Here is a 56,678-nt window from a genome sequence, read left to right on the forward strand (position 1 = left end):
AAAGCGTCCATGCCTTCCTTCTGGTCCTGCGTGGCGAACAGCGCGTGGAACAGGCGGCGTTCGAACATCACGCCGTCGCTCAGGCCGCTCTCGAAGGCGCGGTTGACCGATTCCTTGGCGGCCATCACTGCGATCTGCGAGTAGCCCGCGATGATCAGCGCGGCGCCCAGCGCTTCGTCGGCCAGTTTCTCGAAGGGCACCACGCGGCTCACGAGGCCCGCGCGCTCGGCTTCGGCGGCGTCCATCATGCGGGCGGTGAGCGCCATGTCCATGGCCTTGCTCTTGCCCACTGCGCGCGGCAGGCGCTGCGTGCCGCCGGCGCCGGGGATCACGCCGATCTTGATTTCGGGCTGGCCGAACTTGGCGTTGTCGGCCGCGATGATGAAGTCGCACATCATCGCCAGCTCGCAGCCGCCGCCCAGTGCGAAGCCGCTCACGGCCGCAATCACGGGCTTGCGGATCGAGCGGATGGTTTCCCAGTTGCGCGTGATGTAGTCGCCCTTGTACGTGTCGATGAAGCTGTACTTGGCCATCGCCGCGATGTCGGCGCCGGCCGCAAAGGCGCGCTCGCTGCCCGTGAGGATGATGCAGCCGATGGCGTCGTCGGCGTCGAAGGCCTTGAGCGCCTGGCCCAGCTCGGTCATCAGCGCGTCGTTCAGCGCATTGAGGGCCTTGGGGCGGTTGAGGGTGACGATGCCGACCTTGCCTGCTTCGGTCCGCACTTCGATGTTTTCGTAGCTCATGGTGTCTCTGTCTCCGGGGGAGGTGGGGGAAAAAACGCGTTCCACTATACCGAGCATGGCCTCGGGCCCGCTGACGCGCGGGTGTTTCATTTGAGAATTGTTCTCATCTAGAATGGCCGCCATGGACTTCCCGATGCAAGAACATGCCGTGCTGCTGCGGGCCTATGCCCGGGCACAGGAGCGTTGCTCGCGCCTGCTGATCGAGCAGGCCGCCCGGGTCGAGCGGCTCGAGGCGCAGATCGTGCGGCTGCGCGGTGCGCTGATGGCGCGCGACTCGGCGATTGCCATCGTGCGCGAAGAGCTGGCGGCGCGCGCGGCCGTGGGCAGCGCCTTGCCCCAGCGCCTGCACGCGCTGCTGGCGCCGGGCGGCCGGCGCCACCATGCGCTGCCGCCGGGGCCGGAGGTGCCGGCCGATCTGCGTGCCAAGTCGGTGCTGTGCGTCGGCCGTTCGGAAGCGGCGCAAGAGGCGCCTTCGCTGGCGCGTCAATTGGTCGAGATTGCCGGCGGCCGTTACCTGCACCACGACGGCGGCGACGAGGCCGACGACCCCGCGGCGCTCGAAGCCGGCCTGCGCGCCGCCGACCTCGTGATCTGCCAGACCGGCTGCGTGAGCCACGGCGCCTACTGGCGCGTGCAGGACCACTGTCGTCGCACCGGCAAGCCCTGCGTGCTGGTGGGCGAGCCGCAGCCGATGCTGTTCGTGCGGCCGCCGCTCGCGGCGGCCGTCGATCACTCCGCCTGAACGGAAGAAATTACGGCTTGGCTGCGAGCCAGGCCGAGACCTTGGCCGCGTCGTGCGAGAACAGCCGCCACGTGGTCGACCCCGTCGGCAGCGCGAGCGGCAGGCGCAGCAGCCGGCGGTCGCGCGAGACGAGGGCGGTGCACTTCGCGGCACTGCCGAGGTACAGCGCCAGGTCGTCGAGCTTCGTCAGGCGCCAAGCTTGCGCGGGCTGCGACGCGCCCTTGCCGCGACCACCGACGGCCGGCAGCTCGATGCCCAGCCATTCGTCGTTGGCCGAGAAGCCGGCCTTTTCGGCGGCGCCGCCGCGCAGCACCACCTTGATCTGCACGCTGCCGCCGGTTTCGGCCACGCGCAGGCCGAGCGCCTGCGCGGGCTGCGAGGGGTCGTCGAGCGTGGCCACGCCGTGGGCGCGCAGCAGGTCGGCCAGCGGGAGTTCGTCGGTCGAATGCACCCAGCGTGCGAGTTCCGGCGCGTACGAGCGTCCGCCCACGGCTTCGAGCGCGGCCGCGATGTCGGCCTCGCTGATCGGGCCGCCGCTGCTGTGCGTCCAGAGGTGGCGCATCACGTCGTCGAGCGTGCCCTTGCCTTCATGGCGCAGCGTGAGGTCGAAGCACAGCGCCACCAGCGCGCCCTTGGTGTAGTAGCTGACGGTGCTGTTGGGCGTCTGCTCGTCCTGGCGGTAGTACTTGACCCAGGCGTCGAAGCTCGCGTCGGCCACCGGCTGCACGAGCCGGCCGGGCGTCTGCAGCACCTGGTTGATGGTCTTGTTGAGCAGCCGCAGGTAGGCGGCGTCGTCGATGCGGCCGGCGCGGCGCAGCAGCAGGTCGTCGTAGTAGCTCGTGAAGCCCTCGAAGAACCACAGCAGCTGCGTGTAGTTTTCCTGGCTGTAGTCGTAGTGCGCGAACTCCGCCGGGCGCATGCGTTTGACGTTCCAGGTGTGGAAGTACTCGTGGCTGATGAGGCCCAGCAGCGTGGTGTAGCCCTCGGGCTGCTTCTTCTTTTCGCCGCGCTGCGGCAGGTCGCGGCGGTTGCAGATGAGCGCGGTGGAGTGGCGGTGCTCGAGCCCGCCGTAGCCGTCGTCCACCGCGTTGAGCATGAACACGTAGCGGTCGATCGGCAGCTTGGGGCCGCCGCGCTTGCCGGCCTTGTCGCCGTGCCAGAAGCGGATCTCGGCCTCGCAGATGGCCTGCGTGTCGGCGATGAGGCGCTCGCCGTCGAACGAGGCCGCGGCGCCTGCGATCACGAAGCGGTGCGGCACGCCGCAGGCTTCGAATTCGGCGCTCCAGAAGGCCCCCATCTCGACCGGGCTGTCGGCCAGTTCGTCGTAGCCGGCGGCGCGGTAGCTGCCGAAGCCGTGCTTGTCGGCCTTGGTCGGCACGAGCGCGGTGGCGCACGACCAGCGTGCGGCGTCTGTCGGCAGCGTGGGTGGCACGATTTCGAGCGCGTGCGGCGCCTCGGTCTGGCCTTCGACGCGCAGGCAGACGCTGGTGCCGTTGAAGAAGCCGCGCGTGGCATCGAGCCATGCGGTGCGCACCGAGTTGTCGTAGGCGCAGACCTGGTAGTGCAGCACCAGCGGCTGGCCCGGCACGCAGTCGATCTGCCAGCTGCACTTGTCGAGCTGCGTCAGCACCGGCTTGCGACGGCCCTGCGTGGCGCGCAGGCCTTGCAGGTTCTTGGCGAACTCGCGCACGAGGTAGCTGCCCGGAATCCACACCGGCAGCGCCACGCGCTGCTGCGCGGTGGGCGCGGCGATGGTCAGCGTGACGGCGAACAGGCGGGCATGAAGGTCCGCGCACTCGACGCGGCAATGCACGGCGGCAGGGGCGGTTGCAGCAGCGCCCGCGCGCCGGGAAGCAGAAGTCGTCGAGGTCGTCGCCATTGGATCAGTTGGCGGCGGCGAGTTGCTTCTCGACCTGTTCGGCGGGAATGGCGCCCGGGACGCGGCTGCCGTCGGTGAAGATCAGCGTGGGCGTGCCCGTGATGTTGTACTTGCGGCCGAACTCCACGTTGCGCTCCAGCGCCGCCACGTTGCAGGTGCTGGCGGCGGCGGCGGGCTTGACGCTGTTTTCCATCCAGTCGGCCCAGGCCTTGCCCGGGTCCTTGCTGCACCAGATGTCGCGCGACTTGGCGGTCGAGTCGGCGCCGAGCACGGGGTACAGGAACATGTAGACGGTCACGTTGTCGACCTTCTTCATGTCTTTCTCGAAGCGCTTGCAGTAGCCGCAGTTCGGGTCTTCGAAGACCGCGACCTTGCGCTTGCCGTTGCCGCGCACGATCTTGATCGCGTCTTTCACGGGCAGCTTGTCGAAGGCGACGGCGGTGAGCTTCTCGACGCGCTCTTCGGTGAGGTTGCGGCGCGTCTTCGCGTCGATCAGGCTGCCCTGCAGCAGGTAGCCGCCTTGCTCGTCGGTGTAGAGGATCTGGCTGCCGTTCACGCGCACTTCGTACAGGCCCGGCACGGGCGTCTTGGTGACTTCCTCGATGGCCGGCAGTTGCGGGATGTGCGTCGGCAGGTTCTTGCGGATCTCGGCCTCGCCCGCGCCGGCGGTGGAGAACGTGAGCAGCGCGCAGGCGGCGACGAGAAGGTGGCGGACGAAGGTCATCGGGAAGGTTTCGGGAAAAAGGTGGAGGGCTGGCGGCGGCGTCAGGCGGTCAGGCTTTGAGGCCCATGGCCTGGGCGGTGATCCAGTGCTTCACGAAGCGCGTGCGGTCGAAACCGCGCATGCCCCAGTTGCGCAACGCAGGGAGTGGACCCAGGTTGTGCGAGAAAAGTTGCTGCAATCCGTCGGTCGCCAGGCTCATCTGCAGCACATCGGCGCGGCGGGCGCGTTCGTAGCGGCGCAGCAGGCGGGCGTCGCCCACGCTGCGCCAGTAGTCGCGGGTGCGGATCACCTCGGCCAGCGCAGCCGCATCGGACAGCCCGAGGTTCAGGCCCTGGCCCGCCAGCGGGTGCACCGTGTGGGCAGCGTCGCCCGCGAGCACCCACGATTGCGTGGGCTGGCCGGGCATCGTGCCGGACCAGCGGTCGGCGATGGCGCGCGACAGCGGCCACACGGCGCGTTCGCTCGTGAGCCGCAGCGAGCCCAGCTCGCCGTGGCTGGCTTCGCTCACGGCGGCACTGAATTCTTCGGCGCTTTGTGCGATCAGTTCGGGCACGCGCAGCTGGTCGACCGACCACACCAGCGCCAGCGTCTTGCCATGCACGCCGCCCAGCGGCAGCAGGGCGAACACCTCGCCGCGGTCGTTGAACCACTGGCGCGCGATGCCGTCGTGCGTGTGCGCGGCCTCGAGCCGTGCGGCAATGGCGTGCTGCGGGTAGCGCGTGACCTCGTAGCTCACGCCCAGCGCTGCGCGCGAGGCGCTGGCCTTGCCTTCGCACACCACGGTGAGCGGTGCGGCCACGGGCTCGGTCACCACGTCGATCAGGGGCTGGAAGCGCACCGCGTCGGCCAGTTGCTGCTCGAGCGCGGGCACGTCGACGATCCAGGCCAGCGCCTCGACCTTCTGGCGCGCGGCGCTGAACTGCACCCGGCCGCCGTCGTCGCCGTGCACCTGCATCTCGTGCACCGGCGTGGCATGGGCCGCGTCGGGCCAGCCGCGCAGCGATTCGAGCAGCGTGCGGGACGCCACGTTGAGCGCGTACGCCCGGATGTCTTCCTTGCCCGCAGGGGCCGGCGGCACCACCAGCGCGACGCGCACGCGTTCGCGCGCCAGCAGCAGCGCCAGCGTGCGGCCGACGATGCCGGCGCCGCGGATACAAACTTCGGGTGAGAGGGCCATCAGATGATTGTATGAACTAAGCCCACCCCCAGGCTTCGCGCACTTCGTGTCGCTACGCCAACCCCCTCGCGGGGGCGATACCAGCGGCCCGGCAAAGCCGGTTCCGCGGTATCCCTGGAAGGGACCGCGACGGTTTGGAAAGCGATATCGGACAATCGCCAGCGATTTCAAAGGAACCCCACCGTGTCGCAGCCGTCCGCTTTCGATCTCCAGGCCACCATCGCCCGCCTGTTCGTGTATCCCGTCAAGTCGTGCGCGGGCGTCGAGCTCAATGAGATGCTGCTCACCGAAACCGGCCTCGAGTTCGACCGCGCCTGGACGGTGGTCGATGCGCAGGGCGAGTTCGTCACCCAGCGGCAGCTGCCGCGCATGGCACTCATCCAGCCGCAGATGAAGCACACCGAGGTCGTGCTGCGCGCGCCCGGCATGCTGGCGCTGCACCTGGCCTTCGACCGCGTCGAGCAGCCGGTGCGCGTGCGCGTGTGGAAGGACGACGTGGCGGCCTACGACATGGGCGACATCGCGGCACAGTGGTTCAGCGACTTTCTTTCAGAGCCCGGCAAGCCGCAGACCTTGCGCCTGGTGCGTTTCGACCCCGAGCACCAGCGCCTGTCGAGCCTCAAGTGGACCGACGGCGTCGAGGCGCTGAACCAGTTTGCCGACGGCTTTCCGCTGCTGGTGGCCAGCGAAGGCTCGCTCGCCGAACTCAACGAGCGCCTTGCGGCGGCCGGCCACGGCCCGGTCGGCATCGAGCGTTTCCGCCCGAACATCGTGCTGGCCGGCATCGAGTCGCACGACGAAGACCGGGTCGACGCGCTGCACGTCACCACCGGCGAAGGCGAGGCCGAGCTGCGTCCGGTCAAGCCCTGCACGCGCTGCCCGATTCCCGACATCGACCCGGCGACCGCGCTCAGCAGCCCCGAGGTCGGCGACATGCTGCGCACCTACCGCGCCGACGCGCGCGTGGACGGCGGCATCACCTTCGGCATGAACTGCATCGTGGTGCAGGGCGTGGAGCACCTGCTGAAGGTGGGGCAGGTGGTGGGGGCGAACTACAGGTTCGAGTAACGGGCGATCAGAACGCCACGCCTGCGATCAGGATGATGTTCGCGTATGGCGTGCATTCGCCCGTGCGCACGATGGCGCGGGCCCTGGCGCTGCGGCGCTTGAATTCCTCGTGCGACACGGTTTGCGGCGCGATGCCCAGCGACTGCGGGTACCAGCCCGGCAGCGCCTTCGCAGCGCCTTGCAGCGCTTCGTCGGCCACGACGATGCTTTCCACCTGCATCTCCGACAGCACCGCCTTCAGCACATCGCTGATCCCCGGCACACCGCGCGCCACGGCCAGGTCGATGCGGCGCGGGCCGTCGGGAATGGGCAGGCCGGCGTCGCCGATCACCAGCATGTCGCCGTGGCCCATGGAGGCGATCACGTGGGAGAGTTCGGCGTGCAGCAGGGGAGAGCGTTTCACAGCGTGATCCAGTCGGGGGGCAGGGGGCTGCGCAGCACGGCGTCGCGCAGCGGAATGGAGGGTTGGGCGCCAGGCTGCTGGATGCACAGCGCAGCGGCGCGGATGCCCAGGCGCACGGCTTCGTCGAACGACTGGCCTTCGCCCAGTGCCACGGCGAGCGCACCCAGGAAGGTGTCGCCGGCAGCGGTGGTGTCGACCGCCTGCACCTTCGGCGCGGGATGGTGGCGTGCACCGTCGGTATCGACCGCCACCGCGCCGCGCGAGCCCAGCGTCACGACGACGCGGGCGATGCCGCGCGCGCGCAGCGCCTGGCCGGCCTGCGCGGCTTCTTCGGGGCTGTCGGCGTTCTGGCCCGACAGCGTCTGCGCCTCGATCTCGTTGACCACGAGCGTGTCGATGCGGGGCCAGAGCGCCTCGGCAATGGGTTGCACCGGCGAGGGGTTGAGCATGACCGCGCAGCCCGCGTCGTGCGCGGCGGCGATGGCGCGCGCCACCTGGTCCATCGGGGTTTCGAACTGCGCGACGAGAAACGCCGCGCCCTGCAGTTGCGTGCGCAGCGCGGCGTCGTCGAGGGCGACGCGCGCGTTGGCGCCGGGGATCATCACGATGCGGTTCTGGCCGCTGTCTTCGACCAGGATCAGTGCCGTGCCGGTGGGCTCGGCGGTGTCGGTGCGCAGCGCGGAAGTGTCGATGCCGTCGCGCGCGAGCGCCTCGCGCAGCGCCTGGCCGTGGGCGTCGTCGCCCACGCAGCCGATCATGTGCACCTGCGCACCTTCGCGCGCGCAGCTCACGGCCTGGTTGGCGCCCTTGCCGCCGGGGATGGCGTCGATCGAGCGGCCCAGCAGGGTTTCGCCCGCGGCCGGCGCGTGCGGCACGCGCAGCACGATGTCCATGTTCAGGCTGCCGAGCACGACGATGCGCGGCGGCGTGGAGGAAGAGAGAGGCTGAAGGCTCACGAGGTGCGGGACTTGGAAGGTGTGGTGGTGACGGTGGTGGCCGATGCTGCGGGCGTCACGCCCGCTTCGCGAAAGCCCGCGTGGCGCGCGGTCGAGGCGCGCACGCGCAGCTCGGGTTGCAGCACGACCTTGCGTGCGTCGCGGCGCTTGCCGCCCATGCGCTCCAGCAGCATGTCGACCGCCAGCGCGCCGATGCGCTCCTTGGGTTGCGCCACGGTGGTGAGCGGCGGGCTGGTGTAGGCCGACAGTTCGATGTCGTCGAAGCCCACGATGGAGAGTTCGTCGGGCACGCGCACGCCGCTTTCGTGTGCGGCGCGCAGCGCGCCGATGGCCATCAGGTCGTTGCACACGAACACGGCCGAGGGCTTCTGCTCGGTGCGCAGGATGGCGTGCATCGCCTCGTAGCCGCCCTGGCTGGTGAAGCCGCCGCGCCACAGCAGCGCGTCGGCGTTCGGCGGTGAGCCGGTTTCTGCCAGCGCCATGCGCCAGCCTTCGATGCGCTGCTCGCTCGACGTCACGCCCGTCGGCCCTCCGATGCAGGCGATGCGCTTGTGGCCCAGCGACAGCAGGTGCCGCACGGCAAGCAGTCCGCCCTGCATGTGGGCGGTTTCCACCAGGTCGCAGGCGGGGTCGGCAATCTCGCGGTCGACCAGCACGGTGGGAATGCGCAGGCCGCGCAGCTGGGTGGCGAGCGAGTCGTCTTCGTCGGCGCCGGTCGACACCACGATGAGCCCGTCGATGCGGCGCTCGGCCAGCACTTGCAGGTACACGCTCTGGCGCCGGGGCTCGTCGTCGGTGTTGCACAGCACCAGCGTGTAGCCGGCGCCGAAGCAGCGGTCTTCCACGATGCGCACGATCTCGGCGAAGTAGGGGTTCGAGCTGTTGGGAATGAGCATGCCCAGCGTCGAGGTGGTATTGCTCTTGAGGCTGCGCGCCATCGCGTTGGGCACGTAGCCGAGCTCGCGGATCGCCAGCTCCACGCGCTCGCGCACCTTGGCGCTCACGTGGCGCGTGTCGTTGACGACGTGCGACACGGTGGTGACGGAAACGCCCGCCTGGAGTGCAACGTCCTTGATGGTGGCCATGGTTGTGTGGGTTCCTTGAGGCTCAGGCCAGCCGACGAGCTGCCCGGCGCTGGCGCAGGGTGTCGATGATGACGGCCACCACGATCACCGCGCCCGTGATGATGCGCTTGCTCGGCTCGCTCGCGCCGACCTGTGCCAGGCCGGCCTCGAGCACCGCGATGATCAGCACGCCGAAGAAGGTGTTGACCACCGAGCCGCGCCCGCCCATGAGGCTGGTGCCGCCGATGACCACGGCCGCGATCACCTGCAGTTCGATGCCGACGCCGGCATTCGGGTCGGCCGCTTCGAGGCGGGCCGACTGCATCAGGCCTGCGAGCCCCGCCAGCAGGCCGGTGACGGCGAACACGATGATGCGGATCGGCCGCGGGTCGATGCCCGCCAGGCGCATGGCTTCTTCATTGGTGCCGATGCCCACGACGTGACGGCCGAACACCGAACGCGTGAGCACCAGCTGCCCCACGGCGACCAGCACCACCGCGAGCACGAAGGCGGCCGAGATGCCGCCGATCCACGGCGCGGCCAGGCCCGAGATGGCGTCGCCCACGTACTGCGTGCGCGAATCGGTGACCAGGTAGGCGCCGCCGCGCACGGCTTCGAGCATGCCCAGCGAGACGATGAAGCTCGGCAGCCGCCACGCGACCGACACCGCGCCGGTCACCGTGCCGCAGACCAGCCCGGTGGCCAGCCCGAGCATGGCGGCCAGCGGCACCGAGAGCTTCCATTCGAGGATGGCGGCGGCCGTGACGGCCGCACTGAGTGCGAGCACCGAGCCCACCGACAGGTCGATGCCCGCGATGATCAGCACGAAGGTCATGCCCACCGCCATCACGGCCAGCGCCGGGATTTCGTTGGCGATCGAGATGAAGGTGTCGCGCGTGAGGAAGTATTCGCTCATCGAGCCGAAGAGCGCGATCATGCCCAGCAGCACGACCGTGAGGCCCAGGTAGGTGCCGAGCTGGCCCTTGAGTGCGGACGGCGGCTTGCGGGTGGCAGCGGAAGAAGAAGGGGAGGCGGCGTTCATGGTCGTCAGGCGTCGGCAGAAGTCGGGGCGGAAGCTGCGGAAAGGGCAGAGTCCGCGGGAGAGCCGGGCACACGGCCCGTGGCATCGCTGAAGGCGGCGGCGAGCAGCGACTGCTCGGTCCATTCGCCGCGCTCGAACACCGCGACCAGCCGGCCGGCGCTCATCACGCCGATGCGGTCGCACATGGCCATCAGTTCGCGCAGGTCGCTCGACACCATCAGGAGCGCCTTGCCGGCGTCGGTCATGCGGTCGAGCTCGGTGTACAGGTCGGCGCGCGCGCCCACGTCCACGCCGCGCGTGGGTTCGTCCAGCAGCAGCACCTTGCATTCGCGGTGCAGCCAGCGCGCGAACACCACCTTCTGCTGGTTGCCGCCGCTGAGTGTGGACACGGGTTGCTCGATGCTGCGCGAGCGGATGCGCAGCAGATCCACCAGCCGCCGCGCAATCTGGCGCTCCTTGGCGCGGCGCAGCCAGCCGGCATGCGAGATCGCGCCGAGGTCGCTCAGCGTGGCGTTGACGCGGATCGGCTGCGACAGCAGCAGGCCCTGCGACTTGCGGTCTTCGGTGACGAGGCCGATGCCCGCGCGAATCGCCTGCATCGGCGAGCGCCAGCCCTTGCGCGCATGCTGCACGGGCTGTGCGGCCGGCGTGCCGTCGTGCAGCACGACCTCGCCGCGGTCGGCGCGGTCGGCGCCGAACAGCAGCCGCACGAGCTCGGTGCGGCCCGAGCCGACCAGGCCGGCCAAGCCCATGATTTCACCGGCGCGCAGTTCGAGGTCGACATCGCGCACCACCTGTGCCCGGCCGATGCCGCGCGCGCTCAGCAGCACCGGGCCCGCCACGCGGCGCGCGCGGCCTTCGTGCTCGTGCACCGCGCGGCCCACCATGCGCTGCACGAGTTCGGATTCGCGCACGCCGGCCATGGCGCGCACGTCGACCAGCTTGCCGTCGCGCAGCACGGCCACGCGATCGGCGATGCGCTGCAGTTCTTCGAGGCGGTGCGACACGTAGACGATCGCCACGCCGCGCAGCTTCAGCAGCTCGATCTGCTCGAACAGGTGCGCGGTTTCGCGCGGCGTGAGCATGGCGGTGGGCTCGTCGAGCACCAGCACGCGCGTGTCGTCCTGCAGGTTGCGCGCAATTTCCACCATCTGCTGCTGGCCGATGCCCAGCCGCGCCACCGGCGTGGCCGGGTCGATGCCCTCCAGGCCGATCTTGGCGAGCTGGCGTTCGGCCAGCTCGTGCAGCGTGGCGCGGCGGATCCAGCCGCTCTTGTGCGGCAGGCGGTCGAGCAGCAGGTTCTCGGCCACCGACAGCGTGGTGACGAGGCCGAGTTCCTGCATGACCATGCGCACGCCCAGCCGTTCGGCATCGCGGCGCGAGGCCGGTGCGAAAGGCTGCCCGTTCAGCAGCATGCCGCCGCGCGTGGGCTGCACCAGCCCGCAGACGATCTTCGACAGCGTGCTCTTGCCCGCGCCGTTCTCGCCCGTGAGCGCGAGCACTTCGCCGGCGCGCAGCTCGAGAGACACGTCGTCGAGCACCGGCGCCGCGTAGTCCTTGCCGATTCCCTTGAGTGAAAGCACTGGCGCGCCGCGATTGTTGTCAGCCATCGATGGCAACCTTATTCCAGAAACACCACGGAACCGGCTTTGCCGGGCCGTCGGTGTTGCCCCCGGTAGGGGGTTGGCGAAGCGACACGAAGTGCGCGAAGCCTGGGGGCGAGCAACATTTACTTCGAGGACTTGGTGACGAGCACCACGTCGGTCTTCACTTCAGCCGGCATTTCCGATTGCTTCTTCTTGTCGGCGATGGCCTTCAGCGCGGTCTCGATGCCGAACACGGCCTGCTTGGCGGCGAACTGGTCGGCGGTGGCGAGCACGCGGCCGTCTTTCAGCATCGGCTTGATGGCGCCGATGTTGTCGTAGCCCACCACGAGCACCTTGCCGGTCTTGCCCGCCGCCTTGACGGCGGCCACGGCGCCCAGCGCCATGCTGTCGTTGCCGGCCAGCAGGGCCTTCAGGTCGGGGTGCTCGCGCATCATGCCGGCGGCCACGGTGTTGCCCTTGTCGATTTCCCACTGGCCCGACTGCACGCCGACCACCGTTACGCCCGCGGCCTTCATGGCGTCCTGGTAGCCCAGCGTGCGCTGCTGCGCATTGAAGGTGGTCGACACGCCTTCGATGATGCCGACCTTGTCGCCCGACTTCAGCTCCTTGGCGAGCGCGTCGCCCACCAGCTTGGCGCCGGCGCGGTTGTCGGGGCCGACGAAGGGCACCTGGATGCCCTTTTCTTTCAGGGCAGCGCCGTCGAGCTGGTTGTCGATGTTCACGACCAGGATGCCCTTGTCGATGGCCGCCTTGATCACCGGCACCAGCGCCTTCGAGTCGGCGGGCGCGATGACCAGCGCATTGATCTTCTGCGCCACCATCTGCTCGACCATCTTGATCTGCGCGGCGGTGTCGGTCTCGTCCTTGATGCCGTTGGCCACCAGTGTGTACTGCGCGGCGTTGGCCTTCTGGTGCGCCTTGGCGCCGTCTTCCATGGTGCGGAAGAACTCGTTGGCCAGCGACTTCATGACCAGCGCGACCTTCGGCTTGTCCTGTGCGAACGCGGGCGTTCCGGCAATGGCGCCCAGCAAGGTCAATGCGGCAGCGCTTTGCAGGGTACGGCGGGTGAACTTCATGGTGAATGTCTCCTGGAATAAGGGGTCAGAGCGGGACGCCGGTCTGTGCCGGGGGCTCCGATGTTAATCGAGGGAAACGTTTGCGCAAACGTTTGCGAGTCGGGTCTAACCCTGAGCTTTTGGGGGCGGAACGCCTCTGTCAGAATGCTTTCGCGCGCTTCTGAACGTCTGGGAAAAGGTGCGCGGCAGTGGCCGGAAGTGGGCCCAAGCCGGGGGAGAACCCGGTCAGCCTAAAATCGGGGGTTACCCAAGAGGACCTCCCATGAGTTTGCAATGCGGCATCGTCGGCCTGCCCAACGTCGGTAAATCCACCCTTTTCAATGCGTTGACCAAGGCCGGCATCGCAGCGGAAAACTATCCGTTCTGCACCATCGAGCCCAACGTGGGCGTGGTGGAAGTGCCCGATCCGCGGCTCGACCAGCTCAGCGAGATCGTCAAGCCCGAGCGCGTGGTGCCCGCCATCGTCGAGTTCGTCGACATCGCCGGCCTCGTGGCCGGTGCCAGCACCGGTGAAGGCCTGGGCAACAAGTTCCTGGCGCACATCCGCGAGACCGACGCCACCGTCAACGTCGTGCGCTGCTTCGACGACGAGAACGTGATCCACGTGGCCGGCAAGGTCGACCCGATCTCCGACATCGAAGTGATCCAGACCGAACTCTGCCTGGCCGATCTGGCCACGGTCGAGAAGGCGTTGCACCGCCACACCAAGGTCGCCCGCTCGGGCGACAAGGACGCGCAGAAGCTCGTCGGCCTGCTCGAGCGCTGTCAGGCCGCGCTGAACGAGAACACGCCGGTGCGTGCGCTCGAGTTCACCAAGGAAGAAGTGCCGCTGGTGAAGAGCTTCACGCTCATCACCGCCAAGCCCGCGATGTTCGTGGGCAACGTGGCCGAAGACGGCTTCGAGAACAACCCGTACCTCGACCGCCTGCGCGAATACGCCGCCAAGCAGGGCGCGCCCGTGGTCGCCATCTGCGCCAAGATCGAAGCCGACCTGTCCGAGATGGACGAGGAAGACAAGAAGATGTTCCTCGCCGAAATCGGCCAGGAAGAACCGGGCCTGAACCGCCTGATCCGTGCGGCCTACAAGCTGCTCGGCCTGCAGACCTACTTCACCGCCGGCGTGAAGGAAGTGCGCGCCTGGACCATCCACATCGGCGACACCGGCCCGCAAGCCGCCGGCGTGATCCACGGTGACTTCGAAAAGGGCTACATCCGCGCCCAGACCATCGCGTTCGACGACTACATCGCCTTCAAGGGCGAGCAGGGCGCGAAGGACGCGGGGAAGATGCGTTCGGAAGGCAAGGAATACGTCGTGAAGGATGGCGACGTGATGAACTTCCTGTTCAGCTCCTGATTTCGCTCGCCCCCAGGCTGCGCGGCACTGCGTGTCCGCTGCGCCAACCCCCCAACCGGGGGCAACACCTGAGGCCCGGCGAAGCCGGTTCCTCGGTGTTTCACGAACGGGCCGCCTTGCGGCGAGCCTCTTCCAATCACTCCGTCTTCTGCTTGCCCACACCTCCGTGTTTCTGGTCGCTCGTGATCAGGAAGATGCGGGCCCGCGCCTGCAGCAGGAACTGGCGTAGGCGTTGATGGAGGACATGGCCGGCAGCAGCCCCACGGTTTGCCGTAGGCGGTGACGCTGTCGCAGCGGGCGCCTGAAAGCCGCGCGCGTTGTGGTTAGACTGCGCGCCCGCTGCATCCTCTGCCGGAAGGCCTTCATTCGCCATGCTCACTGTCCATCACCTGAACAACTCGCGCTCGCAGCGCGTGCTCTGGCTGCTCGAAGAACTCGAGCTGCCTTACGAGATCGTCCACTACCAGCGCGACCCCAAGACCATGTTGGCGCCCGCTTCACTGAAGGCCGTGCATCCGCTGGGCAAGTCGCCCGTTGTGACGACCGACGACGGCGCGACATTGGCGGAATCGGGCGCGATCATCGAGTCGCTCATCGAACGCTACGGCCAGGGCCGGCTCGCACCCGCGGCGGGTTCGCCCGAGGCGCTGCGCTACCGCTACTGGCTGCACTTCGCCGAAGGTACGGCGATGTCGCCGCTGCTGCTCAAGCTGGTGTTCGACCGCATCGAGAGCAGCAAGATGCCCTTCTTCGCCAAGCCGATCGCCAAGGCCATTGCGGCGAAGGCGAAGTCGGCGTTCATCCATCCGAACATCGCGAGCCACCTGAACTTCATGGAGGCTGAACTCGGCAGGAGCGAATGGTTTGCCGGCGACACCTTCACGGGCGCCGACATCCAGATGAGCTTCCCGGTCGAAGCCTCGCAGGCGCGCGGCGGTCTCGATGCGAAGCGACCCAAGCTCATGGCCTACCTGGAGCGCATCCATGCGCGCCCGGCCTACCAGCGCGCACTGCAGCGCGGCGGCCCCTACGAACTGCTGAGCTGAGTTTGTTCGAACGCGTGCTTCATGACGGGAAGGCGTATAGAAGCGCGTAGGTCATCGTCACGTAGCGCAGGAACTTGCCGATAGCCATGTAGCCCACGCAGGGCCAGAACGGCAGCTTGAGCCAACCGGCGACCGCGCACAGCGGGTCGCCCACGATCGGCAGCCAGCTCAGCAGGCAGGCCTTCGGGCCCAGCCGTTCGAGCCAGCCGAGCACGCGCACATGGTGTTTCGAGTGCGAGTATTTGTCGGCCACCTTGTGCGCGCCGTAGCCGATCCACCAGTCGACCGCGCCGCCCAGCGTGTTGCCCACGGTGGCCACGGCGATGGCCTGCCAGAACATCTCGGGGTTGAGTTTCAGCAGGCCGAAAAGGATCGGTTCGGAGCCCACCGGCAGCAACGTGGCCGACACGAACGCGGCAATGAACAGCGTCGAAAGTCCGTACTGGGGGAGCGCGAGAAGCGCCAGGAGTGCGTCGAGCCAGGCTTGCATAAGGTCGGCGAAGTATAGGCAGCGCTCACGTCGCGGCGGCGTGGGAGAAGGCCCCGCGAACTACTGGTGTTTACGCCTGTGTCTCAGGCGCAAAAAGGCGTAAATCGTTTCAGTCGCTGAAATGCCACGTGGCTACAATCGTGCCTCATTTTTCAGCAGCCGACCCGCACAGCACCCCTTTCCATGACCCTGCAGATCGGCACCCACACGCTGGAAAACCGGCTGTTCGTCGCGCCCATGGCCGGCGTGACGGACCGGCCGTTCCGCATGCTGTGCCGCGAACTCGGTGCGGGCTATGCGGTCAGCGAGATGGTCACCTCGCGCAAGGATCTGTGGAACACGCTGAAGACCTCGCGGCGCGCCAACCACGACGGCGAGCCGGGCCCCATTGCGGTGCAGATTGCCGGCACCGACGCGGCCATGATGGCGGAGGCCGCGGTCTACAACATCGAGCGCGGCGCGCAGATCATCGACATCAACATGGGCTGCCCGGCCAAGAAGGTCTGCAACAAGTGGGCGGGTTCGGCGCTGATGCGCGACGAGCCGCTGGCGCTCGAAATCGTGCAGGCCGTGGTCGATGCGGCGCAACCCTTCAACGTGCCGGTCACGCTCAAGATGCGCACCGGCTGGAGCGAAGACCACCGCAATGCGGTGAAGCTCGCACGCGACTTCGAATCGGCCGGCGTGCAGATGCTCACCGTGCACGGACGCACGCGCGAGCAGGGCTACAAGGGCCACGCCGAGTACGACACCATCGCTGCCGTGAAGGCCGCGGTGCGCGTGCCGGTGGTGGCCAACGGCGACATCCGTTCGCCCGAGAAGGCACGCGACGTGCTCGCGGCCACGGGCGCCGACGCCGTGATGATCGGCCGCGCCGCGCAGGGCCGGCCGTGGATCTTCCGCGAGATCACGCATTTCCTGGACACCGGCACCCACCTCGCGCCGCCGCTGGTGGCCGAGGTGCGCCGGCTGCTGCTCGACCATCTGGTGGAGCACTACGCGCTGTACGGCGAGTTCAGCGGCGTGCGCACGGCGCGCAAGCACATCGGCTGGTATGTGCGTGCGCTGCCCGACGGCGAGGCGTTCCGCGCGCGCATGAACGCCATCGAAGACTGCGCCGGACAACTGCGCGCGGTCGACGACTATTTCCAGGGGCTTGCGGACCGCATGGACCGCATGCCCGCTCCGGCGACAGACGAGGAGCCGTCGGGGGAAGAGGAGACGGCCTGCGCCGTCGATTGAGAGAAGAAGAGAAAAAGAGAAGAAGCAAGCAATGAGCAAGAAACACATCGAGGACTGCGTTCGCAGCAGTCTGGACAGCTACTTTCGCGATCTGCGGGGCACCGAACCCGACGGCATGTACGAGATGCTCGTGCGCGTGGTCGAGAAACCCCTGCTCGACGTCGTCATGACGCGCGCCGAAGGCAACCAGTCCCGGGCCGCCCAATGGCTGGGCCTGAACCGCAACACGCTCCGCAAGAAATTGGTCGAGCACAAACTTTTGAAATAACCCGACGGCACATCCATGGCTCAGACCGCACTCCTTTCCGTTTCCGACAAGACCGGCATCCTCGAATTCGCGCAAGCCCTGCATGGCTTGGGCGTCAAGCTGCTGTCCACCGGCGGCACCGCCAAGCTGCTGGCCGACGCCGGCCTGCCGGTGACCGAAGTCGCCGACCACACCGGCTTTCCCGAAATGCTCGACGGCCGCGTGAAGACGCTGCACCCGAAGATCCACGGCGGCCTGCTGGCACGCCGCGACCTGCCCGCGCACGTCGCCGCAATCAAAGAGCACGGCATCGACACCATCGACCTGCTGGTGGTCAACCTGTACCCGTTCGAAGCCACCGTGGCCAAGCCCGGCTGCACGCTCGAAGACGCGATCGAGAACATCGACATCGGCGGCCCGGCCATGGTGCGCAGCGCCGCCAAGAATTGGAAGGACGTGGGCGTGCTCACCGACGCTTCGCAGTACGCCGTGGCGCTGGCCGAACTCAAGGCCGACGGCAAGCTCAGCGACAAGACCAAGTTCGCGTTCTCGGTGGCCGCGTTCAACCGCATCGCCGACTACGACGGCGCCATCAGCGACTACCTCTCGGCCATCGACTTCGACGCCAGCATCGGCCAGCCCGCGCCCACGCGCTCGCTGTTCCCGGCGCAAAGCAACGGCCGCTTCGTGAAGGTGCAGGACCTGCGCTACGGCGAGAACCCGCACCAGCAGGCCGCGTTCTACCGCGACCTCTACCCGGCGCCCGGTTCGCTCGTGTCGGCCAAGCAATTGCAAGGCAAGGAGCTCAGCTACAACAACATCGCCGACGCCGATGCGGCGTGGGAATGCGTGAAGAGCTTCGACGAGCCCGCCTGCGTGATCGTCAAGCACGCCAACCCCTGCGGCGTGGCCGTGGGCACCGACGCGCTCGAGGCCTACAGCAAGGCCTTCAAGACCGACCCGACCTCGGCCTTCGGCGGCATCATCGCCTTCAACCGCACGGTGGACCTGGCCACGGCACAGGCCGTCAACAAGCAGTTCGTCGAAGTGCTGATGGCACCGGGCTACACGCCCGAGGCGCTCGAAGTGTTCCAGGCCACCAAGGCCAAGCTCAACGTGCGCGTGCTCGAGATCGCACTGCCCAAGGGTGGAAGCACCGACTGGGACAACGGCCGCAACGCGATGGACGTCAAGCGCGTCGGCTCGGGCCTGCTGATCCAGACCGCCGACAACCACGAGCTGGCACTGGCCGACCTCAAGGTGGTCAGTAAGAAGCAGCCCACGCCGCAGCAGCTGCAAGACCTGCTGTTCGCCTGGAAGGTCGCGAAGTACGTCAAGAGCAACGCGATCGTGTTCTGCGCCGACGGCATGACGATGGGCGTGGGCGCGGGCCAGATGAGCCGCCTCGACTCCGCGCGCATCGCGAGCATCAAGGCCGAGCATGCGGGCCTGTCGCTCAAGGACACGGCGGTGGCCAGCGACGCCTTCTTCCCGTTCCGCGACGGCCTCGACGTGGTGGTGGATGCGGGCGCAGGCTGCGTCATCCAGCCGGGCGGTTCGATGCGTGACCAGGAAGTGATCGACGCGGCCGACGAACGCGGCGTGGTGATGGTGTTCTCTGGCGTGCGCCACTTCCGCCACTGAGCCTGCGGCCCCGCGGGGCCCTCCAACACAAGGCCAGGGTCGCTCACGCGGCCCTGGCCTTTTTCGTCGTTGCTACTCGTGCGTGCCGAAGCGGTACTTGAGCTGGAAGCTGATCGCGCCGTACAGCCGGTTCCTGATCGTCGGCACGTAGGCGATGTTCAGGCCCCAGTTCTTGCCCTCGATGGCGGCGGTCGGAATGATGGCCGGAAACCAGTTGCCGTTGCGGTAGTCGGGGTAGCCGTCGAAGCCGCCCACCACCGCGCCGAATTTCACGCCGTAGAACTCGAAGGGCAGGATGTACAGGCCGACGTAGTGCGACTGCCGCCGGTTGCTGTTGTGGAAGGTGCCGGCCGTGACGCGGTAGGTGTCGTTCAGCGGGTACTCGAAGCCCAGGCCGGGGTTGGCGTTTTCCAGGCCCTTGCCGCTGTCGAAGTGGGCCGAGTAGAAGCCGGGGTTGACCCAGATGTTCTTCGGCTCGAAGGACTGCGCCAGCGCGAGGCCCGGCAGAAGAAGGGCACTCAGCAGCGGCAGCATGCGCAAGGGGGTCATGGGCGAGGCGTCTTGAAAATCGGTCTGTCTCGCGGCTTCGATGGTGGCTGCGATGACGGCTTCCCTTGCTGTGGCGCGCATGGGAATGGACCCGCGAACGCCGGCGCAATATACACGGCACGATTGCCAAAGCCGTGACAGCACACGCCCATTCTTGCGTGCCCGAGTGCCGGCGCCGTAGCGCGTCTTCCGCGCGCCGCACTTGCGTCAGGAATTGCTCATGGGCGTGAAGCTCGGGCGTTTCCGCGAAGACCTGTGCCTGGCCGCGGCCGAGGTGCTCGAAGCCGAGGCCGGGCCGGTGGCCGTGGTCGACCCCGCCTGAGCGGGGAGGGCGCGCGTCAGCGCTTGCTGAAGATCTCGCGCGCCGCCGCGATGGTGGCCGCGATGTCGTCCTCGCTGTGCGCGGCGCTCACGAAGCCTGCTTCGTAGAGTGCCGGCGCGATGTACACGCCGCGGTCGAGCAGGCCGTGGAACAGCGCATTGAACTGCGCGTTGTCGGTGGTCATCACCGTCGCGTAGTTCTGCGGCAGTTCGTTCATGAGGAAGAAGCCGAACATGCCGCCTTCGCTGTCGGCGTTGAAAGGCTGGCCTTCGGCGGCTGCGGCGGCCTTGAGGCCGTCGACCAGCGTGCGCGTCTTCTTTGCCAGCGCTTCGTAGAAGCCGGGCTTCGAGATTTCCTTCAGCGTGGCCAGGCCGCAGGCGGTGGCCACCGGGTTGCCCGACAGCGTGCCGGCCTGGTAGACCGGGCCCAGCGGCGCGAGCTGTTCCATGATGGCGCGCGGGCCGCCGAAGGCCGCCAGCGGCATGCCGCCGCCGATGACCTTGCCGAGCACCGTGAGGTCGGGCGTGACGCCCAGCACGCCTTGCGCGCCGTGCAGGCCGACGCGGAAGCCCGTCATCACCTCGTCGAAGATCAGGAGCGCGCCGTGCTGCGTGCACAGCTCGCGGCAGCGCTTTGCGAAGGCGGGCGTGGCGCGCACGAAGTTCATGTTGCCGGCGATCGCCTCGATCATCAGGCAGGCGATGTCCTTGCCGTGCAGCGCGAAGGCTTCGTCGAGCTGCTGCAGGTTGTTGTACTCGAGCACCAGCGTGTGCTGCACCACCTCGGGCGGCACGCCGGCCGAGGTCGGGTTGCCGAAGGTGGCGAGGCCGGAACCGGCCTTCACCAGCAGCGCGTCGGCGTGGCCGTGGTAGCAGCCTTCGAACTTGACGATGGTCTTGCGGCCGGTGGCGCCGCGCGCCAGGCGCAGCGCGCTCATGGCGGCTTCGGTGCCCGAGCTCACGAGGCGCACCATGTCCATCGATGGCACCAGGGCCAGGATGGCTTCGGCGAGTTCGATCTCGCGCTCGGTCGGCGCGCCGTACGAGAAGCCTTCGAGCACGGCCTTCTGCACCGCCTCGACCACGGCCGGGTGGCCGTGGCCCAGGATCATCGGACCCCAGGAGCCGATGTAGTCGATGTAGCGCTTGTCGTTGGCGTCCCAGAAATAGGCGCCTTGCGCGCGCTGGATGAAACGGGGCGTGCCGCCGACGGCCTTGAAGGCGCGCACGGGCGAGTTCACGCCGCCGGGGATCACGGCGCGGGCGCGCTCGAAAAGAATGTCGTTCTGGTCAGTCATCAGTGTCGGGTGTCGTGCGGGGGTAAAGCGAAATCGGGAGGGGCATCGGGCTCGTCGTCATCGTCTTCGTCGTCCTCGGGCTCGGCCCAGAACAGGCGGTCGGGCAGCACGTGGCCCATGCCGGGGCGAAAGCCCGCGTCGAGGCAGCGGTCCATGTAAGCGAGCGCTTCGCTCGTGGCGGCGACGAGGTCGGTGCCGCTGGCCAGCAGGGCCGCGAGCGCGGCCGAGAGCGTGTCGCCCGCGCCCGCGAAGACGGCTTCGAGCCGTTCGTACTTCTCGCTGGCCAGCACCGATTGGGGCGAGGCCAGCACGTTGTCGATGAACTGGTCGGGCAGCACCATGCCGGTGACCAAGGTGTAGGGCACGCCGAACTCGCCAGCGGCCTTGGCGATGTCGCGTGCGCCGGGTGGACGCTCGCCGCTCCAGTCGGGCAGCAGCCAGCGCCACAGGGTGCTGTGGTTTCCAACCAACACCGTGGTCTGGGGCAGTACGAGGTCGCGAAAAGCGTCGTGATAGGCCTCGATCAGGTTCTCGTCCCACCACGACAGGTTGGGCATGTAGGCCACCACGGGCACGTCGGGATAGTCGGCGGCGGTCTCGGCGATGGTGCTCAGCGCCTCCGGCGTGCCGGCAAAGCCGACCTTGATCAGCTGGACCTCGACGTCTTCGAGGATGGCGCGCGCCTGCTCGGCCACGGCCTCTTCCTCGAAGGGGAAGTGGTCGAAGATCTCGGCCGTGTCGCGGGCGTACGCGCCCGTCACCACCGGCAGGATGTGAGCGCCCACCGATCCCATGGCCAGTGCGTCGGCGCCCAGGCCGCCGGCGCCGCTCGGATCGCTGGCATTGAACACCAGCACGCAGGGGGGATTCAGATCGCGTTCGCTCAGCGCCTCGTCGTCCTCCTGCGAGGGGTCGTTAAGATTGCCCGGTGTGCGGGCGTTCTCGTCTGGATGTAAGTAGATGGTCATACGCCTGGCGAAATCCCCTGGATGGTGGCATAGGCGCGACGTTTACGGTCTGCCAGTGAGATACGCATAGATACACTCGTTGCATTTAATGAACAAGGACTTTAAGCTCCGATGAACACGAAAACTTGGATGTGCCTGATTTGTGGGTGGATCTATGACGAAGCGGTTGGTGTGCCGGAAGACGGCATCGCGGCAGGCACGGCCTGGGCCGAGGTGCCGATGAACTGGACCTGTCCTGAGTGCGGTGCGCGCAAGGAAGACTTCGAAATGGTTGAGATCTGACAAGCATGGCATAGGGCTACGCGATCTGCGTCGATGTTCGGCGCGGCGGGCATCCAAGTCTCTGATGAGCAGGAGCGTTTGCAATGAGCCCGAATGGATCTGGTTACAAGGTGCTGGTCATCGACGACAGCAACACCATCCGGCGCAGTGCCGAGATTTTTTTGAAGCAGGGTGGGCACGAGGTTCTTCTCGCGGAAGACGGCTTCGACGCGCTCTCCAAGGTTAACGACCACAAGCCCCACCTGATTTTCTGCGACATCCTGATGCCTCGCCTCGACGGTTATCAGACCTGCGCCATCATCAAGCGCAACGCGCATTTCTCCAATGTCCCGGTTGTCATGCTGTCTTCGAAAGACGGCGTGTTCGACAAGGCCCGCGGCCGCATGGTCGGGTCCCAAGACTATCTCACCAAGCCTTTCACCAAAGACCAGCTGCTGCAGGCCGTGCAGCAGTTTGGCATTGTTCAACAGGAAGTGCAGTAATGCCGATTCGAAAAATCCTCGTCGTCGACGACTCCAAGACGGAACTGGTGTTCCTGACCGACCTCCTCCAGAAGAACGGTTTCTCCGTGAAGACGGCCGAAAACGCCGACGACGCGATGCGCCGCCTCGAGGAAGACCACCCCGACCTGATCCTCATGGACGTGGTCATGCCCGGCCAGAACGGCTTCCAGCTCACGCGCGCCATCGCCCGCGACCCGAAGTACGCCGCTATCCCGATCATCCTGTGCACCAGCAAGAACCAGGAAACCGATCGTGTCTGGGGCATGCGCCAGGGCGCGCGCGACTACATCGTGAAGCCGGTCAACGCGGCCGACCTGATGTCCAAGATCAGCGCACTCGCCTGACCGGGAACCTGCGCAATCCATGGCGAATCGCGACGCGCTCCGCGCCTTCCAGTCCCGTCTTGCGAGCCGCCTCCAGGCCGCGCGCACCACGGGCGTGGCCGCGAGCTGGCTGGCGGTCGAGGCGGGCGAGGGCAAGTACCTCTTTCCGCTGGCGCACGCCGGCGAAATCTTTCCCTGGACGCCGCCCCAGCCCGTGCCCTACACGGAGCCCTGGTTTCTCGGCGTCGCCAACCTGCGCGGCGGCCTGTACGGCGTCGTGCAGCTGTCGGCGTTTGCGTCCGGTGCGCCGGGCGCCCCCGCCGCCACCGAGGCGGCACGCATGCAATCGCGGCTCGTGGCATTCAACGAGCTGCTCGAAGTCAACTGCGCATTGCTGGTCGATCGACTGGCGGGGTTGCGGGGCTCGGAGGCCTTCACGGCCGCCGAGGCCCCGGGCGCAGACGCACCTGCCTGGCATGGGCATCTGTACACCGACGCAGCAGGGGAGCGCTGGCAGGAAGTCAACCTGCAGGCGCTTTCGCAGCAACCCCAGTTTTTGAGTATTGGTGCGTAGTGCTTCGGCACATGGCACTGGCAACCACCTGAAGGACCGACCGTGAGCTCGATCGCCGACAAGTTCAAGAAATTACTCCCCGCGAACAACGGGAACGACAAGGCCCGCGTCGACGGCTCCGGTTCGATATCGCTCGACGATGTCGACACGGTTCAGGTTCCGGACGAAAAAACGATCCGCCTCGCCAAAAAAGGCGACGGCGTTTCGGCGTCTGCCGCCGTGACCGACACCGGCTTCGGCGGTATCGATGCGCTGGGCGACCCCGCTTCCGTCGAGGCCGCCAACGCGGCCACGCTCGAAGCGGCCCCGCTGGCCCCCACCACGGGCGGCGGCATGGGCGCCAACCCCGCCAAGCAGCAGCGCGTGCTGGCCATCTTGCTGGCCATCGTGGTGCTGGCGCTGTTGCTGGTGGCCGGCTCCGCCATTCTTCGCGCGGAACGCCTGGCGCAGCAGGTGGCGGCCACCGGCCAGTCGCTGATGCAGTCGCAGCGTCTGGCGAAATCGATCTCGCAGGCCCTCGTCGGCAGCGCCTCGGCGTTCGTCGAAGTGAAGGACAGCGCCGACGACCTCTCGCGCCGCGTGCAGGGCCTGACCAACGGCGATGACACCTTGCGCCTGGAAGCCGTCGGCAACCAGTACGACGAGGAGATGAACAAGATCAACCCGCTGGTCGCCCGCGCCGACACCAGCGCCAAGGCCGTGCTGGCCCAGCGTCAAATCCTGACGCAGGTGGGTGCCGCCTTGCGCGACATCAACCAGCAGTCGTCCACGCTGCTCGAAATGACGGAAACCGTCGCGTCGCTGAAGATGCAGCAGAACGCCACGCTGCCCGAAATCTCGGCCGCTGGCCAGCTCGTGATGCTGACGCAGCGCATCGGCAAGTCGACCAACGAGTTCTTCACGGTCGAGGGTGTGAACCCCGACGCCGTGTTCCTGCTGGGCAAGGACCTGAACACCTTCCAGGAAACCACCCGCGGCCTGCTCGACGGCAACGCGCAACAGCGCTTCCCCGGCTCGAAAGACCCGCAGACCCGCCAGCAGCTCGAAGCCATCCTGAAGACCTACGAGCAGATGCGCACGCAGGCGTCGGCCATTCTGGGCAACCTGCAAGGTCTGGTGGCCGCGCGCGAAGCGCAGGCGTCCATCCTGACCGACAGCGAGCCGCTGCGTAAGTCGCTCGGCGACCTGCAGGAAAAGCTCTCGGCACGCACCGGCCTGGGCGCCGGCACCATCGTGCTGCTGTTCGTGCTGTCGCTGGCTGCCCTGGCTCTGGCCGGCGCCATCGGTTTCGTGCAGGTGCGCGAAGGCCGCGAACGTGCCGTCGTCGCCGAGCGCGAGCGTCTGGCGGCCGAGCAGGCCTCCGAAGAAGCCGGCCGCGTGAACAACGCCAACCAGGCCGCCATTCTTCGCCTGATGAACGAACTGCAAACGGTGGCCGAAGGCGACCTGACGCAGGAAGCGACCGTGACCGAGGACATCACCGGCGCCATCGCCGACTCGGTGAACTACACGGTGGAAGAACTGCGTTTGCTGGTGGGCAACGTGCAGAACACGGCAACCCGCGTGGCGCAGACGACGTCGCAGGTGGAAAACACCTCGACCGAACTGCTCGCCGCCTCGACCGAACAGCTGCGCGAAATTCGCGAAACCGGCCAGTCGGTGCTGACCATGGCCGAGCGAATCAACGGCGTGTCCTCGCAAGCGCAAGAGTCCGCCACGGTGGCGCGCCAGTCGCTGCAGGCCGCATCGTCGGGTCTGCAGGCCGTGCAGAACGCCATCGGCGGTATGAACTCCATCCGCGACCAGATCCAGGAAACCTCCAAGCGGATCAAGCGCCTGGGCGAATCGTCGCAAGAGATTGGCGAAATCACCGAGCTGATCTCGGACATTACCGAACAGACCAACGTGCTGGCGCTGAACGCCGCCATCCAAGCCGCATCGGCCGGTGAAGCCGGCCGAGGCTTCTCGGTGGTGGCGGAAGAAGTTCAGCGACTGGCCGAACGCTCCGCAGACGCCACGCGCCAGATCTCGGCGCTGGTGAAGGCGATTCAGACCGACACCCAGGACGCGGTGGGCGCCATGGAGCGTTCCACGCAGGGTGTGGTCGAAGGAGCGAAGCTGTCCGACAACGCCGGTACCGCGCTGTCCGAGATCGACCGCGTGTCGCGTCGGCTCGCTGACCTCATCGAGCAGATTTCGCAGTCCGCCTCCCGCGAGGCCGATTCGGCCAACGTGGTGGCTGCCAACATCCAGCACATTTTTGCCGTGACGGAACAGACCGGAGAAGGTACGCGGACCACGGCCCAGCAGGTGCGCGAGCTCTCGCAGATGGCCGAAGAACTGCGTCGCTCCGTGGCTCGTTTCAAGATTGCCTGACAACAGATAGATAAGAACGGCGAGCAACCACGTGTCGACTCAAACCCCTGCCACGGCCCCCCTCGCCGGCAACATGCCGGCCACCGAAGACCTCGGGCCGTTGGCCTGGGTGCTGGGAGAAATCCAGAAGTCCCTCGACGGTGTCGGCAAGTCGCTGCGGCGTTTCGTGCGCGACGTGGGCAGTGCCACGGAGCCCGAGAGCGGCCCGCTGCAGATGGCCCGCCAGCAACTGCACCAGGCTGTCGGCGCGCTGCAGATGGTCGGCCACAGCTCGCCTGCCTTGGTGCTCGGCACCATCGAATTCGCGGTGCAGGGCTTCATCGCCGAGCCGCAGCGCTGCACCGAGAGTGCCGTGCACAAGATCGAGCGTGCCGGCTTTGCCGTCACCGATTTCCTCAGCGCGCTGCTGGCCGGCAAGGCCGTGTCGTCGGTGGCGCTGTTTCCGCAGTACCGCGACGTGCTGGAGCTGGTCGGCAATGAGCGCGTCCACCCGGCGGACCTCTGGAGCACCGCGTGGCGCTGGGTCGAGGTCAAGCCCGCGCTCACGCAGGCGGCCCTGGCCTACGACCCCGCAGTGCGTTCGCGGCTCGACCGCGAGGTGCTGCAGCTGGTCAAGAGCAGCGATCCGCAGGCCGCGCGCCGGCTGCACGCGCTGTGCCTGGGGCTCGGTCGCGGTGCGCTGCTGCCGCGCGTCGCGAGCTTCTGGACGCTGGCCGCGGGCTTCTTCGAGGCCCTCGCACTGGGCCTGATCCCCTTCGACACCTACGTCAAGCGCGCCGCCTCGCGCGTGCTGCTGCAGTACGCCACGCTGGCGCGCGGCGACAGCGTGGTGTCCGACCGCCTCGGGCAGGACCTGCTGTTCTTCTGCGCCCAGGCCGTGCCCGGCGCACAAGACGACGCCGCCACGCTGCGCACCGTGCGCAGCGCCTGGGGCGTCACGCAGGAGCCGCGCGTCGACTACACCGCGGTGCAGTTCGGCCGCTTCGATCCGCTGGTGCTCTCGCAGGCGCGCAAGCGCATCGAGACCGCCAAGGAAATGTGGTCGGCGCTCTCGGGCGGCGACATCACGCGCACGCGGCAGGTGGCCGACACCTTCGCGCAGCTCGGCGAATCGCTGCTGAAGCTGCATCCGCCGAGCCAGCCGATGGTGGAGGCGCTGACGCATGCCGTGGACGCCTCGGTGCGCTCCGGCCAGCCGCCCGACACCGAACTGGCGATGGAAGTCGCCACCTCGGTGCTGTACCTCGAAGCCGCGCTCGAAGACCTCGACCCCAGCGACCCGCAACTCACGGCCCGCACGCTGCAGCTGGCCGGCCGCATCGAGCGCGTGCGCGACGGCGGCCGTTCCGAGCCGCTCGAGCCGTGGATGGAGGACCTGTACCGCCGCGTCAGCGACCGCCAGACCATGGGCACCGTGGTCGACGAACTGCGCAGCCACTTGAGCGAACTCGAAAAATCGCTCGACCAGTATTTCCGCCGCCCCGCCGAAAAGCCGCTGCTGCGCACCGTGCCCACCCAGCTCATGCAGATGCGCGGCGTGTTCTCGGTGCTGGGGCTCGAGCAGGCCGCACTCACTGTCCAGCGCATGCGCGACGACGTCGAGCAGATGCTGCTGGCCAACCGCTCGCCCGTCGAGGAAATGGCCACCTTCGACGCGCTCGGAAACAACCTGGGCGCGCTGGGTTTCCTCATCGACATGCTGGGCTACCAGCCCGCGCTGGCCAAGCGCCTGTTCGTGTTCGATGCCGAAGCCGGCGAACTCAAGCCGCTGATGGGCCGACAGGCCATCGATACCGCGGCCCCGGCCGAAGGCGCTGCCGCACCGGCCGCCGAGCCCGTGCTCAGCATCGAGGAAGTCGACGCGCAGATCGCCTCCAAGCTCGCCGCGCTCGCCACGCCCAACCGCAAGACCAAGCCGTCGCCGCTGGAGGAATTCAGCCGCAAGGCCGAGAGCTGGACCACCAAGATCAGCGGACCGTCGGCCTTGCCCGACACCGAGGTCACCGAGCTCGAAGAAGACGACCTGCAGAACATCTTCCTGGACGAAGCCCGCGAAGTGGTGGGCAACGGCCTGGCCGCCATCGCCGCGCTCGGCAGCCGTCCGGGCGACACCGAAGAACTCACCATCCTGCGCCGCGCGTTCCACACGCTCAAGGGCAGCTCGCGCATGGTCGGTCTCACCGACTTCGGCGACGCCGCCTGGTCGCTCGAACAGGTGCTCAACACCTGGCTGGCCGACCAGCGCGACGCCACGCCCGAATTGCTGTCGAGCACCGAGCGCATGCTGGGCGATTTCAGCCAGTGGGTCGAAGCCATTGCCGCCGGCGATGCAGGCACCTGGCACTCGGCACCGTTCAGCCGCGTGGCCAATGCGCTGCTGGCCGGCGAGCCCGTGCCCGCGCCGGTGCGCGTGGCCGATGCCGAAGCGCTTGCCGTGGCCGCGCGCCACATCGCAGCCGAATCGGCATCGCTCGCACTGCCGGAGCTGCCTGAGTTGCCCGACCTGTCGCTGACGCCGCAAGACGTCGCGGCCCCTGGCGCCACGTTGGACTTCTCCGACTGGCAGCAGGCGCAAGACGAACAACACGCATCCACCCAGCCTGTCACACCCGAGCCCGACGACGATTTCGCCTCCACCGATTTCGTCGATTTCGAAGCCAAGCAAAGCACCGCGCCCGCACCGCTCGAAGCGCTGCCCAGCGGCGACGATTTCGATTTCCTCGCGCCCCCGAAGACGCTTGCACCGGCCGAGCCCGAGCTGGCCCCGGAAATCGAAGCAACGATGCCGACCGCATCGGGCCTGCCCGATCTCGAATGGGCGCCCGAGCCGTTGCCGTTGGCTGCCGCAGAGCCTGTCGCCGACACGGTGGCATCTGTCGAGGTCATCGAAGTCGCCGAAGAACTGCCGGCTGAGCTGCAGCCGGAGCCGGAACTTGTGTCGGCGGCTATCGACGTCGCACCCGAGGCCCCCGTCGTCGCCGAAGACTTGCCTGCAGCCGCCGTTGCCGAACCGGAACCCGAGCCCGTGCTGGCCGAGGCCGTTCCCGAACCCGAGTCTTCCACCGCACCAAGCGCTGAAGACCAGGTCAAGGTCATCGGCCCGCTGCGCATCGGCATCGCGCTGTACAACGTCTATCTCAACGAAGCCGATGAATGGTCCCGCCAGCTGGCGACCGATGTCGGCGAATGGGCGCTCGAAACCCACGAGCGCCTGCCCGACTCGACCATTGCGCTGGCCCATTCGCTGGCCGGCAGCTCGGCCACCGTCGGCTTCCACAGCCTCTCGGGCATGGCCCGCCTGCTCGAATCCGCGCTGCAGCATCTGCAGATGCAGGGCAGCGGCACGCGCGAGCAGGGCGTGGTGCTGGTCGCCGCGGCCGACGAACTGCGTCGCCTGCTGCACCAGTTCGCCGTCGGCTTCCTGCGCGATCCGTCCGAAGCCACGCTGCAGGCGCTGCGCGAAATCGCCGCTGCACCGATGCCGCCTGAAATCGCCGCGGCCCGCTTCGAGACGCTGCTGCCGAAGCAGATCGTCGCCAACGACGCCTTTGCCGACGTGGCGCTGGACGACAACGAAGACGCCATCGACCTGGCCGATGCGGTCGACGTCGACCTGTTCCCGATCTTCGAGGAAGAGGCCGCCGAACTGATGCCGCAGCTGGGCGAGGCGCTGCGCCAGTGGTCGCACCACCCCGACGACGCCGCGCCTCGCGCCTCGGTGCTGCGCACGCTGCACACGCTCAAGGGCAGTGCGCGGCTGGCCGGTGCCATGCGCCTGGGCGAGCGCGCGCACCGCATGGAGTCCGAGATCGAACTCCTGGGCTCCCAGGGGGCCGAGCGGGCCGACATCGAGAAGCTGCTGGCCCGGCTCGACACGCTGCAACACACCTTCGACGCCCTGCGCGCGGCCGACGACGCCGCCCAGGTCGAAGTGGCCCAGCTGATCGCAACCGCCAGCCCGACCGCACCCGCCATCCAGCGCGTGCAGTCGGCGCCCGAGGTCCGCGTGTCGGCGAACGACGATCAGGCCGAGGCCGGTGCATCTGGCGAAGCTGCCGATGCGGCGCCCGCCGCAGCCCCGTCGTCCCTGTTGCCGCGCCCCGCACCAGCCCTGCTGGCGCCGCTGCGCGCCGCATCGGGCCAGGCGGTGCGCATCCGCACCCAACTGCTCGACCGCCTCGTTGCGCAGACCGGCGAGGTCATCATCACGCGCTCGCGCCTCGAAGCCGAACTCGGCCAGCTGCGCGGTTCGCTCGCCGACCTCACGGGCAACCTGGATCGTTTGCGCCAGCAGTTGCGCGACATCGAGGTGCAGGCCGAAAGCCAGATGCAATCGCGCCTGGCGCAAGCCAAGGATTCGCAGCAGAGCTTCGACCCGCTCGAGTTCGACCGCTTCACCCGGGTGCAGGAACTCACGCGCATGATGGCCGAGTCGGTGAACGACGTGGCCACCGTGCAGCGCACCCTGCAGAAGACCGTGCAGGCCACGGAAGACGACCTGAGCGTGCAGGCACGCCAGACGCGCGAACTGCAGCGCGGCCTGCTGCGCACGCGCATGGTGGAGTTCGAGGGCATCTCCGACCGCCTGTACCGCGTGGTGCGCCAGGCCTCGAAGGACACCGGCAAGCAGGTGCGCCTGGACATCGTCGGCGGCTCCATCGAAATGGACCGCGGCGTGCTCGACCGCATGACGCCGGCCTTCGAACACCTGCTGCGCAACTGCGTGGCGCACGGCATCGAAGATGCGGCGGCGCGCGAAGCCTCCGGCAAGGAGGCCAGCGGCCTCATCGTCATCGACCTGCATCACGAAGGCAACGACGTCTCGGTGAGCTTCCGCGACGACGGCGCCGGCCTCGACCAGAAGCGCATCGCCGAACGCGCCCGCGCGCTCGGCCTGCTCGGCCACGACCAGGAACTGTCGCCTGAAGAAGCCACCGAGCTGATCTTCAAGCCCGGCTTCTCGACGGCAGGACAGGTGTCCGAACTGGCCGGTCGCGGCATCGGCATGGACGTGGTGCGCGCGCAGATCGCCGCGCTCGGCGGCCGCATCGAAACGCACAGCACGCCGGGCCGGGGCACCACCTTCAAGCTGGTGCTGCCGCTGACCACCGCCGTGACGCACGTGGTGATGCTGCGTGCCGGCGAGGTGTCGATCGGCGTGCCGTCGAACCTCGTGGAACTCGTGCAGCGCGTGAGCGGTGCCGACCTCGAGGCCGCCTACCTGAACCACAGCTTCGCCTTCGGCAGCGAGCAGGTGCCGTTCTACTGGGCCGGCGCGCTGCTGCAGCATTCCATCCGCAGCGAGCACGCCGCCACCAAGAACAACACGCTGGTGATCGTGCGAAGCGCGGCGCAGCGCGTCGCCCTGCACGTGGACGAAGTGCTGGGCAACCAGGAAGTCGTGGTCAAGAACCTCGGCCCGCAGCTCGCGCGACTGCCCGGCCTGGCCGGCATCTCGGTGCTGGCGTCGGGCGCGGTGGCGCTGATCTACAACCCGGTGGCGCTGGCCGCAGTGCACGGCGACCAGGCGCGTGCGCGCCAGACCGCCGCGCTGGCTGCACCGACGCACGCCGCGTCGGCAGACGCCGGTGCGCCGCAAACCCCGGCGGCTTTCGCCCCGGTGGTGCCGCAGATTCCGCTGGTGCTGGTGGTGGACGACTCCATCACCGTGCGCCGCGTCACGCAGCGTCTGCTGCAGCGCGAAGGCTATCGCGTGTCGCTCGCGGCCGACGGCCTGCAGGCGCTCGAACGGCTGCAGCAGGAGCGCCCGGCCGTGGTGCTGTCGGACATCGAGATGCCGCGCATGGACGGCTTCGACCTGGCCCGCAACATCCGCGCCGACGTGGCGCTGGCCGAACTGCCGATCATCATGATCACCTCGCGCATCGCCGAGAAGCACCGCGAGTACGCCCGCGACCTGGGCGTGAACCACTACCTCGGCAAGCCGTACTCGGAAGAGGAACTGCTGCGCCTGGTGCGTGCGTACACGAGCGAGCCGGCCGCGCTGGCCGTGGCCTGATCAGTCTCGGCAGCGTCGGCAAGCGGCGCGGAAAAAAGAGAGGGCCCTTCGGGGCCCTTTCTCTTGGCTACGGCTTTTGCAGGGCCTTGCTCCGCGCCGCCGCATACCGCTGCATCGTCTTCTCCCGCGCCTCCGCGTGATCGACCACCGGCTTCGGATAGTTCTCGCCGAGCCTGACGCCTGCCGCTTCCAGCTCGACCGGCGAGGCCGTCCACGGCGCGTGGATCGCCGCGTTCGACAGCCCCGCGAGCTGCGGCAGGTAGCGGCGGATGAACTTGCCCTCCGGGTCGAAGCGTTCGCTCTGCGTCACCGGGTTGAAGATGCGGAAGTAGGGCTGGGCGTCGCAGCCGGTCGAGCTGGCCCACTGCCAGCCGCCGTTGTTCGAGGCCAGCTCGAAGTCGTTGAGGTGCAGCGCAAAGTAACGCTCGCCGCGCCGCCAGTCCAGCCCCAGGTCCTTGCACAGGAAACTCGCCACCACCATGCGCAGCCGGTTGTGCATGTAGCCGCTCTGCCGGATCTGCAGCATCGCCGCATCGACCAGCGGGTAGCCGGTGCGGCCCTCGCACCAGGCGTCGAACAGCTGGTCGGCGTGCTTGCCGTGGAGCCAGGCGATCTTGTCGTACTCGGGGCGAAAGCTCTTCGACTCGCCGTTCGCGTGCACATGCGGAAAGTGCGCCAGGATCTGGAAGTAGAAGTCGCGCCAGACCAGCTCGCTGAGCCAGGTCGCGGCGCCGGTGTTGCCCTGCAGCGCCAGCTGGTGCGCCACGCTGGCCAGCTGGCGGATCGACACCGTGCCGAAGCGCAGGTGCACGCCCATGTAGCTCGGGCCGCGCACGGCCGGGAAGTTGCGCGCTTCGTCGTACCGGTCGATGCGCTCGAAGAAATCTTCGAACAGCGCACCCGCGCCGCGCGTGCCGGTGGGTATCTCCAGCGTCTGGAGGTTGGTGCTCTCAAAGCCGATCTCCGCCAGCGTCGGCACCGGCCCGTTCAGGGCCGGGGGCGGCGGCGCCAGCGCGTCGGCGTGGCTGCGCACGGGGTACGACTTCAGGAAGAACGAGTCCACCTTCGCCAACCACGCCCGCTTGTACGGCGTGAACACCGTGTAGGGCAGGCCGGCCTTGGTCATGACCTCGTCGCGGTCGAAGACGGTGCTGTCCTTGTAGGTGTGGAAGCTGATGCCCGCGTTGGCCAGCGCGCCGAGCACGCGGGCGTCGCGTTCCAGGGCGTCGGGCTCGTCGTCGCGGTTGGCGAACACCGCCTGCACGTCGAGTGTGTGGGCCAGCGCCGGAATCTCTTCGGCGGCTACCGCGTGCCGCACGATGAGCCCGCTGCCCAGCCCGCGCAAGTCGGCTTCGAGCTCCACCAGCGATTCGCGGATGAATTCGACCCGCCGGTCCGCGCGGGGCAGGGCGTCCAGAATGGCCCGGTCGAACACGAAAACGCACACCACCTGTCGGCAGGCCCGCAGCGCCCGGTACAGCGCGGCGTTGTCGTCCACCCGGAGGTCGCGGCGGAACCACATGAGCCCTTTGGGATAGGTCTTATCGACGGCCAGTAAAATCGGGGGCATATGGCTGCCGATTCTGCCCCGATGAACCTGACGCATCACTTTCTGATCGCGATGCCGGGGATGGAAGACAAAACTTTCAACCGCAGCGTCGTTTACCTCTGCGAACACAGCGAGCGCGGCGCGCTCGGGCTGGTCATCAACAAACCCAGCGACATCAACCTCAAGGTGCTGTTCGAAAAAATCGAGCTTCACCTGACCCGCCCCGAGTTGGGCGACGCCCCCGTTTTCCAGGGCGGCCCGGTACAGACCGAGCGCGGCTTCGTGCTGCACGAGCCGGTGTTCACCCAGGCCGAGAAGCCCGAGGAATCGGTCTACGCCTCGACCATGACCATCCCCGGCGGGCTCGAAATGACCACCTCGAAGGACGTGCTGGAGGCCTTGGCCACCGGCGCCGGCCCGCGCAAGGTGCTGGTCTCGCTGGGCTATTCGGCCTGGGGCGAGGGCCAGCTGGAGTCCGAACTGGCCGAGAACAGCTGGCTCACCGTGCTGGCCGACCCCGCCGTGATCTTCGATACGCCGGTGGAGAAGCGCTACGACAAGGCGTTGATGCTGCTGGGACTCGAAGCGTGGACCTTGTCCCCCGAAGCGGGTCACGCATGAGCGACGTCATGTCCGACGCGCCTGCATCCGCTCCTGTTCCTGTCCCCGCCGCCGTTCCCGCGCATTTCCAGAGCTTCCTGGGCTTCGACTTCGGCGCCAAGCGCACCGGCGTGGCCAGCGGCAACCGGCTGCTGCGCAGCGCCACGCCGCAGACCACCATCAAGGCCGAGGGCGCCGACGCCCGCTTTGCGCAGGTCGAGGCGCGCATCAAGGAATGGCAGCCCGACGCCCTCGTGGTCGGCGTGCCCTACCACCCCGACGGCGCCCCGCACGAGAACACCCGCCGCGCCCAGAAGTTCGCGCGCCAGCTGCGCGGCCGTTTCAATCTCCAGGTGTTCGAGGTCGACGAGCGCTACAGCACCACCGAGGCGCTGTCGTCCGGCGCCCGCGATGCCGATGCAGCCTCGGCCTGCATCATCCTGGAGCAATTTTTGAGGAGTCTCCCGTGAGTTCAATTCCTGATGCCGAAGCGCTCTACACGACGCTGCTCTCTGGCGTGAAGGCGCTGATGCGCCCCGAGACGAAGCTGGTGGGCATCACCTCCGGCGGCGCCTGGCTGGTCGAGCGCCTGCAGAAAGACCTGGGCCTGGCCGGTGCCCCTGGCGTCATCTCGTCGGCCATGCACCGCGACGACTTCGCGCGCCGCGGCCTCTCGGCCAGCGCGCAGACCGCACTGCCCTTCGACGTGAACGGCGCCGACGTGCTGCTGCTCGACGACGTGCTCTACACCGGCCGTACGATCCGCGCCGTGCTCAACGAGCTGTTCGACTTCGGCCGCCCCGCCTGCGTGCGGCTCGCGGTGCTGGTCGATCGCGGGGGGCGTGAACTGCCCGTGGCCGCCGACTTCGCGGCCACCACGCTCACACTGCCCGACACCCAACTGCTCGCCCTCGCACGCGCTGACAACGGCGCATTCAGCCTCAAGGTAGAGGAGAGCAAATGAACCCCCACGTTCATCACTTCGTGTATTCACTGCCCCCCGAGGGGGCGCCGGCCTCCCTTGGGGCGGCCCGGCGGGAGGCCTACAAGTAATGCTCTACAAGCGAAACCCGCAGCTCAACAAGAACGGCGAGCTGATCCACCTGCTGTCGATTGAGGGCCTGCCCAAGGACATCGTCACGCACATCCTCGACACGGCCGCCAACTTCACGAGCGTGAGCGACCGCGAGGTGAAGAAGGTGCCGCTCTTGCGCGGCAAGAGCGTGTTCAACCTGTTCTTCGAGAACAGCACGCGTACGCGCACGACCTTCGAGATCGCGGCCAAGCGCCTGAGTGCCGACGTCATCAACCTGGACATCGCGCGCTCCTCGGCCACCAAGGGCGAGTCGCTGCTGGACACCATCGCCAACCTGAGCGCCATGGCCGCCGACCTGTTCGTGGTGCGCCACAGCGAGTCGGGCGCGCCGTACCTGATCGCACAGCATGTCGCGCCGCACGTGCACGTGGTGAACGCCGGCGACGGCCGCCACGCGCACCCGACGCAGGGGCTGCTCGACATGTACACGATCCGCCACTACAAGAAAGACTTCTCGAACCTCACGGTGGCGATCGTCGGCGACGTGCTGCATTCGCGCGTGGCGCGTTCGGACATCCATGCACTCACCACACTCGGCTGCGCCGAAGTGCGCGTGGTCGGCCCGAAGACGCTGGTGCCCGCCGACATGGCCGGCATGGGCGTGCGCGTGTGCCACACGCTCGAAGAAGGCATCAAGGACTGCGACGTCGTCATCATGCTGCGCCTGCAGAACGAGCGCATGAGCGGCGCGCTGCTGCCCTCGTCGCAAGAATTCTTCAAGACCTTCGGCCTCACGCAAGAGAAGCTGCAACTGGCCAAGCCCGACGCCATCGTCATGCACCCGGGCCCGATCAACCGCGGCGTCGAAATCGACTCCGCCGTGGTCGACGGCAAACAGAGCGTGATCCTTCCGCAGGTCACCTTCGGCATCGCGGTCCGCATGGCCGTGATGAGCATCGTCGCAGGCAACGAAGCATAGACATGTTGCTCGCCCCCAGTCTTCGCGCACTTCGTGTCGCTTCGCCAACCCCCTACCGGGGGCAACACCAGTGGCCCGGCAAAGCCGGTTCCACGGTGTTTCCCGAACAGGCCCTGACTGCCACCGGAAGTACAGACGCATGAACATCCTCATCACCAACGGCCGCGTCATCGACCCCGCCTCGGGCACCGACCAACAGACCGACATCGCCATCGCCGACGGCAAGATCGCCGGCATCGGGCACGCACCGGCAGGCTTCAAGCCCGAGCGCACCCTCGACGCCACGGGCTGCATCGTCACCCCCGGTCTCGTCGACCTCGCCGCGCGCCTGCGCGAGCCGGGCTACGAGCACGAAGGCATGCTCGAAAGCGAAATGGCCGCGGCCATCGCGGGCGGCGTGACCAGCCTCGTGTGCCCGCCCGACACCGACCCCGTGCTCGATGAGCCCGGCCTGGTCGAGATGCTCAAGTTCCGCGCCGAAAAACTGCAGCGCGCGCGCCTGTTCCCGCTCGGTGCGCTCACGCGCAACCTCGCCGGCGGTGTGCTCACCGAAATGGCCGAGCTCACCGAAGCCGGCTGCATCGGCTTCGGCCAGGCCGACGTGCCGCTGGCCGACACGCAGGTGCTGCAACGCGCGCTGTCGTACGCCAGCACCTTCGGTTACACCGTGTGGCTGCGCCCGCAAGACCGCGACCTCGGCAAGGGCGTCGCGGCCAGTGGCGCGCTCGCCACGCGGCTGGGCCTGGGCGGCGTGCCGGTGGCGGCCGAGACGATCGCCATCTTCACCATCATCGAAATGATGAAGAGCACCGGCGCGCGCGTGCACCTGTGCCGCGTGTCGAGCGCCCGCGGCGTGGCGCTGGTGCGCGACGCCAAGGCGCAGGGCCTGCCGCTCACCTGCGACGTCAGCATCAACTCGCTGCACCTGGCCGACACCGACATCGGCTTCTTCGACAGCCGCGCGCGCCTGAACCCACCGCTGCGCCAGCAGGGCGACCGCGACGCGCTCTCGGCCGCGCTGGCCGACGGCACCATCGACGCGCTGGTCTCCGACCACACGCCGGTCGAGGCCGATGCCAAGACGCTGCCTTTCGCCGAAGCCGAACCCGGCGCCACCGGCCTCGAACTGCTGCTGCCGCTCGCGCTGCAGTGGGGCGAGCGCAGCGGCGCGGGCGTGGCGCGCGCCATCGAGGTCATCACCTCGGCACCGGCACGGCTGCTGAACGCGGCCGACGCGGCCAGCGGCATCGGGCGCATCGTGCAGGGCGGCGTGGCCGACCTGTGCATTGCCGATCCGTCGCTCGAATGGCAGGTGGTGCCCGAAGCGCTGCGAAGCCAGGGCAAGCACACGCCGTTTTCCAGCTACCCGATGCAGGGGCGCGCGCGCCACACGCTGGTGGCCGGCCGCGTCGTGCACGGCTGAACGACAGCCCACATCGCCACAAATTACGCAGAAAAAAGAAGAAGAGGGCCCGCGTCCAGATGCTGCACTCGTTGAAGGCCGGCTGGCGATTGCTGCATGCGGCGTCGCATGCGCTGTCGGGCTGGTGGACGATCCGCTTCACCTTTCCGAACCTGTCGCCCGACGAGCGCAGCGCGCGCGTGCAGGCCTGGTCGGCGCGCATGCTGCAGATCATGGGCGTCACGCTGCGCGTGCAGGGCGAGCCGCCCGCGCACGGGCCGGCATTGCTCATCTGCAACCACCTCTCGTGGCTCGACATCACGGCCATCCACGCGGCGCGCCATGTGCGCTTCGTGTCGAAGTCGGACGTCAAGCAGTGGCCGGTGATCGGCACGCTCTCCACCGGCGCGGGCACGCTCTACATCGAGCGCGAACGCCGCCGCGATGCGATGCGCGTGGTGCACCACATGACCGAGGCGCTGCGCGGCGGCGACCTGATCGGCGTGTTCCCCGAAGGCACCACGAGCGACGGGCGCGGACTGCTCCCGTTCCACGCCAACCTGCTGCAGGCCGCAATTTCCTCGGGGGCGCCGGTGATCCCGGCCGCACTGCGTTTTGCCGACGCCGCCACTGGCGAAACCAGCCAGGCGCCGCGCTACATCGACGACGACAGCCTGCTGACCTCGGTGTGGAACACGCTGCGCGCGCCGCCGCTCTTGGCCATCGTGCGCTTCGGCGAGCCGCAGCCCTCGTACAGCCGCGAGCGCCGCAGCTGGGCGCATGCGCTGCATGAAGACGTGCAGCAGCTGCGCCGCGACACGCACTGATCCGGCCCAAAAAAAGCGCCCCGGGAGGGGCGCTGTAACGGCGCAAGGATGCGCCGTGAGGAGGAAACGGGATCGTTCGTCGCGAGGCCGGGGCCGGTCAAAGAATGCCGAAGATCTTCAGCCCGATGATCACGATCAGCGGCACGCCGCAGAGCCAAAGGATGATGCTTTTCATGACCGGTCTCCGTGAGGTAGGTAGGCCTCTACGGTGGCCGCGTCTGCGGCCCGCGCGTGCGGGATAAGTCAAACCAAGCGCGTGAGCGCCTGCCTACAAATCAAGCCGGCGCGTCCGTCGCCACGAAACCCAGGCGGCGCGAGATTTCCAGCGCGCAGGCCTTCAGCGGCACGGCCACGCGGCCGTTCCAGTCGCTGTCGAAGGTGGCCTCGGGGCCCATCGCCGTGATGCCCAGCACCAGGTTGTTGGTCGAGTCGAACACCGGCGCGCAGAAGGCGTCGATGCCCGGAATCGGCTGGCCCAGCGTGCGCGACATGCCGTGCAGCCGCGTCTCGACCAGCAGCGCCTCGATCTGCGAGGTCGACAGCTCTTCGGCGCCACGGCCGCCGGCCGGCCCGCGCAGGCGAGCGAGGTCGTCCACCATCATCTTTTCCACCACCTTCGGCGGCAGGTAGGCCGCGAACAGGCGGCCCGTGGCCGTGTAGGCCAGCGACATCACGGTGCCGGTACGCAGGTTCACGTGCAGCGGGTGGATCGGTTCTTCCAGCCGCACCACGGTCGGCCCGAAGTTGCCCCACACGGCGACCGCGATGCTCTGTTCGGTCTCGGAGGCCAGCGCTTCGATGAGCGGCGACGCCTCCTTGATCGGGTCGAGCCGCTGCAGCTTGGCCAGGCCCAGTTGCAGGGCCAGCGGGCCCAGCTCGTAGCGGCCGGCGCCGTCCTGCACCACGAACCCGACCTTCAGAAAACTGACGAGGTAGGGGTGCGCCTTGCCGACCGGAATGCCGGCCGATTTGCCGAGGTCGCGCAGCGCCATGGGCGCCACGTGCCGCCCGAGCGCGACCAGCAATTGCGTTCCGATTTCGACGGATTGAATGCCACGTCTTGGCTTTTCCATGGGGCGCCCGGCGTGGGGGTTGAGGGAGGGAGCGAGTATAGCCATCAGGGTTTTTACTGATATTGTCGTGTTCAATCGACGATGACTGATCATCTGATAGTAACTAAAGGACTTGACCATATCAACATCGCTCCATAAACTCCGCCGCACTTAAGTCGTACACACAACACGAGAGCGAACAGAGGCAGAGATGGAACAGAACACGTGGGAATGCGATGTCCTCGTCGTCGGCAGCGGCGCATCGGGCATGGCCACCGCCGTCACGGCGGCGTCGCAGGGTTTGAAGGTGCTGGTGGTCGAGAAAGAGCCGCGCTTCGGCGGCACCACCGCGCGCTCGGGCGGCTGGCTGTGGATTCCGGGCACGCGCCTGGCCACGGAGCAGGGCATCCATGAGCCGCCCGGCGCCGCGCTCGACTACATGAAGCACGAGACCACGACGCACTTCGACGCGGCGCGCGTCGGCGCTTTTCTCGACATGGGCCCGAAGGCCATCGACTTCTTCACGCGCAACACCTGCGTGCAGTTCGACATGCCGCCCGTCTTCCCCGACTACCACGCCGAAGCGCCCGGCGGCCAGCCCGGCGGGCGTTCGATGGTCACGCGCCCGTTCGACGGCCGCGAGCTCGGTGCGCGCATCAAGCACCTGGCGCCGCCGCTGCCCGAACTCACGGTGTTCGGAATGATGTTGGGCTCGGGCCCCGAGATCAAACACTTCATGCGGGCCTTCAAGTCGCCGACCTCGTTCTGGTACGTGACCAAGCGCCTGACCCGCCACTTCCTGGACGTGGTGCGCCACGGCCGCGGCATGACGCTGACCAACGGCAACGCGCTGGCCGGCCGCCTGGCCAAGGCCGCGATGGACCTGGACATTCCCGTGTGGCTCTCGTCGCCCGTGAAGAAGCTCGTGGTCGAGTACGACGGCGTGTCGGGCGCCGTGGTGCAACACGAAGGCAAGTCGGTGCGCATCACCGCCAAGTGCGGCGTGGTGCTGGCATGCGGCGGTTTCCCGTACGACGTGGAGCGCCGCAAGCAACTGTTCCCGCACGCACCGACGGGCAAGGAGCACTACTCGCCGTCGCCCTCCACGAACACCGGCGACGGCCTGCGCCTGGCCGAAGCGGTGGGCGGCCGCGTCGACGGCACCATCCCGCACGCCGCGGCCTGGGTGCCGGCGTCGGTCACCACGCGGCCCGATGGCAGCAAGGGCGTGATGCCGCACTTCATCGACCGCGCCAAGCCCGGCGTGATCGCGGTCACGCCCAAGGGCAAGCGCTTCGCGAACGAAGGCAACTCGTACCACGACTTCGTGCAGGCGATGGTCAAGGCCTGCGAAAGCGACGGCGAGCCCGAGGTCACGGCCTGGCTGTTGTGCGACCACAAGGCGCTGCGCGACTATGGCCTGGGCTGCGTCGCGCCCGCACCGCTGCCCATCGGCCGCCACCTGAAGACCGGCTATCTGAAGCGCGGCGCCACCATCGGCGAACTGGCGAAAGAAATCGGCATCGCCCCCGCCGCGCTCGAAGCCACCGTGCAAGCCTTCAACGAAGGCGCGCGCACCGGCGACGACCCCGCGTTCGGCAAGGGCAGCAAGGCCTACAACCGCTACCAGGGCGACGCCAACGTCACGCCGAACCCCTGCGTGGCACCGCTCGAAAACGGCCCGTACTACGCGATCAAGCTCGTCGTCGGCGACATCGGCACCTTCGCCGGCCTCGTCACCGACGAGAAGACCCGCGTGCTCGGCGCCGACCGCCAGCCGATCAAGGGCCTGTACGCCGTCGGCAACGACGCGGCCAGCGTGATGGGTGGCAACTACCCCGGCGCGGGCATCACGCTCGGCCCGGCGCTTACCTTCGGCTACGTCGCAGGGCTGCAGGTGGCGCAGGCCGAAGTGGCCGTGCCCTTGCACGTCGAACAGCGCGAAGCCGTGGCCGTGCCGCGCAGCGCCTGACCCCGATCCGATTCAACGCACGCACGCATTCATTCATTCAAGGAGCCGACCATGCCCTTTCCTCCTCACGTCGCACCGCGCCTGCTCGAAGGCCGCCTTGCGCTGATCACCGGTGCCGGCCAGGGCAACGGCCGCGCGCTCGCGCTCGGCCTGGCCCAGGCGGGCGCACGCGTCGTCGTCACCGACATGAACGAAGCCACCGTGGCCGAGACCGCGCAGCTGGTGCGCAACGAAGGCGGCGAAGCCTGGTCGTTCGTGCTCGACGTCACCGCGCCCGAGGCCTGCCATGCACTGGCCGCGCGCGTGGCGCAAGAGGTCGGCCATGTCGACCTGCTGGTGAACAACGCCGGCATCATCATCCGCGAGACCACCAGCAGCCCGAACGCCGCGGCCAACTGGAAGAAGACCATCGACGTGAACGTGCACGGCACCTTCAACACCACGCTGGCCTTCATCCCCGTGCTCAAGCAGACGAAGGGATCGATCATCAACATCGCCTCCATTGCCGCTTATGCGGGGCAGGCCGCGAGCCTGGGCTACGCGCCCTCGAAGGGCGCCATCAAGATGCTCACGCAGTCGCTGGCGCAAGAGCTCGCGCCGGCCGGCGTGCGTGTCAACGCGCTCGCACCCGGCGTGATCGAGACGCCCATGACCGCCGCCACGCGCGAGAACCCGCAGCGCCTCGAGTCGTTCATGACGCGCATCCCGATGGGCCGCGTCGGCCAGACCGAAGACCTCGTGGGCCCGGTGATCTTCCTGGCGAGCGACATGTCCCGCTACGTCACCGGCATCACGCTGCCGGTGGACGGCGGCTTTCTCGCGGTCTGAGCCGTTTGAGGCAGGCCCCTTCTTTTTCGATTTCCCGTTCCCGTCCGTCAAACACTTCAGGAGACAAAGAATGAAAACGATCCGTCTGTACAAGACCCTGCTCGCGACCGCCGCCTTCGCTGCGTTCAGTGCCGGTGCTTACGCGCAAGACATCAAGCTCGGCTACAACGGCGACCTCTCGGCGTCGCCCTCGGCGCAGAGCGGCCAGGCCGCGGTGCTGGGCATGGAAGCGGCCATTGCCGACCTGAACGCCGCCGGCGGCGCGCTCGGACGGAAGTTCACGCTGGTCACGCGCGACGACGTCTCGGCGCCGCCGAAGTCGATCCAGAACATGAGCGACCTGGTCGACAACGAGAAGGTGGTGGCGGTGTTCGGCCCCACCAACTCGGGCAACGCCATGGCCTGGAAGCACATCGCCAACCAGAAGAAGATCCCCGTGCTGGGCAACGTGGGTTCGGGCACCGACATCACCAAGCCGATGAGCGCCGGCGCCGACAACTACATGTTCCGCGTCTCGATGGTCGACCGCGAACAGGTCGCCGCGCTCATGGCCTACGTGAAGCGCAACGCGGCCGGCTCCAAGGTCGTGGGCCTCATGGCCGAGACCACCGGCTACGGCCAGGGCGGCCTGAAGGACATGGAAGAAATCGCCAAGCTGCAGGACATCAAGATCGCAGCCACCGAGCGCTTCGGCGTCGGCGACACCGACATGACCTCGCAGCTGAGCAAGATGAAGGCCGCCAATGTCGACACCGTCGTGGTGTGGGCGCAGGGCACGCCCATCGCGCAGCTGGTGCGCAGCATGGAGAAGATCAACTACTTCCCGCTGACGCTCACCTCGTGGGCGGCCGACAACATCACCTTCTACGACGCAGCCGGCAAGGCGCTGGCCGAAAAGCCGATCTTCATGCGCACCGTGAGCGAGACGCGCACGCCCGCGCAGCAGAAGCTGTTCGACCGCATCGGCAGCAAGCTGAAGGCGCCGGGCTCGTTCTCGTTCGCGCTGCACGGCTACGACTCGGTGCTGCTGCTGGCCCAGGCCATGAAGCAGGCCAACAGCACCGAAGGCGCCGCCGTGCGCGTCGCGCTCGAAGACCTGAAGACGCCGGTGCAGGGCGTGCTCAAGACCTACGAAAAGCCCTTCAGCAAGACCAACCACGAAGCCCTCACGGCGAAAGACCTGGTCTGGATCCGCTGGAAGGACGGCAAGCTGATGCCCTACAGCGACGCGCTGATCGGTGCGCTCAAGCCGGCCGACTTCAAGCAATAAACGTCTGAGACAAAGGAACGGGGCACCGCCTCGTTCCGCAACGGAGATACACACCATGGTTGAAGCGCTCCTGCAGGCGCTCATCAGCGGGCTCGCCGTCGGCGGTGCCTATGCGCTGGTGGCGCTGGGATTCAGCATCACGTTCACGACGACCAAGACGCTGAACTTCTCGCACGGCGAGTTCGTCTCGGCCGGCGCGTTCATCGGCATGAGCGCACTGTTCCTCGTGCTGGGCAAGCCGCTCAGTTCCACCACCTTCGGCGACGCCGTGCCCGGCGCGGGCGCGCAGCTGTTCGCGCTGGTCGCCGCGCTCGGCGTGATGGGCTTCCTGGGCTGGCTGCTCTATGTGCTGGGCGTGCGTCCCTTCGCGGGCCGCCCGGGCATGGCCTGGGTCATGAGCACGCTGGGCTTCGGCGTCATCTTGCAGAGCGTGGGGCTTGCCATCTGGGGCCCGAAGCCCGTGGTGGTGCCCGCGCCCGTGGGCGACACCGTGATCCGCATGTTCGGCGTGGGCGTGCGCCCGCAGGAGCTGCTCACGCTCGGCGTGGCCGTGGTCGTGATGATCGGGTTCGACCGCGTGATGAACCGCACCATGATCGGCAAGGCCATGCGCGCCGTGGCGCAGAACGGCAACGTCGCCAGCCTCATGGGCATCAACACCAACGCCATGATGATCGGCGCCTTCGTCGTCAGCTCGGCGCTGGCGGGGTTGTCGGGCTTCTTGCTTGCGCCCATCGCGCAGGCCTCGCTCTTCATGGGGCTGACCGTGGGGCTCAAGGGCTTCTCGGGCGCCATGATCGGCGGGCTGAGCAACCCGCGCGGCTGCGTCATCGGCGGCTTCCTGCTGGGCGTGCTCGAGTCGATGGTGAATCTCTGGCAGGCGCAGTGGCGCGAGGTCGCGGTGTTCGCGCTCGTCATCCTGGTGCTGGCCTTCCGGCCCACGGGCCTGTTCGGACGCTCGACGGTGGAGAAGGTATGAAGCGCCTCGCCCATCCCGCCGCCGTGGTGCTGGTGGCGGCCGTGCTGTGCGGCCTCGTCACGCTGTCCGGCAACGACTACTACCTGCGCATCGCTTTCATGATGTGCGTCTACTACCTGTGCGCCGCCGGCATGAACGTGCTGGTCGGTTATGCAGGGCAGAAATCGCTGGGGCAGGCCGGCTTGTTCGCGGCCGGCGCCTACGCGGTTGCGCTCATCACCTCGCGCACCGAGCTGAGCCCGTGGCTCGCGCTGGTGATCGCGGCTGTCGTCTCGGGCGTGTGCGGCGTGCTCATCGCGCTGCCTTCGCTGCGCGTGAAGGGACCGTACCTCGCGATGGTCACGCTGGCCTTCGGCATCGTGGTCGAGAAGCTCGTGGGCGAATGGACCGACGTGTTCGGCGGCGCGCAGGGCATCTACGGCATCCGTCCGCTGACCTGGAACGGCCAGCCGTTGAGCAGCGTGCAATGGGTGATTTTGGGCATCGTGCTCAGCGCCGCGCTGCACCTGCTGCTGCGCAACCTGCTGCAGGGCCGCTTCGGCCGCGCGCTGCTGTCGCTGCAGGCGGACGAAATCGCCTCGTCGTCGGTGGGCGTGCGCGTGTACCGCGCCAAGGTCATGGCCTTCGTGGTCGCGGCCGTCACCTGCGGCATCGCGGGCGCGCTCGTGGCGCAGCAGAACCAGTACATCAACTCCGACTTCATCACCTTCCACCTGTCGATCTTCATCCTGCTGCTGGTGCTGTTCGGCGGCGCGGGCTCGATGTACGGCCCCATCGTGGGCGCGGTGCTGCTCACGGCGACCGACGCGCTGCTCGCGCGCTGGCCCTCGGCGCAGCACTTCCTGTACGGCTTCCTGCTGCTGTTCGCGCTCTACGTGATGCCGGGCGGCGTGGTGGGTCTCTTCAACAAGTGGTTCCTGAAGTCGCGCCATCGTGGCGAAGGGCCGGCCGGCAACGGCGTGCCGGGCCAGATCGGTCCCGGCGGCGAAGGCGAGCTGCTGGTGGTGCAGGGCGTGACCAAGTCGTACGGCGGCGTGAAGCCCGCGCAGGACGTGTCGTTCCGCCTGCAGCGCGGCCACATCCATGCGCTCATCGGACCGAACGGTGCCGGCAAGAGCACCATGATCAACATGCTCACCGGCGTGGTCGAACCCGACGCGGGCGTGATCCGCTTCCTGGGCCGCAACATCGTGGGCCAGCCGGCGCACACCATCTGCTGCCTGGGCATGGGCCGCACCTTCCAGAACCTGCGTTTGTTCGCCGACCTTTCGGTGCTCGACAACGTGATGCTCGGACGGCACAGCCGCATGAGCAACGGCTTCCTGTCGTCGCTCGTGGCCTGGCCCACGGCCGGCAAGCAGGAGCGCGCCACGCGCGACCGCGCGCTGCAACTGCTCGACCTCGTGGGCCTGGGCCACCTGGCGCACTGGCCTGCCGGCAGCCTGCCCTACGGCCTGCAGCGCCGCGTGGAACTGGCGCGCGCGCTCGCCACCGAGCCGCAGCTTCTGCTGCTCGACGAGCCCGCCGCCGGCCTCAACCCGCAGGAGACCGCCGAGCTCGGCGAACTGCTGGTGCGCATCGGAAAGTGCGGCGTGTCCATCCTGATGGTGGAGCACCACATGGATCTGGTGATGTCGATCTCCGACCACGTGATCGTGCTCGACTACGGCGTGAAGATCGCCGAAGGCAAGCCCGCCGAGGTGCAGTCGAACCCGCGCGTGGTCGAGGCCTACCTGGGCGTGGACGACGAAGAACCAGCGCACACGGCGCAGGCCGTGCCCGCCTGAGCCAGAGGACCGAAACCATCATGTTGAAAATCGAATCGGTGAAGGTCTCGTACGGCGCCATCGAGGCCGTCAAGGGCGTGAGCCTGGAAGTGCGCGCGGGCGAGGTCGTCACCATCATCGGCGCCAACGGCGCCGGCAAGAGCACGCTGCTCAAGAGCATCGTCGGGCTGGAGCCCGTGGCCGAAGGCCGCGTGCTCATCGACGGCAAGGACTGCACGCAGGTGCCCGCGCACCAGCGCGTGGGCCTGGGCGTGGCGCTGTCGCCCGAAGGCCGCGGCGTGTTCCCCGACCAGACCGTGCGCGAGAACCTGATGCTCGGCGCGTATTCGCGCCGCAGCGACAAGGTCTTCGTGGAGCGCGCCATCGAACGCGAGTTCACGCGCTTCCCGCGCCTGAAAGAACGCGAGCATCAACTGTCCGGCACGCTGTCGGGCGGCGAGCAGCAGATGCTCGCGATTGCGCGCGCGCTCATGAGCGAGCCGCGCCTGCTGCTGCTCGACGAGCCTTCGCTGGGCCTGGCGCCGCTCATCATCAAGGACATCTTCGACGCCATCCGCCAGTTGCGCAGCTCGGGTCTCACGATCCTGCTGGTGGAGCAGATGGCCAAGCAGGCGCTCGGCGTGGCCGACCGCGCCTACGTGCTCGAAACCGGCTGCATCACGCTCGAAGGCTCCGGCCGCGAGCTGCTCGACAACCCCAAGGTGAAGTCCGCGTACCTCGGCACGCATTGACTCTTACTGCTCACATCAAAGGAACCCCAATGACCACCAAGAAATTCGCCAGCCAGGCCGACCTCGAAGAAAAGAAGGTCTCGTTCACCCGCCTCTCGGAGAACGCCTACGCCTACACCGCCGAGGGCGACCCCAACACCGGCGTCTTCATCGGCGACGAGGCCGTGATGGTGGTCGACACCCAGGCCACGCCCGCGATGGCGCAGGACGTGATCCGCCGCATCCGCGAAGTCACGCCGCTGCCCATCAAGTACGTGCTGCTGAGCCACTACCACGCGGTGCGCGTGCTGGGCGCGTCGGCGTACTTCAAGGAAGGCGCCGAGCAGATCCTGGCCAGCCGCGACACCTACGACCTGATCGTCGAGCGCGGCGAGCAGGACAAGGCCAGCGAGATCGGCCGCTTCCCGCGCCTGTTCCGCAACGTCGAGTCGGTGCCGGCCGGCCTCACCTGGCCCACCATGACCTTCGACGGCACCATGAGCGTGTGGCTGGGCAAGAAGCTCGAAGTGAAGATCGCGCAGGTCGGCCGCGGCCACACCAAGGGCGACACAATCGCCTACCTCGAAGACCAGAAGATCTGCTTCGCCGGCGACCTCGTCGAGTACCAAAGCACTGCGTACGCCGGCGACTGCTACTTCCGCGACTGGCCCACCACGCTCGATCGCCTGGCCGGTTTCGGTTTCGAGAAGCTGGTGCCCGGCCGCGGCGCCGCACTGGAAAACGCCGCCGACGTGCGCAAGGCGATTGCCTCCACGCGCGCCTTCATTTCCGACGTCTACACGCTGGTGAACAACGGCGTGGCAGAAGGCAAGTCGCTCAACGTGATCTACAAGGAAACCGTGGCCGCGCTGCGCCCGACCTACGGCCACTGGGTCATCTTCGACCACTGCATGCCCTTCGACGTGACGCGTGCCTACGACGAGGCCACCGGCCACGTGCACCCGCGCATCTGGACCGCAGAGCGCGACATCGAAATGTGGAACGCCCTCGAAAGCTGAGGTGAGCCAACCCGCGCCCACGCACGGCGCCACGCCCGCGTCCGTGCAGGGCTGGATGCTGCTCGCGATGCTGGTGTGGGGCGTGAACGTGTCGGTCGTGAAGGCGCTCACCACGTCCTTCGAGACGCTGCCGCTTTCGGCATTGCGCATGGGCGTGGCGTGCTGCGCGCTCAGCGCCATCGTGCTGTGGCGGCGCGGCGGCGTGCCCCGGCTCACCGCGCGGCAACTCGCGGTGATGGCGGGCTGCGCCTTCCTCATGGTCTACGGCAACCAGATCCTGTTCGCGCAAGGGCTGCTTCGCTCCACCGCCACCAACGGCGCGCTCATCATGGCGCTGAGCCCGCTGGTGTCGGCGCTGATGGCCGCGTTGGTCTTCGGCGAGCGCTTCACGCCGCGCCGCATGGCGGGCGTGGCGCTGGGCTTCATGGGCGTGGCCGCGGTGGTGCTGAGCCACCCGGGCGCGGGCCTGTCGAGCGCCGGCATCGGCGACCTGATGCTCGCGCTGTCGGTGGTGAGTTTCGCGATCGGCGGCGTGGGCGTGCAGCGGCTGGCGCGGCAGATCGATCCGCTGTCGATCAGCTGGGTCATCTACGTCATCGGCACGCTCATGCTCGTGGTCCACACCGTGCTCGGGCCCTCGCGGCTGGGCACGGCGCAGCTTTTTCCCGGCGTGTGGCCGTGGGCGCTGGTGCTGTTCTCGGGCATCGCGGCCACCGCCGCGGGCAACCTCATCTGGAACCGTGCGATCTCCGTCATCGGCGTGGCGCGCACGGCCGTCTTTCTCTACTGGGTGCCGGTGTTCGGCGTGCTGTTCGCGGCGCTGCTGCTGGGCGAAGTGCTCACGTGGTGGCACCTGTTCGGCTTTGCCGCGGTGATGACCGGCACCTGGCTCGGCACGCGGCCGGTGGCCCCGCCGGTCTCTTGATCTCCTTCCATGCCTGATTCTTCCCTTCCACTGCTGTTCCAGCCTTTGCAGCTGCGCGAGCTCACGCTCGCCAACCGTGTCGTCATCTCGCCCATGTGCCAGCACGCCGCCGAGCGCGGCCATGCCACGCCGTGGCACCTCGTGCACCTGGGCAAATTCGCGCTCGGCGGCGCGGGCCTGATCCTCACCGAGAGCACCGCCGTCGATCCGCGCGGGCGCATCGGCACCGCCGACCTCGGCCTGTGGAACGACAGCCAGATCGCACCGCTGAAGGCCGTGGTCGATTTCGTCCACGCACAAGGCAGCGCCATCGGCGTGCAGCTCGCGCACGCGGGCCGCAAGGCCGGCAGCGAGCCGCTGTGGGAGGGCGGTGCCGCGATCGACCCGGCATGCATGGCGGCCGACGACGAGCCGTGGGAGCGCCTGGGCCCCAGCGCACTCGCGGCTGGCCCGGGCTGGTCGGCGCCGCGCGCGCTCGATGCGGCGGACATGGCCGAGGTCGTGCAACGTTTTGTCGATGCGACCGTGCGCGCCGACAAGGCGGGCTTCGACGTGGTCGAGCTGCACTTCGGCCACGGCTACCTCGTGGCGAGCTTCCTGTCGCCCAACGCCAACCACCGCGACGACGCGCTCGGCGGCAGCCGCGAGAACCGCATGTCGCTCGCTCTCGAAATCGCGCAGCGCGTGCGCGCCGCATGGCCCGCCGGCAAGCCGCTGTTCTGCCGCCTCTCGGCCGTGGATGGCACGCTCGACGGCTGGAACCTCGACGACTCGGTGCTGCTCGCGCGCGAGCTGAAGCGTTGCGGCGTCGACGTGATCGACTGCTCGTCAGGCGGCCTCACCGAAGAGACGCGCGCGCTTCCCGTGCCGCGCGGCCTGGGCTTCCAGGTGCCGTTCTCGGAACGCATACGGCGCGAGGCCGGCGTGGTCACGCAGGCCGTCGGGATGATCGTCGATGCGCAGCAGGCCGAAGCCGTGCTCGCCGCAGGGCAGGCCGACCTCATCGCACTCGGCCGCGAAGCCCTGTTCGATCCCTACTGGCCGCACCACGCGGCCGCTGCGCTCGGCGCCGACCCGCAATACCAGCGCTGGCCCGTGCGCCACGGCGTGTGGCTCGCCAAGCGCGCGCCCGGCCTGGCGCGTGCGCGCGCCGAGGCAGAGCACACGCAACCCCACAAGGAGACCGACCGATGACCGAACCGACCACGACGACCCTGCGCATGGGCCTGATCCGCAAGCAGCCCGGCTGGACCGACGAGGCCTTCAGCCGCCACTGGCGCGAACGCCACGGCCCGCTCGTCGCGCGCCTGCCCACGCTGCGCGGCTATCGGCAGAACCGCGTGACCGATCGCCTGCAGCGCGGCATCGACTTCGCGCGCGGACCGTGGGACTTCGATGGTTTCTCGCAGCTGCAGTTCGATGCCGCGGCGCAGGCCGATGCGGCCTTCAACATCGGCGAACTCGCTGCAGAGATCCGCGCTGACGAGCGCCACTTTCTGGGTGGGCTGCACATCGTGACGGTCGAACAGACCGAGGTCATCGCCCCGCCGTCGCCCGCATCGTCGGCGGGGCCGGCGATGCTCAAGCGCATCTCGACCCTGCGCCGACCGGCCGCACAGTCGGAGGCCGACTTCCGCCGTGAATGGAAGGTGCACGCCGAGCACGTGCGCCGCATGCCCGGCGTGGCCGGCTACCGCCAGAACGTGGTCGTTGCGCGCGAGTTCGAAAAGGGCACGCCCTGCGGCTACGCCGAACTGCCGATCGACGGCATCGTGGAGTTGTGGTTCGAGAACACCGACACGCTGAACGCCGCCTTTGCCTCACCCGAAGGCCGGCGCACGATGGCGCACGCGAAGACCTTCCTGGCCGAGATCACCGCCTTTGTGGTGGAGGAGCATCGGGTGGTGTGAGCGCGGCCGCGAGCCCGTAGTGCACCGACGTGCTCAGCGCCGGGATCACCGGGTGGTGCGACGCGGGGTGCGATGCACGCGCAGGCACCGTGCCGATGGGTGTGATTTCGTGGGGGCGGTGCACCGGCGGTGCGTCCAGCGCGTCGCCACGCCCGGACGGCTCGGGCAGGAACAGCCCACGCCGCAGTGACCAGATGCAGGCGCCGAGGCGCAGCAGCTTTTCGACATTGGCGTCATGCGCCGGATCGTCCGGTGACTCTTGCGCGATCAGTTCGCCCAGGTGCGTGAGTGCGTCGGCGGGCGTCATGCCGCGCCCGATCCGAGCCACTTCCACCATGGCCGCCAAGGCCTCGGTCTTGTTCATCGCTTGCCCCCTGCTGTGTTGTGTCTGCTATGAGGGGCAGCATGCCGTTACGCCGTGCATCCAAAAGTAGTCCGGCGCGCCGTCGGGCCGTGGCGGGAAGGCGCGTCACCGCGCGGGGCGGCACGCACACCGAAGCGACACGCCCCCGTCGACGCAGCGAAGTGCGACACGCAGTGTGATCATCATTGACAATTCGACGCCACGCATCCTGCCGGCGCGCACCTCGAGGAGTTGGGTTTGACGAACGACATTGGGACATCGCCGCGCCATGCCGACCCTGCATCGACCCTTCCGGAAGCAACGGGCGTCGCGGCGGCTTCCCGGGTGGAGCGCGTGTTGTTCCTGCACGAAAACCTGCGTCAGGTCGGCAATGGCATTGAGATCGCCGGCCTCCGCCGAGCCCATCTCTTCCACAGCCAACTCGGCATCACCCCGTGGATCCTGACCAGCAACTTCGCTCCCCAGCTGCGCAGGAACGAAGCGGTCCTGAAGGACTCGGGGGTGCTGCCGCTCGAGACGAAGGTGCTCAATGTCTACGACTGGCTGGTCGACATGAGTGACGCAGGCTTGCTCACCCCGCTGGCTTCATTGCCCTCGGCATCCGGCTCGCCGCCGGCCAGGGCCAAGCCGAATGCGGCCAGGCCTTCGCTGCGAAAGATCAGCCACCCGGCCGCTTGGGATCCGACGCAGACCGGTTGCGAAGAATTCGAGCTGGCGAACGGCCAGGTCGTGATGCGAAAGACATTCGCATCGGGCCGGGGCGGCGCGGATCTGCAGGCCATCGAAATACGCGATGCGCAGGGCGCCGCGATCAGCTACACGAGCGAGAGCGATTTTGTCTGCGCGATGATGGGCGCCAATCTGGAGCCAGATGTCACCTGGCACTTTCTCGTCGACAAGAACAAGATGTACCGCAAGCTGCGGCAGAGTGCGGTGAGCCAGCGGCTTCACTGCACGGTCAGTGCCTTCTTGCACAGCACCCATCGGCTGCCCAACGGACAACTGAAGAGCAGCTATCGGCACCTGCTCGAAGATTCAGACGCGTTCGACAGCCTCATCGTTGCCACCGAAGAGCAGCATCAGGACCTGCTCGAAGCCGGTGTGCCGGCGGCGAAACTGAAAGTGATTCCGCACGCGTTGGCCCGTGTGCCGGAGACCGTCGAAACGGCTTCTTCGCCGGAAAAGCGGGTGATCTATCTGGCGCGCTACACACCCGAGAAGCAGCATGAGTTGCTGTTCCAGGCGTTCGAACGCGTCCTGAAAAAGCTCCCGGACGCGCAGTTGCACACCCACGGCGTCGGCCCTCTGCAGGCGGCGCTCCAGGCGCGCGTCAACGCCAGCGGCCTGGCCGGAAGCATCCACATCCACGGCTATGCAAGCGATGTCGCGACCCTCTTCAGGGAATCGAGCCTGGGCGTGATGGCGTCCAGCGAGGAGGGCTTCTCGCAGTTCGGATTGGAGTGCCTGGCCCACGCGCGTCCGCTGGTGGCGTTCGCAGTGAAGTACGGCCCGAAGGATTTGCTGGAGGGCCGTGATGCCGGCATCCTGGTTCCTCCCGGAGAGATCGGCGCGATGGCCGACGCGATCGTCGCGCTGCTGGAAGACCCCGAGAAAGCGTACGACCTGCGCTTCGGCGCATTGGCGTCCGCAGAGCGCTTCACGGCGGACAAGATCGCGCAGCGATGGTCCACATGGTGGGCGGAGGTTCGAGAGATCGCACGCCATCGCGAGCCCCTCACGCTCGCAAGCTGAATTGACATCTTCTTGAGCTCGGATCGAGCTTGGCGTTCAGCTATTGGCTGAGCCCGTCAGTCGGCTTTCAATTGAGGAATTGATTTGCGACGGCTACCGGTTTCCGTAGAAATAACCTTGGCCGAGTGACAGCAGACTGGCAAGGAAATAGACTGATTCGACCGGTGAATTGTCACCCGATGGCCGTCATGAGTCGAATCTCCATTTCACTGTTGTTCCTTGCAATCCTGCTGTGTTGTCACGGCTGGGCTGCGGTGATGCAGGACGTTTGGTTTGCGCAAGCAGGCATGACCAATAGCGCCGCAGGGGAACCGGATGAAATGACAGCATCGGTCGCCCAAGGCAGCAACGGCTCCGGACAACCACACGACAGCGCGTCCGCACAGACGGAGCTCGACGACTTCCCCCTTGTTGTGAGGCGACTCGATGTCATCTCAACAGCCGCACAGGCGGCTGAGCGCCATGACATCGGCAGTTTCCGGAATCTTCCGTTCCGATGGCCTGAGTGCCCGATGCGGCCTCCGTGCCCGGCTGCCCTCCTCACGTAGACCCAAGTTGACGGCGACGCTGGATCGCGTCCGGCAGTCACTTGTGAAAGCGGCCTCGCGTCTGACCGGCATAGCGCTCGAGCCGGCCGACGAAGGCCTTCATCTCCCCAATTATTTCCGCGGCAAGTCCTGCCTCTTTCGACTGCCCAGTGCGCTCGAAGTCGCAACGCCGCTGTGAGGAAGACTCATGAACCAGTCCAAAGATGTCCTGTTTGCACGCTTGAAAAACTTCAAGACGGACCCCGAAGCGCTGCGCACGCATTTTCTCGGTCATGTCCAGAAGATGCCTTCGACGCCCTACAGAGACAACAGGGTCGATTACGTCGGTTGGGCGGTCACCAGCCGCGATGGAACGCTGGACGATGGCATTCGCCGCATTGCACCTGGCGGATCCAACGCGCGTGGTGTGAATCCCACCGACGCCTGCAGTGGCAGCTTGGCCCAGGTCATCGACGACTTGGGCCGCACAGGCTTGAAGCCTTACCGGGCTCGGATCATGCAACTGGAGAGCGAGGGTGCAGAGATGCCGCTGCACACAGACGCCAAAGTGGAAACATGGCGGCTGCACATCCCCATCATCACCAATCCCAACTGCTTCTTCGAATGGCAGCGTGACGATGGAAGCATCGAGAGCGTCCATCTGCCGGCGGACGGTTCCGCCTGGTTGGTGCGGGTCGACGTGAATCATCGCGCGGTCAATCGCAGCAACGAGCCGTCCCATCGGGTGCATCTGTTGATGGGGCTGAGCGTGAACCCGCCTTTCCAGAAACTCGCCGAGCCCTGGCTGCCAGTCGCGCGCGAGCGGAGCCCCTCGCACCAGGCAGAAGAACAGGCTGCCGCGCTGAGCCTCTTTGCGCATTCGATGGCGAACTGAGCGTGCACGCGCTACAGGGCGGGAGCGAGCGGCATCGGAGGCAATGGCGTGCACTTCGCGTCGCGGCATTGCTCTGTCTGGCTTGTGCAGGAGCGACGGCTCAGGCGCAGCAGTCCGCCTCGGGGCCGTGCCGGCCGGGCACCAGCCAGGCATTCCCGATGCTGGAACGAATCCATGTGCGCGATGAATTCCGCATCGTGTATGCCTTGGCAGGCCCCCACGCACTGGCAGACCAGCGCGACCTGAACGGCAACGGCATCCCGGACAAGGTGGAGGACGTCGCAACACAGCTGGTGGCCGGCCGCCACCTGTTCAGCGACCTGATGGGCTTCGTGGCGCCTCTGAAGCAGCCGCGCTACGCGCAAGCAACGTCCATCGATGTGTTCTTGCTGAAGCTGGAAAGAGGCAACGGCCTGGCCTACGACGAGGTCAGGAACTACCGTCTCGGATTCGACGGCGCCACCGGCCAATGCGCATTGCGCATCGATCTGCTCAACAGCCACGTCAACCAGAACGTGACGCCAGTCCACGAACTCTTTCACCTGTACCAGTACGGGTACACCATGTTCAAGCCCCGCTGGTTTCTCGAAGGCACGGCGCGATGGGCCGAGTACGCCCTGCGGCTCGGCAGCGGGCCGCAGAAGCCGTTGCCGCTGTCGTCGGCGTCCTTGCAGGAGCAGGTCTTCGGCACGACTTACGCGGCGAGTAATTTCTGGAATCGCCTCGCCCAGCTGCTGGACCCGGCGGGCCGCATGAAACTGCCCGCTGCGGTGGCCCACCTGGCTTACGTCGACGGCAGTCGGGTGGTCCATGACGATGAACTGCACGGCGCTGCCTTCATGAAGGCGGTCTTCGAATCGCTGGCGTCGCTCGACCGCGACATCGGAGCGCAAAGAGGCTGGCCTGCCTATCAATGGAAAGAGGCTGACCAGCGCTCCGCTCAATTTGACGCGGACATCTTCGGAAGGATCCAGAGCGTGGTCCGCCTCGAGGCCCGCCGTGCGGGTCTGGCGAACTCGCCCGAACTCGACGCATTTCTGGCGTTGACCCCTTCATTGCAAAAAGACCTGATCCATGAGCCTGAGTGAATTGCTGGCCAAGGCACGCGCTGCGGGCGCCGAGCTGTGGGACGAGTGCCGCGCGGCCTCCTCGGGCTCCGCCGGGAAACCCGGCGTGCTCTTCATGTCGGCCTGCACCGGCCAGGAACGCGCGCATGTCGTCGTGGCGCGTGGCAAGGACTTCGGCGCCACCTGGCAGCGTGGCGCGCAATTGCTGAGCGCATGGCAACGCAAGCAGGCCGCCCTGCAGATCCTCTGGGTGCGCATCGATGTGGTCCACACGGTGCATGCCATGAACTGGGCGACCTTGACCCAGGGCCTCACAGTCACCAAGCGCAATTACTTCCGCTTCGGCATTGCCTTCGACGAAGAATTCACAGTGGCGATGCTCGAGCCCGAGATCGCCGCGAATGCGGTGCTCTATGACAGCAACTTCGACAAGGCAACGCCGAACGAGGCCAACCTCAAGCGCTATGGTCAACGCCGCTTTGGCCGTGAATTGACTTGGCCGTCGCAGCCGACGGACCGGGTGTGGTTGTTCGAGACGCGCGCCGTCTTCACCGACGGCAAGGCGCTGCACCGTGTGGAGCACCAGGGGCGCAACCGGGGCCATCGGGTGTTGCCAGACTGGAACCCGGCGTACGTTCAAGAAGTGATCGCCACGGGCACCAACTATCTCGCGCGGCAGGTCACGCCCTCGGGCAAGTACCAGTACGGCTGGTTCCCGTGCTTCGACCGTCCCATTCCCACTTACAACACCTTGCGGCATGCCAGCTCCACCTATGCGTTGCTGGAAGGCTGGGAGCTCACGGGCGATCCGCGGCACAAGGTGGCGATCGACAAGGCGATCGCTCACCTGATCGGCAACTTCATCCACCGCGCGACGCTGCCGTCAGGTGCGCAGGCCGCGTTCCTCGTGGACGAAGGCGACGAGATCAAGCTCGGCGGCAATGCCGTCTGCCTGCTGGCGCTTTCGAAATACACCGAGCTGACCGGCGACACGCAATACCTTCCGTTGCTCGAGGCGTTGGCGCTTGGCATCGTCCATATGCAGGACGCTTCGACGGGGCGCTTCGTGCACGTGCTTCACCACCCGGACCTGACCGTGAAGCAGGAGAGCCGCATCATCTATTACGACGGCGAGGCCGCCTTCGGTCTGATGCGTCTTTACGGCCTGACCCGCGACCCGCGATGGCTACGCAGTGCCGAACTGGCCTTCAACTACTTCATCGAGGCCGAGCACTGGCGAGCGCACGACCATTGGCTGGGCTACTGCGTCAACGAAATCACGCTGTACAAGCCCGAGGTGCGGTACTACCGCTTTGGTCTGGACAACGTGCGTGACCACCTGGACTTCGTGCTCGAACGCATCACCACCTTTCCCACCTTGCTGGAACTGATGATGGCGGCCGAAAAGATGATCGTGCGCCTGCAATCCACGCCTGAGTTGTCGCATCTGCTGGAAGGCTTCGACCTCGACAAGTTCCACCTGGCGTTGGAACAACGGGCCAGGTACCTGA

Annotated in this window: 51 protein-coding genes (2 of these 51 only partly in view); 33 read left to right on the plus strand and 18 right to left on the minus strand. The window is 67.5% G+C overall.

Features of this window, described 5'->3' with window-relative positions:
• Positions 1 to 743 carry the 5' portion of an enoyl-CoA hydratase gene (locus tag GFK26_RS11265; RefSeq protein ID WP_099792965.1) on the minus strand. Its footprint begins 37 nt before the window's first position, so only the first 743 of its 780 coding nucleotides appear in the window; it begins with the start codon at positions 741 to 743; its stop codon lies off the left edge, out of view.
• Positions 744 to 876: 133 nt separating this feature from the next.
• Here GFK26_RS11265 and GFK26_RS11270 point away from each other — a divergent pair, with 133 nt between their 5' ends.
• Complete coding sequence (locus tag GFK26_RS11270; protein ID WP_153282045.1) at positions 877 to 1,485, plus strand: DUF2325 domain-containing protein; 609 nt, start codon at positions 877 to 879, stop codon at positions 1,483 to 1,485.
• Between the two features lie 10 nt (positions 1,486 to 1,495).
• On the opposite strand, the gene GFK26_RS11275 is transcribed toward GFK26_RS11270, so the two are convergent.
• From GFK26_RS11275 to GFK26_RS11285, 3 genes are read right to left on the minus strand one after another with little or no spacing between them, the layout of a single operon-like run.
• Positions 1,496 to 3,364: a M61 family metallopeptidase gene (locus tag GFK26_RS11275; protein WP_153282046.1), complete on the minus strand. Its 1,869-nt coding sequence runs from the start codon at positions 3,362 to 3,364 to the stop codon at positions 1,496 to 1,498.
• A gap of 4 nt (positions 3,365 to 3,368) precedes the next feature.
• Complete coding sequence (locus GFK26_RS11280) at positions 3,369 to 4,088, minus strand: DsbC family protein (RefSeq protein WP_153282047.1); 720 nt, start codon at positions 4,086 to 4,088, stop codon at positions 3,369 to 3,371.
• Between the two features lie 49 nt (positions 4,089 to 4,137).
• The gene (locus GFK26_RS11285; RefSeq protein ID WP_153282048.1) at positions 4,138 to 5,265 is read right to left on the minus strand and encodes an FAD-dependent monooxygenase; all 1,128 of its coding nucleotides are present in this window, start codon (positions 5,263 to 5,265) and stop codon (positions 4,138 to 4,140) included.
• Between the two features lie 183 nt (positions 5,266 to 5,448).
• Between GFK26_RS11285 and GFK26_RS11290 the strand changes: the two genes are divergently transcribed.
• A complete protein-coding gene (locus GFK26_RS11290) occupies positions 5,449 to 6,333 on the plus strand; it encodes an MOSC domain-containing protein (RefSeq protein WP_153282049.1) in 885 nt (294 codons plus the stop codon).
• A 7-nt stretch (positions 6,334 to 6,340) separates the two neighbouring features.
• On the opposite strand, the gene rbsD is transcribed toward GFK26_RS11290, so the two are convergent.
• From rbsD to GFK26_RS11320, 6 genes are all read right to left on the minus strand, one after another.
• The gene (gene rbsD / locus GFK26_RS11295) at positions 6,341 to 6,736 is read right to left on the minus strand and encodes a D-ribose pyranase (RefSeq protein ID WP_153282050.1); all 396 of its coding nucleotides are present in this window, start codon (positions 6,734 to 6,736) and stop codon (positions 6,341 to 6,343) included.
• Positions 6,733 to 7,692, minus strand: coding sequence for a ribokinase (gene rbsK, locus GFK26_RS11300; protein ID WP_153282051.1), 960 nt, complete (start codon positions 7,690 to 7,692; stop codon positions 6,733 to 6,735). Before rbsK ends, rbsD begins: the two co-directional genes overlap by 4 nt.
• On the minus strand, positions 7,689 to 8,777 hold the full coding sequence (locus GFK26_RS11305) for a LacI family DNA-binding transcriptional regulator (protein WP_153282052.1): 1,089 nt from the start codon (positions 8,775 to 8,777) through the stop codon (positions 7,689 to 7,691). The genes rbsK and GFK26_RS11305 overlap by 4 nt, the downstream gene beginning before the upstream one ends.
• A gap of 22 nt (positions 8,778 to 8,799) precedes the next feature.
• A complete protein-coding gene (locus tag GFK26_RS11310) occupies positions 8,800 to 9,798 on the minus strand; it encodes an ABC transporter permease (protein ID WP_153282053.1) in 999 nt (332 codons plus the stop codon).
• A gap of 5 nt (positions 9,799 to 9,803) precedes the next feature.
• Entirely contained in the window at positions 9,804 to 11,408 is a 1,605-nt protein-coding gene (locus GFK26_RS11315; protein ID WP_153282054.1) for a sugar ABC transporter ATP-binding protein, read from the minus strand.
• Between the two features lie 119 nt (positions 11,409 to 11,527).
• The gene (locus tag GFK26_RS11320; RefSeq protein ID WP_153282055.1) at positions 11,528 to 12,481 is read right to left on the minus strand and encodes a sugar ABC transporter substrate-binding protein; all 954 of its coding nucleotides are present in this window, start codon (positions 12,479 to 12,481) and stop codon (positions 11,528 to 11,530) included.
• A gap of 262 nt (positions 12,482 to 12,743) precedes the next feature.
• Between GFK26_RS11320 and ychF the strand changes: the two genes are divergently transcribed.
• On the plus strand, positions 12,744 to 13,835 hold the full coding sequence (gene ychF, locus GFK26_RS11325; RefSeq protein WP_099792945.1) for a redox-regulated ATPase YchF: 1,092 nt from the start codon (positions 12,744 to 12,746) through the stop codon (positions 13,833 to 13,835).
• Positions 13,836 to 13,971: 136 nt separating this feature from the next.
• Here ychF and GFK26_RS11330 read toward each other — a convergent pair whose 3' ends face one another.
• The gene (locus GFK26_RS11330; RefSeq protein ID WP_153282056.1) at positions 13,972 to 14,208 is read right to left on the minus strand and encodes a hypothetical protein; all 237 of its coding nucleotides are present in this window, start codon (positions 14,206 to 14,208) and stop codon (positions 13,972 to 13,974) included.
• Here GFK26_RS11330 and GFK26_RS11335 point away from each other — a divergent pair.
• Positions 14,207 to 14,881, plus strand: coding sequence for a glutathione S-transferase (locus GFK26_RS11335; RefSeq protein ID WP_153282057.1), 675 nt, complete (start codon positions 14,207 to 14,209; stop codon positions 14,879 to 14,881). The genes GFK26_RS11330 and GFK26_RS11335 overlap by 2 nt on opposite strands.
• Before the next feature lie 19 nt (positions 14,882 to 14,900).
• Here the strand turns inward: GFK26_RS11335 and GFK26_RS11340 are convergent, their stop codons facing one another.
• The gene (locus GFK26_RS11340; RefSeq protein ID WP_153282058.1) at positions 14,901 to 15,371 is read right to left on the minus strand and encodes a YqaA family protein; all 471 of its coding nucleotides are present in this window, start codon (positions 15,369 to 15,371) and stop codon (positions 14,901 to 14,903) included.
• A 183-nt stretch (positions 15,372 to 15,554) separates the two neighbouring features.
• On the opposite strand from GFK26_RS11340, the gene dusB reads away from it, so the two are divergent.
• The 3 genes from dusB to purH are packed head-to-tail and all read left to right on the plus strand — an operon-like array spanning position 15,555 to position 18,504.
• Positions 15,555 to 16,613 carry a tRNA dihydrouridine synthase DusB gene (gene dusB / locus GFK26_RS11345; protein WP_153282059.1) on the plus strand — a complete coding sequence of 353 codons (1,059 nt, stop codon included), beginning with the start codon at positions 15,555 to 15,557 and terminating at the stop codon, positions 16,611 to 16,613.
• Between the two features lie 31 nt (positions 16,614 to 16,644).
• Positions 16,645 to 16,881 carry a Fis family transcriptional regulator gene (locus GFK26_RS11350; protein WP_056577757.1) on the plus strand — a complete coding sequence of 79 codons (237 nt, stop codon included), beginning with the start codon at positions 16,645 to 16,647 and terminating at the stop codon, positions 16,879 to 16,881.
• A 15-nt stretch (positions 16,882 to 16,896) separates the two neighbouring features.
• Positions 16,897 to 18,504, plus strand: coding sequence for a bifunctional phosphoribosylaminoimidazolecarboxamide formyltransferase/IMP cyclohydrolase (purH, locus tag GFK26_RS11355; protein WP_153282060.1), 1,608 nt, complete (start codon positions 16,897 to 16,899; stop codon positions 18,502 to 18,504).
• 72 nt (positions 18,505 to 18,576) lie between these two features.
• Here purH and GFK26_RS11360 read toward each other — a convergent pair whose 3' ends face one another.
• The 3 genes from GFK26_RS11360 to thiD all read right to left on the minus strand — a co-directional run bounded on the left by GFK26_RS11360 (position 18,577) and on the right by thiD (position 21,640).
• Positions 18,577 to 19,053: a hypothetical protein gene (locus tag GFK26_RS11360; protein ID WP_062479124.1), complete on the minus strand. Its 477-nt coding sequence runs from the start codon at positions 19,051 to 19,053 to the stop codon at positions 18,577 to 18,579.
• Between the two features lie 338 nt (positions 19,054 to 19,391).
• A complete protein-coding gene (hemL, locus tag GFK26_RS11365) occupies positions 19,392 to 20,672 on the minus strand; it encodes a glutamate-1-semialdehyde 2,1-aminomutase (RefSeq protein WP_153282061.1) in 1,281 nt (426 codons plus the stop codon).
• A complete protein-coding gene (gene thiD / locus GFK26_RS11370; RefSeq protein WP_153282062.1) occupies positions 20,672 to 21,640 on the minus strand; it encodes a bifunctional hydroxymethylpyrimidine kinase/phosphomethylpyrimidine kinase in 969 nt (322 codons plus the stop codon). The genes hemL and thiD overlap by 1 nt, the downstream gene beginning before the upstream one ends.
• 111 nt (positions 21,641 to 21,751) lie before the next feature.
• Between thiD and GFK26_RS11375 the strand changes: the two genes are divergently transcribed.
• The 6 genes from GFK26_RS11375 (at position 21,752) to GFK26_RS11400 (ending at position 31,717) form a co-directional block, all read left to right on the plus strand.
• Positions 21,752 to 21,922 carry a rubredoxin gene (locus tag GFK26_RS11375; protein ID WP_099792923.1) on the plus strand — a complete coding sequence of 57 codons (171 nt, stop codon included), beginning with the start codon at positions 21,752 to 21,754 and terminating at the stop codon, positions 21,920 to 21,922.
• An 83-nt stretch (positions 21,923 to 22,005) separates the two neighbouring features.
• Positions 22,006 to 22,404 carry a response regulator gene (locus GFK26_RS11380; RefSeq protein ID WP_099792921.1) on the plus strand — a complete coding sequence of 133 codons (399 nt, stop codon included), beginning with the start codon at positions 22,006 to 22,008 and terminating at the stop codon, positions 22,402 to 22,404.
• Complete coding sequence (locus tag GFK26_RS11385) at positions 22,404 to 22,769, plus strand: response regulator (protein WP_062479114.1); 366 nt, start codon at positions 22,404 to 22,406, stop codon at positions 22,767 to 22,769. The genes GFK26_RS11380 and GFK26_RS11385 overlap by 1 nt, the downstream gene beginning before the upstream one ends.
• Positions 22,770 to 22,788: 19 nt before the next feature.
• A complete protein-coding gene (locus GFK26_RS11390; RefSeq protein ID WP_153282063.1) occupies positions 22,789 to 23,322 on the plus strand; it encodes a chemotaxis protein CheW in 534 nt (177 codons plus the stop codon).
• Positions 23,323 to 23,364: 42 nt separating this feature from the next.
• Positions 23,365 to 25,698, plus strand: coding sequence for a methyl-accepting chemotaxis protein (locus GFK26_RS11395; protein WP_153282064.1), 2,334 nt, complete (start codon positions 23,365 to 23,367; stop codon positions 25,696 to 25,698).
• A gap of 31 nt (positions 25,699 to 25,729) precedes the next feature.
• Positions 25,730 to 31,717: an Hpt domain-containing protein gene (locus GFK26_RS11400; protein WP_153282065.1), complete on the plus strand. Its 5,988-nt coding sequence runs from the start codon at positions 25,730 to 25,732 to the stop codon at positions 31,715 to 31,717.
• Positions 31,718 to 31,784: 67 nt separating this feature from the next.
• Here GFK26_RS11400 and GFK26_RS11405 read toward each other — a convergent pair whose 3' ends face one another.
• Complete coding sequence (locus tag GFK26_RS11405) at positions 31,785 to 33,287, minus strand: cryptochrome/photolyase family protein (protein ID WP_153282066.1); 1,503 nt, start codon at positions 33,285 to 33,287, stop codon at positions 31,785 to 31,787.
• Between GFK26_RS11405 and GFK26_RS11410 the strand changes: the two genes are divergently transcribed.
• The 6 genes from GFK26_RS11410 to GFK26_RS11435 all read left to right on the plus strand — a co-directional run bounded on the left by GFK26_RS11410 (position 33,288) and on the right by GFK26_RS11435 (position 38,110).
• Entirely contained in the window at positions 33,288 to 33,887 is a 600-nt protein-coding gene (locus tag GFK26_RS11410) for a YqgE/AlgH family protein (protein ID WP_101490345.1), read from the plus strand. It abuts the gene before it with no gap.
• The gene (ruvX, locus tag GFK26_RS11415) at positions 33,884 to 34,336 is read left to right on the plus strand and encodes a Holliday junction resolvase RuvX (RefSeq protein ID WP_153282067.1); all 453 of its coding nucleotides are present in this window, start codon (positions 33,884 to 33,886) and stop codon (positions 34,334 to 34,336) included. The genes GFK26_RS11410 and ruvX overlap by 4 nt, the downstream gene beginning before the upstream one ends.
• Complete coding sequence (gene pyrR, locus GFK26_RS11420) at positions 34,333 to 34,830, plus strand: bifunctional pyr operon transcriptional regulator/uracil phosphoribosyltransferase PyrR (protein WP_153282068.1); 498 nt, start codon at positions 34,333 to 34,335, stop codon at positions 34,828 to 34,830. Before ruvX ends, pyrR begins: the two co-directional genes overlap by 4 nt.
• An 88-nt stretch (positions 34,831 to 34,918) precedes the next feature.
• Positions 34,919 to 35,881, plus strand: a complete 963-nt coding sequence (locus GFK26_RS11425) for an aspartate carbamoyltransferase catalytic subunit (protein ID WP_056577783.1) — start codon at positions 34,919 to 34,921, stop codon at positions 35,879 to 35,881.
• Between the two features lie 139 nt (positions 35,882 to 36,020).
• Positions 36,021 to 37,304: a dihydroorotase gene (locus GFK26_RS11430; protein WP_153282069.1), complete on the plus strand. Its 1,284-nt coding sequence runs from the start codon at positions 36,021 to 36,023 to the stop codon at positions 37,302 to 37,304.
• Positions 37,305 to 37,363: 59 nt separating this feature from the next.
• Positions 37,364 to 38,110: a lysophospholipid acyltransferase family protein gene (locus GFK26_RS11435; protein WP_153282070.1), complete on the plus strand. Its 747-nt coding sequence runs from the start codon at positions 37,364 to 37,366 to the stop codon at positions 38,108 to 38,110.
• Between the two features lie 275 nt (positions 38,111 to 38,385).
• Here the strand turns inward: GFK26_RS11435 and GFK26_RS11440 are convergent, their stop codons facing one another.
• Entirely contained in the window at positions 38,386 to 39,183 is a 798-nt protein-coding gene (locus tag GFK26_RS11440; protein WP_153282071.1) for an IclR family transcriptional regulator, read from the minus strand.
• 190 nt (positions 39,184 to 39,373) lie between these two features.
• On the opposite strand from GFK26_RS11440, the gene GFK26_RS11445 reads away from it, so the two are divergent.
• The 10 genes from GFK26_RS11445 to GFK26_RS11490 all read left to right on the plus strand — a co-directional run bounded on the left by GFK26_RS11445 (position 39,374) and on the right by GFK26_RS11490 (position 50,562).
• A complete protein-coding gene (locus tag GFK26_RS11445; protein ID WP_153282072.1) occupies positions 39,374 to 41,134 on the plus strand; it encodes an FAD-dependent oxidoreductase in 1,761 nt (586 codons plus the stop codon).
• Positions 41,135 to 41,185: 51 nt separating this feature from the next.
• Entirely contained in the window at positions 41,186 to 41,962 is a 777-nt protein-coding gene (locus tag GFK26_RS11450; RefSeq protein WP_153282073.1) for an SDR family NAD(P)-dependent oxidoreductase, read from the plus strand.
• A 70-nt stretch (positions 41,963 to 42,032) separates the two neighbouring features.
• Entirely contained in the window at positions 42,033 to 43,232 is a 1,200-nt protein-coding gene (locus tag GFK26_RS11455) for an ABC transporter substrate-binding protein (RefSeq protein WP_153282074.1), read from the plus strand.
• Between the two features lie 55 nt (positions 43,233 to 43,287).
• Complete coding sequence (locus tag GFK26_RS11460) at positions 43,288 to 44,211, plus strand: branched-chain amino acid ABC transporter permease (RefSeq protein WP_153282075.1); 924 nt, start codon at positions 43,288 to 43,290, stop codon at positions 44,209 to 44,211.
• Entirely contained in the window at positions 44,208 to 45,998 is a 1,791-nt protein-coding gene (locus tag GFK26_RS11465; protein WP_153282076.1) for an ABC transporter permease subunit, read from the plus strand. The genes GFK26_RS11460 and GFK26_RS11465 overlap by 4 nt, the downstream gene beginning before the upstream one ends.
• 20 nt (positions 45,999 to 46,018) lie before the next feature.
• Positions 46,019 to 46,729 carry an ABC transporter ATP-binding protein gene (locus GFK26_RS11470; RefSeq protein ID WP_153282077.1) on the plus strand — a complete coding sequence of 237 codons (711 nt, stop codon included), beginning with the start codon at positions 46,019 to 46,021 and terminating at the stop codon, positions 46,727 to 46,729.
• 29 nt (positions 46,730 to 46,758) lie between these two features.
• Positions 46,759 to 47,727, plus strand: coding sequence for an MBL fold metallo-hydrolase (locus tag GFK26_RS11475; RefSeq protein ID WP_095746773.1), 969 nt, complete (start codon positions 46,759 to 46,761; stop codon positions 47,725 to 47,727).
• A gap of 1 nt (position 47,728) precedes the next feature.
• Positions 47,729 to 48,652 (plus strand): DMT family transporter, encoded by a 924-nt coding sequence (locus GFK26_RS11480; protein ID WP_228121971.1) that lies wholly within the window; start codon positions 47,729 to 47,731, stop codon positions 48,650 to 48,652.
• Positions 48,653 to 48,661: 9 nt separating this feature from the next.
• Positions 48,662 to 49,846, plus strand: a complete 1,185-nt coding sequence (locus GFK26_RS11485; protein WP_153282078.1) for an NADH:flavin oxidoreductase/NADH oxidase — start codon at positions 48,662 to 48,664, stop codon at positions 49,844 to 49,846.
• Positions 49,843 to 50,562, plus strand: coding sequence for an EthD domain-containing protein (locus GFK26_RS11490; RefSeq protein WP_153282079.1), 720 nt, complete (start codon positions 49,843 to 49,845; stop codon positions 50,560 to 50,562). Before GFK26_RS11485 ends, GFK26_RS11490 begins: the two co-directional genes overlap by 4 nt.
• Here the strand turns inward: GFK26_RS11490 and GFK26_RS34205 are convergent.
• On the minus strand, positions 50,525 to 50,926 hold the full coding sequence (locus GFK26_RS34205; protein WP_228121972.1) for a hypothetical protein: 402 nt from the start codon (positions 50,924 to 50,926) through the stop codon (positions 50,525 to 50,527). The two genes, GFK26_RS11490 and GFK26_RS34205, sit on opposite strands and share 38 nt — an antisense overlap.
• A 237-nt stretch (positions 50,927 to 51,163) precedes the next feature.
• On the opposite strand from GFK26_RS34205, the gene GFK26_RS11500 reads away from it, so the two are divergent.
• The 4 genes from GFK26_RS11500 to GFK26_RS11515 form a co-directional block, all read left to right on the plus strand.
• On the plus strand, positions 51,164 to 52,678 hold the full coding sequence (locus tag GFK26_RS11500) for a glycosyltransferase (RefSeq protein ID WP_153282080.1): 1,515 nt from the start codon (positions 51,164 to 51,166) through the stop codon (positions 52,676 to 52,678).
• A 735-nt stretch (positions 52,679 to 53,413) separates the two neighbouring features.
• A complete protein-coding gene (locus tag GFK26_RS11505) occupies positions 53,414 to 54,100 on the plus strand; it encodes an aspartyl/asparaginyl beta-hydroxylase domain-containing protein (protein WP_153282081.1) in 687 nt (228 codons plus the stop codon).
• 158 nt (positions 54,101 to 54,258) lie between these two features.
• The gene (locus GFK26_RS11510; protein WP_153282082.1) at positions 54,259 to 55,188 is read left to right on the plus strand and encodes a peptidase; all 930 of its coding nucleotides are present in this window, start codon (positions 54,259 to 54,261) and stop codon (positions 55,186 to 55,188) included.
• Positions 55,175 to 56,678, plus strand: the 5' portion of a protein-coding gene (locus GFK26_RS11515) for a Mur ligase (protein WP_153282083.1). 200 nt of this gene lie beyond the right edge of the window; 1,504 of the gene's 1,704 nt are visible here — the first part of the coding sequence; the start codon lies at positions 55,175 to 55,177; its stop codon lies beyond the right edge, outside the window. Before GFK26_RS11510 ends, GFK26_RS11515 begins: the two co-directional genes overlap by 14 nt.

The organism is Variovorax paradoxus (assembly GCF_009498455.1).
Classification (GTDB): Bacteria; Pseudomonadota; Gammaproteobacteria; order Burkholderiales; family Burkholderiaceae_C; genus Variovorax; species Variovorax paradoxus_H.

Excerpts from the sequence above, each read along its gene's own strand:
- GFK26_RS11270 (WP_153282045.1), top strand. The coding sequence starts at position 877 with ATGCAAGAACATGCCGTGCTGCTGCGGGCCTATGCCCGGGCACAGGAG.
- GFK26_RS11275 (WP_153282046.1), bottom strand. The coding sequence starts at position 3,364 with ATGGCGACGACCTCGACGACTTCTGCTTCCCGGCGCGCGGGCGCTGCT.
- GFK26_RS11280 (WP_153282047.1), bottom strand. The coding sequence starts at position 4,088 with ATGACCTTCGTCCGCCACCTTCTCGTCGCCGCCTGCGCGCTGCTCACG.
- GFK26_RS11285 (WP_153282048.1), bottom strand. The coding sequence starts at position 5,265 with ATGGCCCTCTCACCCGAAGTTTGTATCCGCGGCGCCGGCATCGTCGGC.
- GFK26_RS11305 (WP_153282052.1), bottom strand. The coding sequence starts at position 8,777 with ATGGCCACCATCAAGGACGTTGCACTCCAGGCGGGCGTTTCCGTCACC.
- GFK26_RS11310 (WP_153282053.1), bottom strand. The coding sequence starts at position 9,798 with ATGAACGCCGCCTCCCCTTCTTCTTCCGCTGCCACCCGCAAGCCGCCG.
- GFK26_RS11315 (WP_153282054.1), bottom strand. The coding sequence starts at position 11,408 with ATGGCTGACAACAATCGCGGCGCGCCAGTGCTTTCACTCAAGGGAATC.
- GFK26_RS11320 (WP_153282055.1), bottom strand. The coding sequence starts at position 12,481 with ATGAAGTTCACCCGCCGTACCCTGCAAAGCGCTGCCGCATTGACCTTG.
- ychF (WP_099792945.1), top strand. The coding sequence starts at position 12,744 with ATGAGTTTGCAATGCGGCATCGTCGGCCTGCCCAACGTCGGTAAATCC.
- GFK26_RS11335 (WP_153282057.1), top strand. The coding sequence starts at position 14,207 with ATGCTCACTGTCCATCACCTGAACAACTCGCGCTCGCAGCGCGTGCTC.
- GFK26_RS11330 (WP_153282056.1), bottom strand. The coding sequence starts at position 14,208 with ATGGCGAATGAAGGCCTTCCGGCAGAGGATGCAGCGGGCGCGCAGTCT.
- GFK26_RS11340 (WP_153282058.1), bottom strand. The coding sequence starts at position 15,371 with ATGCAAGCCTGGCTCGACGCACTCCTGGCGCTTCTCGCGCTCCCCCAG.
- dusB (WP_153282059.1), top strand. The coding sequence starts at position 15,555 with ATGACCCTGCAGATCGGCACCCACACGCTGGAAAACCGGCTGTTCGTC.
- GFK26_RS11350 (WP_056577757.1), top strand. The coding sequence starts at position 16,645 with ATGAGCAAGAAACACATCGAGGACTGCGTTCGCAGCAGTCTGGACAGC.
- purH (WP_153282060.1), top strand. The coding sequence starts at position 16,897 with ATGGCTCAGACCGCACTCCTTTCCGTTTCCGACAAGACCGGCATCCTC.
- GFK26_RS11360 (WP_062479124.1), bottom strand. The coding sequence starts at position 19,053 with ATGACCCCCTTGCGCATGCTGCCGCTGCTGAGTGCCCTTCTTCTGCCG.
- hemL (WP_153282061.1), bottom strand. The coding sequence starts at position 20,672 with ATGACTGACCAGAACGACATTCTTTTCGAGCGCGCCCGCGCCGTGATC.
- thiD (WP_153282062.1), bottom strand. The coding sequence starts at position 21,640 with ATGACCATCTACTTACATCCAGACGAGAACGCCCGCACACCGGGCAAT.
- GFK26_RS11375 (WP_099792923.1), top strand. The coding sequence starts at position 21,752 with ATGAACACGAAAACTTGGATGTGCCTGATTTGTGGGTGGATCTATGAC.
- GFK26_RS11380 (WP_099792921.1), top strand. The coding sequence starts at position 22,006 with ATGAGCCCGAATGGATCTGGTTACAAGGTGCTGGTCATCGACGACAGC.
- GFK26_RS11385 (WP_062479114.1), top strand. The coding sequence starts at position 22,404 with ATGCCGATTCGAAAAATCCTCGTCGTCGACGACTCCAAGACGGAACTG.
- GFK26_RS11390 (WP_153282063.1), top strand. The coding sequence starts at position 22,789 with ATGGCGAATCGCGACGCGCTCCGCGCCTTCCAGTCCCGTCTTGCGAGC.
- GFK26_RS11405 (WP_153282066.1), bottom strand. The coding sequence starts at position 33,287 with ATGCCCCCGATTTTACTGGCCGTCGATAAGACCTATCCCAAAGGGCTC.
- GFK26_RS11410 (WP_101490345.1), top strand. The coding sequence starts at position 33,288 with ATGGCTGCCGATTCTGCCCCGATGAACCTGACGCATCACTTTCTGATC.
- ruvX (WP_153282067.1), top strand. The coding sequence starts at position 33,884 with ATGAGCGACGTCATGTCCGACGCGCCTGCATCCGCTCCTGTTCCTGTC.
- GFK26_RS11425 (WP_056577783.1), top strand. The coding sequence starts at position 34,919 with ATGCTCTACAAGCGAAACCCGCAGCTCAACAAGAACGGCGAGCTGATC.
- GFK26_RS11430 (WP_153282069.1), top strand. The coding sequence starts at position 36,021 with ATGAACATCCTCATCACCAACGGCCGCGTCATCGACCCCGCCTCGGGC.
- GFK26_RS11435 (WP_153282070.1), top strand. The coding sequence starts at position 37,364 with ATGCTGCACTCGTTGAAGGCCGGCTGGCGATTGCTGCATGCGGCGTCG.
- GFK26_RS11440 (WP_153282071.1), bottom strand. The coding sequence starts at position 39,183 with ATGGAAAAGCCAAGACGTGGCATTCAATCCGTCGAAATCGGAACGCAA.
- GFK26_RS11445 (WP_153282072.1), top strand. The coding sequence starts at position 39,374 with ATGGAACAGAACACGTGGGAATGCGATGTCCTCGTCGTCGGCAGCGGC.
- GFK26_RS11450 (WP_153282073.1), top strand. The coding sequence starts at position 41,186 with ATGCCCTTTCCTCCTCACGTCGCACCGCGCCTGCTCGAAGGCCGCCTT.
- GFK26_RS11455 (WP_153282074.1), top strand. The coding sequence starts at position 42,033 with ATGAAAACGATCCGTCTGTACAAGACCCTGCTCGCGACCGCCGCCTTC.
- GFK26_RS11460 (WP_153282075.1), top strand. The coding sequence starts at position 43,288 with ATGGTTGAAGCGCTCCTGCAGGCGCTCATCAGCGGGCTCGCCGTCGGC.
- GFK26_RS11465 (WP_153282076.1), top strand. The coding sequence starts at position 44,208 with ATGAAGCGCCTCGCCCATCCCGCCGCCGTGGTGCTGGTGGCGGCCGTG.
- GFK26_RS11470 (WP_153282077.1), top strand. The coding sequence starts at position 46,019 with ATGTTGAAAATCGAATCGGTGAAGGTCTCGTACGGCGCCATCGAGGCC.
- GFK26_RS11475 (WP_095746773.1), top strand. The coding sequence starts at position 46,759 with ATGACCACCAAGAAATTCGCCAGCCAGGCCGACCTCGAAGAAAAGAAG.
- GFK26_RS11485 (WP_153282078.1), top strand. The coding sequence starts at position 48,662 with ATGCCTGATTCTTCCCTTCCACTGCTGTTCCAGCCTTTGCAGCTGCGC.
- GFK26_RS11490 (WP_153282079.1), top strand. The coding sequence starts at position 49,843 with ATGACCGAACCGACCACGACGACCCTGCGCATGGGCCTGATCCGCAAG.
- GFK26_RS34205 (WP_228121972.1), bottom strand. The coding sequence starts at position 50,926 with ATGAACAAGACCGAGGCCTTGGCGGCCATGGTGGAAGTGGCTCGGATC.
- GFK26_RS11505 (WP_153282081.1), top strand. The coding sequence starts at position 53,414 with ATGAACCAGTCCAAAGATGTCCTGTTTGCACGCTTGAAAAACTTCAAG.
- GFK26_RS11510 (WP_153282082.1), top strand. The coding sequence starts at position 54,259 with ATGCTGGAACGAATCCATGTGCGCGATGAATTCCGCATCGTGTATGCC.